Annotated in this window: 53 protein-coding genes and 2 pseudogenes; 29 read left to right on the top strand and 26 right to left on the bottom strand. The window is 39.9% G+C overall.

Features of this window, described 5'->3' with window-relative positions; all coding sequences use genetic code 11:
* Window positions 1-95, top strand: a pseudogene (locus FTU17_RS09160) (IS1595 family transposase); the annotation flags it as partial.
* Window positions 96-306: 211 nt separating this feature from the next.
* On the opposite strand, the gene FTU17_RS09155 reads toward FTU17_RS09160, so the two are convergent.
* Together FTU17_RS09155 and brnQ are read right to left on the bottom strand one after the other, a co-directional pair.
* Entirely contained in the window at window positions 307-543 is a 237-nt protein-coding gene (locus tag FTU17_RS09155; RefSeq protein ID WP_078188534.1) for a hypothetical protein, read from the bottom strand.
* Window positions 544-1,102: 559 nt separating this feature from the next.
* Entirely contained in the window at window positions 1,103-2,395 is a 1,293-nt protein-coding gene (brnQ, locus tag FTU17_RS09150; protein WP_180105528.1) for a branched-chain amino acid transport system II carrier protein, read from the bottom strand.
* Window positions 2,396-2,744: 349 nt separating this feature from the next.
* Here brnQ and map point away from each other — a divergent pair, with 349 nt between their 5' ends.
* Window positions 2,745-3,539: a type I methionyl aminopeptidase gene (map, locus tag FTU17_RS09145; RefSeq protein WP_180118528.1), complete on the top strand. Its 795-nt coding sequence runs from the start codon at window positions 2,745-2,747 to the stop codon at window positions 3,537-3,539.
* A 320-nt stretch (window positions 3,540-3,859) separates the two neighbouring features.
* Here map and FTU17_RS09140 read toward each other — a convergent pair whose 3' ends face one another.
* Entirely contained in the window at window positions 3,860-4,774 is a 915-nt protein-coding gene (locus FTU17_RS09140; RefSeq protein WP_180011275.1) for a LysR substrate-binding domain-containing protein, read from the bottom strand.
* A gap of 279 nt (window positions 4,775-5,053) precedes the next feature.
* Here FTU17_RS09140 and FTU17_RS09135 point away from each other — a divergent pair, with 279 nt between their 5' ends.
* Entirely contained in the window at window positions 5,054-5,965 is a 912-nt protein-coding gene (locus FTU17_RS09135; protein WP_078188530.1) for a LysR family transcriptional regulator, read from the top strand.
* A gap of 133 nt (window positions 5,966-6,098) precedes the next feature.
* Here FTU17_RS09135 and FTU17_RS09130 read toward each other — a convergent pair whose 3' ends face one another.
* Window positions 6,099-7,007, bottom strand: a complete 909-nt coding sequence (locus FTU17_RS09130; protein WP_180135172.1) for an alpha/beta fold hydrolase — start codon at window positions 7,005-7,007, stop codon at window positions 6,099-6,101.
* Window positions 7,008-7,032: 25 nt separating this feature from the next.
* Complete coding sequence (locus FTU17_RS09125) at window positions 7,033-7,572, bottom strand: PadR family transcriptional regulator (protein ID WP_180049622.1); 540 nt, start codon at window positions 7,570-7,572, stop codon at window positions 7,033-7,035.
* Between the two features lie 181 nt (window positions 7,573-7,753).
* Here FTU17_RS09125 and FTU17_RS09120 point away from each other — a divergent pair, with 181 nt between their 5' ends.
* The 3 genes from FTU17_RS09120 to FTU17_RS09110 all read left to right on the top strand — a co-directional run bounded on the left by FTU17_RS09120 (window position 7,754) and on the right by FTU17_RS09110 (window position 11,601).
* Window positions 7,754-9,778, top strand: a complete 2,025-nt coding sequence (locus FTU17_RS09120; protein WP_180135170.1) for an NADPH-dependent 2,4-dienoyl-CoA reductase — start codon at window positions 7,754-7,756, stop codon at window positions 9,776-9,778.
* A 123-nt stretch (window positions 9,779-9,901) separates the two neighbouring features.
* Complete coding sequence (locus FTU17_RS09115) at window positions 9,902-10,306, top strand: nuclear transport factor 2 family protein (protein WP_180135168.1); 405 nt, start codon at window positions 9,902-9,904, stop codon at window positions 10,304-10,306.
* Between the two features lie 203 nt (window positions 10,307-10,509).
* The gene (locus FTU17_RS09110) at window positions 10,510-11,601 is read left to right on the top strand and encodes a YheT family hydrolase (protein ID WP_180041005.1); all 1,092 of its coding nucleotides are present in this window, start codon (window positions 10,510-10,512) and stop codon (window positions 11,599-11,601) included.
* 38 nt (window positions 11,602-11,639) lie between these two features.
* Here the strand turns inward: FTU17_RS09110 and FTU17_RS09105 are convergent, their stop codons facing one another.
* On the bottom strand, window positions 11,640-12,815 hold the full coding sequence (locus tag FTU17_RS09105) for an MFS transporter (protein WP_180041003.1): 1,176 nt from the start codon (window positions 12,813-12,815) through the stop codon (window positions 11,640-11,642).
* Window position 12,816: 1 nt separating this feature from the next.
* Window positions 12,817-13,623: a 2,5-didehydrogluconate reductase DkgB gene (dkgB, locus tag FTU17_RS09100; RefSeq protein ID WP_180135166.1), complete on the bottom strand. Its 807-nt coding sequence runs from the start codon at window positions 13,621-13,623 to the stop codon at window positions 12,817-12,819.
* A 110-nt stretch (window positions 13,624-13,733) separates the two neighbouring features.
* On the opposite strand from dkgB, the gene FTU17_RS09095 reads away from it, so the two are divergent.
* The gene (locus tag FTU17_RS09095; RefSeq protein WP_180041020.1) at window positions 13,734-14,618 is read left to right on the top strand and encodes a LysR family transcriptional regulator; all 885 of its coding nucleotides are present in this window, start codon (window positions 13,734-13,736) and stop codon (window positions 14,616-14,618) included.
* Window positions 14,619-14,730: 112 nt separating this feature from the next.
* Here the strand turns inward: FTU17_RS09095 and FTU17_RS09090 are convergent, their stop codons facing one another.
* The gene (locus FTU17_RS09090) at window positions 14,731-15,144 is read right to left on the bottom strand and encodes an internalin (RefSeq protein WP_180041001.1); all 414 of its coding nucleotides are present in this window, start codon (window positions 15,142-15,144) and stop codon (window positions 14,731-14,733) included.
* 229 nt (window positions 15,145-15,373) lie between these two features.
* On the opposite strand from FTU17_RS09090, the gene FTU17_RS09085 reads away from it, so the two are divergent.
* From FTU17_RS09085 to rodA, 6 genes are all read left to right on the top strand, one after another.
* On the top strand, window positions 15,374-17,014 hold the full coding sequence (locus tag FTU17_RS09085; protein WP_180026261.1) for a CTP synthase: 1,641 nt from the start codon (window positions 15,374-15,376) through the stop codon (window positions 17,012-17,014).
* A 31-nt stretch (window positions 17,015-17,045) separates the two neighbouring features.
* Window positions 17,046-17,903: a 3-deoxy-8-phosphooctulonate synthase gene (gene kdsA, locus FTU17_RS09080; RefSeq protein ID WP_078188522.1), complete on the top strand. Its 858-nt coding sequence runs from the start codon at window positions 17,046-17,048 to the stop codon at window positions 17,901-17,903.
* Window positions 17,904-17,967: 64 nt separating this feature from the next.
* Window positions 17,968-19,257, top strand: coding sequence for a phosphopyruvate hydratase (gene eno / locus FTU17_RS09075; RefSeq protein WP_180040999.1), 1,290 nt, complete (start codon window positions 17,968-17,970; stop codon window positions 19,255-19,257).
* Between the two features lie 16 nt (window positions 19,258-19,273).
* A complete protein-coding gene (locus FTU17_RS09070; protein WP_078188520.1) occupies window positions 19,274-19,666 on the top strand; it encodes a septum formation initiator family protein in 393 nt (130 codons plus the stop codon).
* Window positions 19,629-20,354: a 2-C-methyl-D-erythritol 4-phosphate cytidylyltransferase gene (ispD, locus tag FTU17_RS09065; protein WP_180135164.1), complete on the top strand. Its 726-nt coding sequence runs from the start codon at window positions 19,629-19,631 to the stop codon at window positions 20,352-20,354. Before FTU17_RS09070 ends, ispD begins: the two co-directional genes overlap by 38 nt.
* An 85-nt stretch (window positions 20,355-20,439) precedes the next feature.
* The gene (rodA, locus tag FTU17_RS09060; protein WP_078193916.1) at window positions 20,440-21,576 is read left to right on the top strand and encodes a rod shape-determining protein RodA; all 1,137 of its coding nucleotides are present in this window, start codon (window positions 20,440-20,442) and stop codon (window positions 21,574-21,576) included.
* A 284-nt stretch (window positions 21,577-21,860) separates the two neighbouring features.
* Here rodA and FTU17_RS09055 read toward each other — a convergent pair whose 3' ends face one another.
* The 12 genes from FTU17_RS09055 to FTU17_RS09000 all read right to left on the bottom strand — a co-directional run bounded on the left by FTU17_RS09055 (window position 21,861) and on the right by FTU17_RS09000 (window position 31,490).
* On the bottom strand, window positions 21,861-22,712 hold the full coding sequence (locus FTU17_RS09055) for a hypothetical protein (protein ID WP_180022129.1): 852 nt from the start codon (window positions 22,710-22,712) through the stop codon (window positions 21,861-21,863).
* Window positions 22,713-22,737: 25 nt separating this feature from the next.
* Complete coding sequence (locus FTU17_RS09050; protein ID WP_180022130.1) at window positions 22,738-23,226, bottom strand: hypothetical protein; 489 nt, start codon at window positions 23,224-23,226, stop codon at window positions 22,738-22,740.
* A 212-nt stretch (window positions 23,227-23,438) separates the two neighbouring features.
* On the bottom strand, window positions 23,439-23,741 hold the full coding sequence (locus FTU17_RS09045) for a cyd operon YbgE family protein (RefSeq protein ID WP_180135163.1): 303 nt from the start codon (window positions 23,739-23,741) through the stop codon (window positions 23,439-23,441).
* Window positions 23,742-23,744: 3 nt separating this feature from the next.
* Window positions 23,745-23,846, bottom strand: a complete 102-nt coding sequence (gene cydX, locus FTU17_RS09040; RefSeq protein ID WP_002120988.1) for a cytochrome bd-I oxidase subunit CydX — start codon at window positions 23,844-23,846, stop codon at window positions 23,745-23,747.
* Window positions 23,847-23,870: 24 nt separating this feature from the next.
* A complete protein-coding gene (cydB, locus tag FTU17_RS09035) occupies window positions 23,871-25,016 on the bottom strand; it encodes a cytochrome d ubiquinol oxidase subunit II (RefSeq protein WP_078188515.1) in 1,146 nt (381 codons plus the stop codon).
* A complete protein-coding gene (locus FTU17_RS09030) occupies window positions 25,013-26,599 on the bottom strand; it encodes a cytochrome ubiquinol oxidase subunit I (protein ID WP_168378621.1) in 1,587 nt (528 codons plus the stop codon). Before FTU17_RS09030 ends, cydB begins: the two co-directional genes overlap by 4 nt.
* The gene (gene cydP / locus FTU17_RS09025; RefSeq protein WP_078188513.1) at window positions 26,599-26,790 is read right to left on the bottom strand and encodes a cytochrome oxidase putative small subunit CydP; all 192 of its coding nucleotides are present in this window, start codon (window positions 26,788-26,790) and stop codon (window positions 26,599-26,601) included. The genes FTU17_RS09030 and cydP overlap by 1 nt, the downstream gene beginning before the upstream one ends.
* 522 nt (window positions 26,791-27,312) lie before the next feature.
* Window positions 27,313-28,392: a porin gene (locus FTU17_RS09020; RefSeq protein ID WP_180135161.1), complete on the bottom strand. Its 1,080-nt coding sequence runs from the start codon at window positions 28,390-28,392 to the stop codon at window positions 27,313-27,315.
* 310 nt (window positions 28,393-28,702) lie between these two features.
* The gene (locus tag FTU17_RS09015; RefSeq protein ID WP_078188511.1) at window positions 28,703-29,116 is read right to left on the bottom strand and encodes an HIT family protein; all 414 of its coding nucleotides are present in this window, start codon (window positions 29,114-29,116) and stop codon (window positions 28,703-28,705) included.
* A gap of 31 nt (window positions 29,117-29,147) precedes the next feature.
* Window positions 29,148-29,417, bottom strand: a complete 270-nt coding sequence (locus FTU17_RS09010) for a YARHG domain-containing protein (RefSeq protein ID WP_078188510.1) — start codon at window positions 29,415-29,417, stop codon at window positions 29,148-29,150.
* Window positions 29,418-29,505: 88 nt separating this feature from the next.
* Window positions 29,506-30,378: an NAD(P)-dependent oxidoreductase gene (locus FTU17_RS09005; RefSeq protein ID WP_180060194.1), complete on the bottom strand. Its 873-nt coding sequence runs from the start codon at window positions 30,376-30,378 to the stop codon at window positions 29,506-29,508.
* Between the two features lie 17 nt (window positions 30,379-30,395).
* Window positions 30,396-31,490: an alpha/beta fold hydrolase gene (locus FTU17_RS09000; RefSeq protein WP_180022719.1), complete on the bottom strand. Its 1,095-nt coding sequence runs from the start codon at window positions 31,488-31,490 to the stop codon at window positions 30,396-30,398.
* Window positions 31,491-31,632: 142 nt separating this feature from the next.
* Between FTU17_RS09000 and FTU17_RS08995 the strand changes: the two genes are divergently transcribed.
* From FTU17_RS08995 to trpB, 10 genes are all read left to right on the top strand, one after another.
* A complete protein-coding gene (locus FTU17_RS08995) occupies window positions 31,633-32,820 on the top strand; it encodes an O-succinylhomoserine sulfhydrylase (protein ID WP_168379669.1) in 1,188 nt (395 codons plus the stop codon).
* Between the two features lie 32 nt (window positions 32,821-32,852).
* Window positions 32,853-33,182, top strand: coding sequence for a YbaB/EbfC family nucleoid-associated protein (locus FTU17_RS08990; RefSeq protein ID WP_078188506.1), 330 nt, complete (start codon window positions 32,853-32,855; stop codon window positions 33,180-33,182).
* A gap of 12 nt (window positions 33,183-33,194) precedes the next feature.
* The gene (gene recR / locus FTU17_RS08985) at window positions 33,195-33,791 is read left to right on the top strand and encodes a recombination mediator RecR (RefSeq protein ID WP_180005090.1); all 597 of its coding nucleotides are present in this window, start codon (window positions 33,195-33,197) and stop codon (window positions 33,789-33,791) included.
* Between the two features lie 201 nt (window positions 33,792-33,992).
* On the top strand, window positions 33,993-35,135 hold the full coding sequence (locus FTU17_RS08980) for an HRDC domain-containing protein (RefSeq protein ID WP_180135159.1): 1,143 nt from the start codon (window positions 33,993-33,995) through the stop codon (window positions 35,133-35,135).
* 124 nt (window positions 35,136-35,259) lie between these two features.
* Window positions 35,260-35,568 (top strand): YcgL domain-containing protein, encoded by a 309-nt coding sequence (locus tag FTU17_RS08975; protein WP_078188503.1) that lies wholly within the window; start codon window positions 35,260-35,262, stop codon window positions 35,566-35,568.
* 21 nt (window positions 35,569-35,589) lie between these two features.
* Entirely contained in the window at window positions 35,590-35,973 is a 384-nt protein-coding gene (locus tag FTU17_RS08970) for a hypothetical protein (RefSeq protein ID WP_180049419.1), read from the top strand.
* Between the two features lie 21 nt (window positions 35,974-35,994).
* Window positions 35,995-36,846: a MoxR family ATPase gene (locus FTU17_RS08965; protein ID WP_078188501.1), complete on the top strand. Its 852-nt coding sequence runs from the start codon at window positions 35,995-35,997 to the stop codon at window positions 36,844-36,846.
* Window positions 36,847-36,925: 79 nt separating this feature from the next.
* Window positions 36,926-37,378: a hypothetical protein gene (locus FTU17_RS08960; RefSeq protein WP_180135156.1), complete on the top strand. Its 453-nt coding sequence runs from the start codon at window positions 36,926-36,928 to the stop codon at window positions 37,376-37,378.
* Between the two features lie 203 nt (window positions 37,379-37,581).
* Window positions 37,582-38,769 carry a VWA domain-containing protein gene (locus FTU17_RS08955; protein ID WP_180022715.1) on the top strand — a complete coding sequence of 396 codons (1,188 nt, stop codon included), beginning with the start codon at window positions 37,582-37,584 and terminating at the stop codon, window positions 38,767-38,769.
* Window positions 38,770-38,900: 131 nt separating this feature from the next.
* Window positions 38,901-40,109, top strand: coding sequence for a tryptophan synthase subunit beta (trpB, locus tag FTU17_RS08950; protein ID WP_180135176.1), 1,209 nt, complete (start codon window positions 38,901-38,903; stop codon window positions 40,107-40,109).
* 9 nt (window positions 40,110-40,118) lie between these two features.
* Here the strand turns inward: trpB and FTU17_RS08945 are convergent, their stop codons facing one another.
* The 4 genes from FTU17_RS08945 to FTU17_RS08930 form a co-directional block, all read right to left on the bottom strand.
* Window positions 40,119-40,469 carry a hypothetical protein gene (locus FTU17_RS08945; RefSeq protein ID WP_180135155.1) on the bottom strand — a complete coding sequence of 117 codons (351 nt, stop codon included), beginning with the start codon at window positions 40,467-40,469 and terminating at the stop codon, window positions 40,119-40,121.
* A gap of 124 nt (window positions 40,470-40,593) precedes the next feature.
* Complete coding sequence (locus FTU17_RS08940) at window positions 40,594-41,025, bottom strand: CBS domain-containing protein (protein WP_078193901.1); 432 nt, start codon at window positions 41,023-41,025, stop codon at window positions 40,594-40,596.
* A 106-nt stretch (window positions 41,026-41,131) separates the two neighbouring features.
* The gene (locus FTU17_RS08935; RefSeq protein ID WP_078188495.1) at window positions 41,132-41,509 is read right to left on the bottom strand and encodes a DUF2750 domain-containing protein; all 378 of its coding nucleotides are present in this window, start codon (window positions 41,507-41,509) and stop codon (window positions 41,132-41,134) included.
* A 140-nt stretch (window positions 41,510-41,649) separates the two neighbouring features.
* Window positions 41,650-41,883, bottom strand: coding sequence for a hypothetical protein (locus tag FTU17_RS08930; protein WP_078188494.1), 234 nt, complete (start codon window positions 41,881-41,883; stop codon window positions 41,650-41,652).
* 222 nt (window positions 41,884-42,105) lie between these two features.
* On the opposite strand from FTU17_RS08930, the gene FTU17_RS08925 reads away from it, so the two are divergent.
* Entirely contained in the window at window positions 42,106-42,465 is a 360-nt protein-coding gene (locus FTU17_RS08925; protein WP_180135153.1) for a hypothetical protein, read from the top strand.
* A gap of 109 nt (window positions 42,466-42,574) precedes the next feature.
* A complete protein-coding gene (locus FTU17_RS08920; protein ID WP_111884935.1) occupies window positions 42,575-42,898 on the top strand; it encodes a hypothetical protein in 324 nt (107 codons plus the stop codon).
* On the opposite strand, the gene FTU17_RS08915 is transcribed toward FTU17_RS08920, so the two are convergent.
* Entirely contained in the window at window positions 42,822-44,390 is a 1,569-nt protein-coding gene (locus tag FTU17_RS08915; RefSeq protein WP_180135151.1) for a pitrilysin family protein, read from the bottom strand. The two genes, FTU17_RS08920 and FTU17_RS08915, sit on opposite strands and share 77 nt — an antisense overlap.
* 126 nt (window positions 44,391-44,516) lie before the next feature.
* Window positions 44,517-45,830 (bottom strand): annotated as a pseudogene (locus FTU17_RS08910) (M16 family metallopeptidase); the annotation flags it as partial.
* Between the two features lie 250 nt (window positions 45,831-46,080).
* Between FTU17_RS08910 and ftsY the strand changes: the two are divergent.
* From ftsY to FTU17_RS08890, 4 genes are all read left to right on the top strand, one after another.
* Complete coding sequence (gene ftsY / locus FTU17_RS08905) at window positions 46,081-47,187, top strand: signal recognition particle-docking protein FtsY (protein ID WP_180007272.1); 1,107 nt, start codon at window positions 46,081-46,083, stop codon at window positions 47,185-47,187.
* 174 nt (window positions 47,188-47,361) lie between these two features.
* On the top strand, window positions 47,362-48,048 hold the full coding sequence (locus FTU17_RS08900) for a nitroreductase family protein (protein WP_180135149.1): 687 nt from the start codon (window positions 47,362-47,364) through the stop codon (window positions 48,046-48,048).
* A gap of 213 nt (window positions 48,049-48,261) precedes the next feature.
* Window positions 48,262-48,855 (top strand): nitroreductase family protein, encoded by a 594-nt coding sequence (locus FTU17_RS08895; protein ID WP_180135147.1) that lies wholly within the window; start codon window positions 48,262-48,264, stop codon window positions 48,853-48,855.
* Window positions 48,856-49,037: 182 nt separating this feature from the next.
* Window positions 49,038-49,715 carry a DUF2057 domain-containing protein gene (locus FTU17_RS08890; protein ID WP_180135174.1) on the top strand — a complete coding sequence of 226 codons (678 nt, stop codon included), beginning with the start codon at window positions 49,038-49,040 and terminating at the stop codon, window positions 49,713-49,715.
* Window positions 49,716-50,251: the final 536 nt, after the last annotated feature.

The raw sequence follows: 50,251 nt of genomic DNA, 5'->3' as shown, positions 1-50,251 counted from the left end.
AAGAGTATTTTGATTATCATCTTAAAGAAACAGAATGGCGTTGGATGAGGGAGCCTAATGAGCTAGCAACAGAGTTGTGGGACCTCATTAGGTAAAACTAAGTGCAAATCTGCTAGTCTAGAGCCTTTATATAAACAAAATTTTAAGTTCTGCAGAATTGAAAATTTATGAGAAAAGGCTGATGATTTTCTGGTTATTTTAGGAATTATTTGTATTGTTTTTTTAAATGGATTGAATGAACGAGAAGGTGGGGGGTTGGCATCTTTTCTTTTTTCAAGATGGATGATGCCTCATCCATCTTCTAACTTAAAATTCTGTTGATTTTTGCTTTCGATATTTGTGGTCAATGACTGCCCATAAATAAAAGGCTACAGAGACAATAAGCGCATAAGCAAAATATTCAGGTCTTAAATTTCCTTGTATTAAGCCTTGAATAAGTAGTGTCAGCATGAGAGCAATAGTGGTGCTTGTATAGGTCACCATGTTCTTATTTGCCTTCAGAGCGTTAATGAAGAATTGCTTTTTGAAATGTACTGATAACATCTCCACCCCTCCTTGTTGTTGTTTAGCCAAAACCCATGATTTTGGTCAGGTTTGAACTACTGTTGTACTTCGAAACTAGAAGTATTTCAATAGCAAATGTCATTATTTTGTCATAAAACTATGTTAGATCATCGTATAAGAATAATCATTTTATTCATATACTAAATATTATGAATCTAAAGGTGTTGACTGGTGAGTAAAATGGTCGATGCATAATATCTATGTATGAATAAGCAATATATATACCAACACGGGTATATCGGCTTTATGACACGAAACCGCCTAGCTTACAGTCTGAATCGGGCTTAATCATGGAGTTTGTGTACGGTGTATTTTGCAGAAAGTATTTGTATTTTAACTATTATTATATTTTGTAGCCAAAGGGCTGGATTTTTTTCTCATCATGAAAATAAAACTTTATTAAAAAAGTTCAATGACTTAGGGTTATTGCGCTGTAGTAGGACAAATAAAAGTCAGTTTGGGTAAAACTCGACAATTATTGGTCGCAGGTAAAATCGTCATTCGGGTAAAACTCCGATTTTAGACAAGTCAAAAAAGGTTATTTTTTAACTTTATCAATTACAGCAGCAATAATCAGCACAATCACAGAAGGGATCAGCCATGCTAAATTTTGTTGAGCAAGTGGTAGATTGGCAATAAAGCTTGGAAGTGCATCTTCGAAACCAGCCACTTTTAAACCATCAAAAATACCGAAAATAAACGCACATGCGGTAACAGAAGCAATAACTCGTGATGGTGAAATAAACCATTTAGAGCAGAAGCTCAGTAGGATAACTGCAATCGCAGGTGGATAAATCGCACTTAAAACAGGCACTGAAACTGCAATGAGTTTGGTTAAACCTAAGTTTGAAATCAGCAGTGAGAAACCAACTAAAATGAACACAAAAACTTTGTATGGAATTTTAGTCAATTCTGAGAAATATTCAGCACATGCGCAGGTCAAGCCAATCGCGGTCACCATACATGCAACAAAGATCATTGCAGATAGGAAATAAGCGCCCATATCACCAAAAGCATGTTGTACATATGCATGCAGGATCACTGCACCATTTGTTGCATTTGGAGCAATATCATGGCTGCCCATACCGAGTTTGAACAAGCTGATATAAACCAGTGTAAGTCCAATACCAGAAATAATACTGGCAATGACAGCATACTTAGTGACGAGCTTACTATCCGTTACACCGCGTGAAGTAATGGCTTTTACGATCACGATACCAAAAACTAAAGCGCCTAAAGTATCCATGGTTAAATAACCATTGACCACACCTTCTGAAACTGGTGCAGCCACGTAATTACCAATAGCAGGTGGAATCACACCGGCAGGGATAAAGAACGCAGAGATACCCAGTACAATGAGACCTAAGATCTTGAGTGGTGAAAGGAAATAACCCACAGTATCCAAAATTTTGTTTGGATAAAGTGAAACAATGGTCACTAATGCAAAATAAATCACGCTATAAATTAGCAGACTGTTTGCGCCGTTACCAAAATAAGAAGAGAAACCAATTTCATAAGAAACGGTAGCTGTACGAGGTGTTGCAAATAAAGGTCCAACAGCTAAGTAACACGCGACAGTAAGGATAATGCTGGCTGCTTTACCCAAAGGTGAACTTAAAACTTGAATAGAACCTTCAACACGCGACAAAGCAATAATCGTGATGACAGGTAGACCAACTGCGGTGATTAAGAAACCAAATGCAGCTAACCAAACATGTTCACCCGCTTGCTGTGCGACAATTGGTGGGAAAATAATGTTGCCTGCACCAATAAACAGTGCGAAGGTCATAAAACCTAAGGCAACAATATCCCGTGTACGAAGACTTGTCATAAAGGGGAGATGAACTGTGAAAAAAGGCAATTTTAGTGCAATTAAGCTCGTTTTTGGAGCAAAATTTATAAATCGTATAGATAGTTTTTATAATACGAATCATGAATATATTGACAGATAAAATAATGTTTTATTTATATTTATGATAAATAAAAGAAATTTATTGTATATAAATTTTTTATAGAAATATGTTTAGCGATTAAGATTTATCAGATATAAATCAATTGTTCTAATTTTCAGCACTAAATAGGATGCTATAAGCCGAATAAATGCAGAAATATTGGCTGAATAAAACAAAAAAAATCTAAAAGGTCTATAATTCGGTGTATTCAAATTTGAGGATATTCAGATGAAAGCTTCCAAAATCACGATTAAAACCGAGCAAGATATTGAAAAATTACGCATTTCAGGTCGTTTAGCTGCTCAGGTTTTAGAGATGATCGGGGAGTATGTCAAGCCGGGCGTGACCACTGAATATCTAGACGATATCTGTAATGATTTTATCGTCAACACACTTAAAGTGATTCCTGCCAACGTTGGCTACTATGGCTATACCAAAACCACCTGTATTTCACCGAATGAAGTGGTTTGTCATGGTATTCCTTCGAAAGAAACTGTATTGAAAGATGGTGACATTATCAATATTGATGTTGCCATCATTAAAGATGGTTATTTTGGTGATACCAGTCGTATGTACTATGTGGGTGAGGTTTCGCCTGCGGCTAAAAAGTTAGTGGAAACTACCTACGAAGCGATGGTTGCAGGGATTCATGCAGTTAAACCGGGAGCAACTTTGGGGGATGTAGGCTATGCCATTCAACAAGTTGCTCATCGTGAAGGCTACAGCATTGTACGTGAATACTGTGGTCACGGGATTGGTAAAGTTTATCATGAGCAACCAAGCGTTTTACACTATGGTCAACCGGGTCAAGGTGTCATTCTGAAAAAAGGCATGGTCTTTACCATTGAGCCGATGATCAACAGCGGTAAAGCGCGAACTAAAGAATTAAAAGACGGCTGGACAGTGATTACTGCAGACCGTTCTTTATCGGCACAGTGGGAACATATGGTTGTTGTGACCGATAGTGGTTTTGAGTTGCTATCTCCATGGCCAGAAGGTACAGGTGCATATCCTGCAATCTAAGCTAAATCGCGAATTTAATCCTGAATCTGCTGTATCTAAAGGATTGAAGTTAAATTAAATTGTACAAGTGTATATTTTTTGACTTTAGTCTAATAAGTTGTAGTGTGTATGAGCGTTATAGGTTTTAAGACTAAGAGGTTTTCTCTATAGCTTAATTTATAAGGTTTTGCTTATAACTCTGAAAATCAGTTAGAGCTATTAACGATTTAATAAAGATGTATTTTATTTATATAATATGATTACAGATTCTGCTGTAGTTTCTGATTTTACTTAGTTTTTAAGTTTTCGCTTACCCATCACATGGGTAAGCTTTTTTTTGCCTAAAATTTAGCGTGTTCATGTTGGCTGAGTTTTTCAACTAAATAATCAATGAAAACACGTACAGCCGGTAATAAGCCACGACGAGATGGATAAACAGCATGGAAAATACCATGTGCAGCTTTCCATTCAGGTAATACATGAACCAAAGCACCTGATTTCACATGATCGGACACAATACTGTCGGGTAATAACACCACGCCACAATCTTGGCAGGCTAGTGCAGCTAACATCGATAGGTCAGAGCCCATTACCGTTGGGTTGACTTTAATTTTTTTCTGATGATGCTGTGCATCGGTCACAATAATATGTTGATCGAGATGCTCATCCGCCATACTTAAGATTTGATGCTGTGATAAGTCTTCGGGCTGTTTGAGTTCACCAAATTTATTCAGATAGGCCTGACTGGCAAATAAGTGCTGCTCAATCGTTTCAAATTTACGAATGACTAAATTTGGGTCGTCATCTAGATTTGAACGGACACGTAGAGCAAGATCGAAGCCTTCATTAATGATATCTACGCGGCGATTGGTCACCATCATTTGCACTTTAATTTCTGGATATTGTTTTAAAAATTCAGGCAAAATTTTGGTCATTTCATTTTGTGCGATGGAAACCGGTAAGCTGACTTTAATTAAACCGCGCGGCTGTGTGCTGAGATGATCAACCAAATCGTGTGCGGCTTGAGCGGCATTCATCATGACTTGTGCATGACGATAGATGTTCATACCAATATCTGTAACAGCAAAATGCCGTGAGCTACGCTGAATTAGTCGGACACCTAAACGTTCTTCTAAGTTATAGACTCGACGACTCAGTTTTGATTTTGGAATATCTGTTGCACGTTCGGCTGCACTAAAACCACCATGTTCGACCACTTGGGCAAAACAATAAAAATCATCTAGATCACTCAGCACTGTTCTTATTCCATATTTGCAACGATTTAGCTAATTAACTTGAATTGTTTCATGAAGTCAATCACGTTTTGTAGTTTTTCATGTGAGAAAGTTGAGCAAAATTGCCAAGACTAAAGTCGGGTTAACCTTGTAATCGTTTCACATTAGCATGACCAAACAATAAATGTGGTGTATATATCTTTTAAATAACCGAATTTGAAGGATGTGATTTGAGTGTCGTCCTGATATATTCAAATAAAAGACCATTATGAAAGAAATTCGACATTAAAGGACAATGTCATGGAATTAAGACATTTACGTTACTTTGTCGCCGTTGTAGAAGAACAGAGTTTTACGAAGGCTGCTGAAAAGCTATTTATTGCTCAACCTCCTTTAAGTCGTCAAATTCAAAATTTAGAAGAAGAGTTGGGGGCACAGCTTTTTGAGCGTGGCAGCCGTCCTTTGAGAACCACCACCATTGGCCGTTTCTTTTATCAGCAAGCCGTGAAATTACTCTCCAATGCAGAAGAAATTAAGCTCATTACGCAGCGGGCCAGTGCTACTGAACGTACCATTAATATTGGGTATGGCGGTTCCTTACTCTGTGGTTTATTACCTCGAATCGTTTATTTGTTCCGCCAGCAATATCCACACTTAAATGTAAATTTAATTGAACTGAGTGCAGTTGATCAGATTCAGGCATTAAAAGAAGGTCGGGTTGATGCATGTTTTAGCCGAGTTCGTGTGTCGGATCAGGCGGTTAAACGTGTGCTATTGCGTGAAGAGCCTCTGATTGTTGCGGTGCATTCAAGCCATCCTTTATCTTCACAGCAGCAGATTGCATTAAATAATCTCAAAGATGAGCAGATTTTTATCTATCCAGCAACGGATGGTCAAAGTTATGCAACGCTAATCAAGTCGTTGTTTTTAGAATATGGTATGGAGCCGAAACGCTTTAACACTCAAGCAGATTTGCAGCAATCACTAGGCATGGTTGCCGCAGGCGAAGGCATTTGTATTGTTCCTGAATCTGTACAAATTATGCAGTTTAGGCATGTGAATTATGTGAAATTATCGGATAGTGCGGCCATTAGCCAAATTTACTTGATCGTGCGGAATGATGATGAAGGGGAATTGGCGCGTCCTTTATTTGACTGTGTTTACCAAGTGTATGACTTAGAAGCAATTGAATATGATCGTCGAGTTTTCTAACACTTGTTTTAACATTAAAAACAATTTGATTTTGAAATTAATTTTTAAGTTACCTATTAAGTAAAACCATCCTGTATATAAAAAACAGGCTCAATCTTGAAAAGTATTGAGCCTATTTTTTTATTCAGTCTTATTAGAGCGCTTGTTTTAAGAACTTGGTGAGTTCACTGCTGAATTTGACCGGTTCACTGAGCAATGGCGTGTGTCCCGATTTTTTAAAAATAATCTGCTCTGCATTGGCTAGGCTGTCAGCAATAATTTTTTGACCTTGAGCAGGATAGAGGATCGATTTTGCCCCTGTGAAAAAAGTTGTTGGCGCGGTGAGTGCTGCAATGGCTTCACGATAATCTTCAGTATGGTTCAAATAATTTTGAATATACCAATATAAATACGCCACACTTTGTGAGGGTAACATCAGCTTCTGTAAAGTTGGTTGTTGGTATGCAATACGGAAAGCGGATAATGCATAAGGATTGCTATTTTGTAAGTCTATGAACCTTAACCAAGCGTCGACCAGACCTTGACGGTCATGTTTATTCATCTGCTGTGCAAATGGCACAGAGAGGTTGATTGCAAGTACCTTCGAGATGTCTTCTAAAATACTTAAAAACTCAGTGTGACGTTTGCCATATAAACCATATTGCCAATCTGCATCTACTCGTATTTTAGGGGTTTGATCGATGTGTAAATAACGTTTAATTTTTTCAGCAAACTGACCGTATTTTAAACCGTGCATGGTGGTCGTTGCCCCCATGGAGTAGGCAATCACCGTGATTTTATCGTAACCGAGCTGGGAAACTAAGCTGTCAATATCTCGCCAATGGCTTGAAATGATGTCCATATTTGGAATTTGACAAAGTTTAGAGCCGCCAAATCCACGCCAGTCTGGAATGATAAATTTAAAATGCTTTCGGTGTTGATATAGAAAAGGATGCCATTGCCAACTTTGCATGCCCAGCCCCGATAAAACCAGAATGGGTTCTCCTTGACCATATTCACGAACATACAGTTGTTGCTGATCGGGCATTGTATAGTGTGGCATGCGGCTTCCTATTTATTTTTTTGTTTTAGCGATTAAATTTATGCAACTGTGGAATGATGGTTTCGAGCCATTTGATCCAACCGATTTCCAAATCTATCCCAAGCTGTAAAATCATTTTATGAATGTACAAAGTACGGTCTTCATCATGCGCATGTGCAAAGTCTTTTGCAAAAATAGACTGGTACACTTTTAGTTTTTCTTTGTGAATGTCTAGATGGCGCTCTAATTCGGGTAATACGCCATTTGTACCCAGCTGAGCTTCTGCACGTAAACGAACCATCAACTCTTCACGTAATTGAGCCGGAGGGCTTTGCTCAACCATCCAATTGGCTAATTCAACACGTCCAAGCTGTTCAACTTGGTAGGTTTTTTTACGGGTTGTACTGTGCTCATCTTCAATGGTGCTGATCCAGCCTTTTTGCAGCATGCCATTGAGTTCACGGTAGATTTGCTGATGTGTTGCATTCCAAAAAAAGCCCATAGAGCGGTCAAAACGGCGTGCAAGGTCAATTCCTGTACTCGGTTTTTCAAGTAAGCTCGTGAGTAAAACATGGGCTAAAGACATATATGGCTCAGTCAAAATAGTTTTGTACTTTTTATTATGCAACATGTTGCATAAAAATCAAATCTCGCATATAAATTAGTGCAACAAGTTGCAAAAATATTGTATACGTAGATGAAAAGAGAAAGCTCGTATACAAGTGAAGATAAAAATAGCCAGCTTTTCAGCACGCTAAGGAGAAAAAATGTCAAATTATCCAAATTTATTGGCACCACTAGATTTAGGTTTTACAACGCTAAAGAACCGTGTATTGATGGGTTCTATGCATATCGGCCTTGAAGAAGCACCGGGTGGCTATGAACGCATGGCAGCTTTTTACGCTGAGCGTGCGAAAGGTGGTGTAGGTCTGATTGTAACTGGTGGTATTTCTCCCAATGATGATGGTGTGACATTTGCTGGTGGTTCAAAATTAGACTCTTTAGAAGAAGCAGAAAAACATAAAGTGATTACGCAGGCGGTACATGATGCTGGCGGTAAAATTGCGATGCAGATTTTGCATACAGGTCGTTACTCGTATCAGGCCAATAATGTTGCACCTTCATCTATTCAAGCACCAATTAACCCAGTAAAACCGCAAGCTTTAAGCACAGCAGACGTCGAACGCACAATCAATGATTTTGCCAAATGTGCTCAGTTAGCACAGACAGCGGGTTATGATGGTGTAGAGGTCATGGGGTCAGAAGGTTATTTAATTAATGAGTTTATTGCTGCACGTACCAACCACCGTGATGATGAATGGGGTGGCAGTTATGAAAACCGGATTCGTTTTCCAATTGAGATCGTGCGTCGTACGCGTGAATTAGTCGGTGAAAATTTTATTATTATTTACCGTCTTTCTATGTTGGATTTGGTTGAAGGCGGTTCGACTTTCGAAGAAGTTGTGCAACTTGCAAAAGCGATTGAAAAAGCCGGTGCAACCATTATCAATACCGGTATTGGTTGGCACGAAGCACGTATTCCGACCATTGCAACCAAAGTGCCACGTGCTGCATTTACATGGGTGACCAAGAAATTAAAAGGTATAGTGAATGTTCCTTTAATCACCTCAAACCGTATCAATACCCCTGAAATGGCTGAGCACGTACTTGCTTCGGGTGATGCAGATATGGTGTCCATGGCACGTCCAATGCTGGCTGACCCACGTTTTGTGGAAAAAGCAGAACAAGGTCGTAGTGATGAAATTAATACCTGTATTGGTTGTAACCAAGCCTGCCTAGATCATATTTTTTCGATGAAAATTGCAACATGTTTGGTTAACCCTCAAGCTTGCTATGAAACTGAACTGATTTTTAAAGAATCTGCACAGGTGAAAAATATTGCTGTGATTGGTGCGGGACCTGCGGGTTTAAGCTTTGCAACTTATGCTGCAGAGCGTGGTCATAACATAACTATTTTTGAAGCATCGAGCCAAATTGGTGGGCAGTTCAATATCGCGAAAACGATTCCTGGTAAAGAAGAGTTTTATGAAACGCTGCGTTATTTCAAACGCAAAATAGAACTATTGCCTCAGATTAAATTGGTATTGAACCATACAGCAACGTATGAAGAATTAGCTCAGTCTGATTTTGATGACATCGTGGTGGCGACGGGTGTAACACCGCGTCAGTTAGATATAGATGGTATTGATCATCCAAAAGTATTGAGCTATTTACAGGTATTACGTGAACGTCAACCTGTTGGCAAACGTGTAGCAATCATTGGTGCAGGCGGTATTGGTTTCGATACGGCTGAATATTTAACGCATGAAGGTGAAAGCGGTAGCCTCAATCCTGAGAAATTTTATGATGAATGGGGTATTGATACCACTTATGCGCAAGTCGGTGGCTTGAAACATCCAGACGTCGAAGAATCGCCGCGTGAAGTGTATTTATTGCAACGTAAGGCTAAATCGGTTGGTGCTGGCTTAGGTAAAACCACGGGTTGGATTCACCGTACAGGTTTGAAACACCGCGATGTGAAAATGATTGCGGGTGCAAGCTACGACAAAATTGATGATCAAGGTTTGCATATTACCGTTGATGGTCAATCACGTATTTTAGATGTTGATCATGTGGTGATTTGTGCAGGTCAGGAATCCTATACCGCGATGTATGAACAGCTACAAGCAGATGGGAAAAATGTGCATTTGATTGGTGGTGCGAAAGAAGCTGGTGAGTTAGATGCTAAACGTGCCATTCGTCAAGGTGCAGATTTGGCTGCGGTGATTTAATCAGCCTCATACTTAACCACGACAACTACATTCAATTTAATATGCAGTTGTCGTGCTTCCTCTCCATTTTGAGAGGAGTTTGAGGATAGGGAAATGATTCATCAACAAAAAAAGGACATAAACATGACTATTGAAATAACAAAAAAATCTGTTGCACGTTGGCACGAAATGCTCGACACACGGGATATGAATATTTTAAATGAACTCTTGGCAGAGGATGTGGTGTTTCGTTCACCTGTCGCGTTTAACCCATATCCAGGTAAGCCTGTAGTAACTTTTATTTTGACCAATGTGATTCAAATTTTTGAAAATTTTACCTATCACCGTGAGTTTTACTCAGAAGATGGTTTAAATGTGGTGCTTGAGTTTTCTGCCAATGTTGGCGAGAAAAAATTAAAAGGGATCGACATGATTCAGTTTAATGAACAAGGACAGATGATTGATTTTGAAGTCATGCTCCGTCCGAAAAGTGGCTTGGAAGTATTGGCGGCGAAAATGGGTGAGCGCATTATGCAATATCAGCCTTGAATCTGCTGATTTTTAAATGCTCATCACAGAATGATAAAAAGCATGATGGATATTGTCATGCTTTTTGCTTATGAGGTTTAAGTAAACAAATATTGCTAGTGAGATATGGTTTTGTAGATACGTTTGTTTAATGGGCCTTGTTGGTCAAAGTGAAAAGATTGAAATGATTTGCTGTAGTGCGAAGCGAGGTGAAGGTAAGGTCAATGAATAATGTGATGCATAAAGGGCGTCTGGCTCTTTTAAATTTTGTAGATCATGCCATCGGTGCGGAAATACCACAGCTTTATTATCATCCTGAAGGGCAAATGAAACATGTGGTGCGGAAGTTAAAGCAACTACATGAAAAATATCGTCCTACGCCTTGGCTGTCGAATACTCATGCACATTTACTGTATTTTGATGTCATTAAAAAGCGCCAAGTGAAGCTTAAATACGACGCTATAGAGCAACTGACCATGGCTGATGGAGGGATCACAGCCATTGCATGGTTGGGTTTAGATTTACCTGCGGATGTGCCAACTGTGGTGCTCATGCATACGATTACGGGAACGCCTGAAAGTATGCGAGAAGTGGTTCGGGATCTTCATCTATATACAGGTTGGCGCATTGCACTCTGTTTAAGACGTGGCCATGCCAATTTACCTATGCCAGTTGCCAAAATAAATTTATTTGGTTCAACAGATGACTTACGTGAACAGATTGCCTGTATTCAGCAGAAATTTCCCGAATCGTGTTTGTATGGCGTCGGTTCATCTGCAGGAACGGGGCTATTGGTCCGCTATTTAGGCGAACAAGGTGAGGAAACACCACTTAAAGCGGCTTTTGCTTTATGTCCGGGCTATGACACCGAACTTGGTTTTAAAAATGTCCATCCTTTTTACAGTAAAATGATGACCAAGAAGCTCTTTCAGAAATTTGTAGAACCCTATTCTGCAACATGGTCAACAACACCATCTTTAATAGAAGTACTAAAAAGTAAAAATTTGGCGCAGTTTGAGCGTGCTTATTTCCAAATGGCTGGTTTTACTGATTATGAAAGTTATGCAAAATCTACCAATCCAATTTATGTATTTGAAAATCTTAAAATTCCTTTGATGATTTTAAATGCCGAAGACGATCCTATTTGCCACATTCAAAACTTTGAGCCCTATAAAGAATTAATCCGCTCTTTGCCGAATGTTGTGGTGGTAACCACCAAAAAAGGCAGTCACTGTGGTTATTATGAAGGTCTAGTGGAAACCCATTCATGGGCAACCAAATTAATGGCAGATTTTTTAAAGTTATATGCGAACTAAAAAATAGCCTACTTTGGGTAGGCTATTTTAAGTGTGTGTTACTCGGCTTGTGGGCAACATGCAGTTGTTTGAGGTTTAAGCTTCATCTGTATCAATACTAAAATCAACGCTATAGCGCTCAGTGTAGCGCCTGCATAAGACACTGCAGCATAGCTGAGGTTAAGATTTAGCACTGCGGCACCTGCAACAGCGCCCAAAGCATTTCCAAGATTAAATGCACCAATATTCACTGAAGAAGCGAGGCCTGGTGCATCGTGAGCGACTGTCATAACACGCATTTGTAAAGGTGGTACAACGGCAAAGGCTGCTGCTCCCCAGATGATTAATGCAATCGCCGCGCCAATGGTGGATGTTGCTAAAATTGGAAATAACAGCATCATCAGCATGAGTAAGACTAAAAAGCCAATCAAGGTTTTATCTAAGGATTGATCTGCAAACTTACCACCGAAATGGTTACCAATTGAAAATCCGATCCCGATTAAAACCAACATGAAAGTGATAAGTTCAGGGCTTGCATGGGTAAAGACTTTTAAGCTCGGTGCGATATAGGTATAGAGCGCGAACATAGCTCCAGCACTCATTACCGTGGTGAGCAGTGCTAAAACAACAGGCATGCGTGTTAATACTTTTAACTCTGCTCGTACATCAGGTTTTTCGGTCTGTTGCCGATGGGGCAGTGCTTTCCATAATGCCAACATGGTGATGATGCCAAGTAAGGTGATGGCCGCAAAAGACATACGCCAACCGATATTTTGCCCCACCCATGTTGCGAGTGGCACGCCGCCAATATTGGCAATGGTCAAGCCCATAAACATCATAGCAACGGCACTGGCTTGTTTATCTTTTGGAACAACACTTGCTGCGACGACAGAGCCTAAGCCAAAAAAGGCGCCGTGGTTCAAACTCGTCACTAAACGCGCAGCCATTAAACCTAAATAATCTGGCGCAACTGTGGCAAGCAGATTGCCAAGGGTGAAAATTGTCATTAATAACATGAGTGATGTACGTTTTGGAAAACGTGCTAACCATAAGGTCATCAATGGGGCACCAATCATGACGCCAACGGCATAGGCACTAATCAGTAAGCCCGCTTGAGGAATAGATACCGATAAATCTGCTGCGATTTCAGGCAAAAAACCCATCGGTGAAAATTCTGTTGTGCCAATTGCAAAAGCACCTACGGCTAATGCAATTAATGGAAAATTGAATTTCATATTAAATATCCCAAACTGGAGCAAGTTCAGGTGGGTTCACTTCACGCGCATTTCTGTCGAGTGTGGCAATGGCCTGCATCTGTTCTGATGTTAAATGAATGTCTTGAGCTTTTAAATTACTGATTAAATGTTCAGGTTTGGTTGAAGATGGAATCACGGCATAACCTTTTTGCAGTGCCCATGCGAGTGCAATTTGAGCTGAAGTAGCTTGGTGTTCGGTCGCGATGTTTAACAGCGTTGGGTCTTGCAAAACTTTGCCATAGGCCAAAGTCATATAGGATGTGACATCTATATTGTTCGCTTGTAGATAATTGGCCAAGTTTTGATTTTGTAAATATGGACTCAGTTCAATTTGATTGGTTGCAATATTTTCTAGCCCAATGTGATCAATGGCTTGTTGAGTGAGCTCTATATTAAAATTAGATACACCAATATGCTCAGTCAATCCTTGTTTTTTTGCCTCAAGTAAATGTCCCATTAATTCAGGAATATCGACTCCAAGTGCAGGTGCTGGCCAATGAATAAGTGTAAGGTTAACTGCATCAGTCCTCAATTTAATTAAACTGTCTTTTAGACTGGGTATTAGTTTGTCGGCAGCATAATTTTCAGTCCAAATTTTCGTGGTTAAGAAAATATCAGCTCGATTGACCTGACTTTCATCGATTGCTTGGCCTACTTCTGCTTCATTACCGTAGATTTGTGCGGTGTCTACAGCACGATATCCAACTTCTAAGGCAGTTTTAACAGAATGAATGACAGTGTCACCTGTCAAACGGAAGGTGCCGACACCAAATTGAGGAACAATCATCAGGAATTCTCTTTTTTTGAGTTGATGCTATTGTGCTGCTAATTTTATTGAAGAAAAATGCATGAGTTTGGGATATATTATTGATTAAAAATCACGAATTCGAATATGCAATGAAATCGACCATTGAGGAGCTTCAGGCTTTTACTGTTATTGTAGATAGTGGCTCTATTATCAAAGCAGCAGAAAGATTAGATCAAACAGCATCTGGTGTCAGCCGCGCATTACAGCGTCTGGAATCTAAATTAAATGTAACCTTGTTGGAACGAACTACCCGCAAAATTAAGCTCACGCAAGAGGGGCAATTGTTTTTAGCAAAAACACGGCGGATATTGAATGATTTGAGCGAAGCGGAAGATTCTCTGCTGAAATTAGATGCAGATACTTCGGGATTAGTGCGAGTCGATTCAGCAATTTCTTTTATTCTGCATATGATCGTTCCCTTGATTCCAGAATTTAATGCACGTTATCCGCATATACAGATTGAATTAGTAAATCATGATCAAGTGATTGACTTATTAGAGCATAAAGCGGATGTTGCAATTCGCTTTGGAAAATTAAACGACTCCAGTTTGCACGCAAAACTTATTTACAAGAGTCGACTGTGTTTGGTGGCGAGTCCTGAATACCTTCAGCAGCATGGACGTCCGCAAAATGCTGAAGAGCTAACTGCACATGCTTTACTTGGATTTAGTCAAATTACCCATATGAATACTTGGCCGATCCAAGTCGCAGGGAAACCTTTGACGATCCGACCAAATATTAAGGCATCAAATGGTGAAACACTACGGGAGCTTGCGATTCATGGGATGGGCATCGCTTGTCTTTCGATTTTTATGTTAGAAAAAGATATTGCAGAAGGGCGATTGGTACAATTTTTAGACGATCAAATTGAACCGCATGAACAGCTTATTCATGCTGTCTATTATCAACAAGAGCATTTACCGAAACGTGTTCGTTTATTTATTGAATATTTAGCTGAAAAATTACAAGAATAGTTGTGAGAAAAAACAGTGCATCGTCGGGTACAGATTTTTATTTACATAGAAACAATAAAAAACCCGACTTTTGCCGGGTTTTTTTGATCATTTGTTTGATAAAACTTCGATCTTAGTTCTCTAAGGCTGGTGTTGCAGCAGCAATGGCAGCAGCTACGGCGTCATCTTCAGACTGTGCAGAACCTGAGTTTTGTTTAGGTTGAGCAGCTTGTGCAGGTTTTTCTGCAGCTTTAGGTGCTTCTGCTTTTGGAGCTGGAGCTTCTGCAGGAGGAGTAGGTTCACGACGAATTTCAGTTGTTGTATTCGGTGTTTCTTCACGAATCACTTCAACTTGCTGTTGAGTCGTTTCTTCAACAACGGGTTGTTCTTCAACTGGTTCTAATTGTGTAGGTACAGATGCTGTTGGTTCAGATGCTGCAACTTCAACCTGTTCCTGTTCTTCTTCTTTTGGTGCTTCTTTTTTTACACATGCTGTAAGAAGTAGACCTGTTGCGATTGCACCGCAGATTAAAAGTTTCTTATTCATAATTACACAAAACAAAAAAGTGTGGATTGGATAAATGCATTATAACAGCAAATAAGAATATAGAAATGATAAGAACTTACTCTAAATTTTTATGATAATTGCTGTTACAATAGCCAATTGTTAATTGTTCTATGAATTGATGCGGAATGACTTTGCTTTCTTGGTACAGAGTAAAGTAAAATCGCACAACATTGTAGGCCAATTTAGGCTCCATTGTACGAGAAACTTAATGACCCATTTTATTTTCGTTACTGGTGGTGTTGTATCATCACTAGGTAAAGGTATTTCAGCTGCATCAGTGGCTGCGCTTTTAGAAGCCCGTGGTTTAAAAGTAACCATGGTAAAAATGGATCCATACATTAATGTCGATCCAGGGACTATGAGTCCATTCCAACACGGTGAAGTTTTTGTCACAGAGGATGGTGCTGAAACTGACTTAGACTTGGGTTATTACGAACGTTTCTTGCGTCGTGCGAAAATGACCAAACTGAACAACTTTACTTCAGGACGAGTGTACCAAGATGTCTTGAATAAAGAACGTCGTGGTGACTACCTCGGTGGTACAGTTCAAGTTATTCCACATATTACTGACAATATTAAAGAACGTGTTCTTCGCGCAGGTGAAGGCTATGACGTTGCGATCGTTGAGATCGGCGGTACAGTAGGTGACATTGAATCTCTCCCATTCATGGAATCTGTACGTCAACTTATGGTCGAACTAGGTCATAAGCGAACAATGTTAATGCACTTAACTTTACTCCCATACATTAAGTCAGCTGCTGAATTAAAAACTAAACCAACTCAACACTCTGTAAAAGAGCTTTTGTCGATTGGTATTCAACCAGACATCCTGATCTGCCGTACAGAGCATGATGTTGATGCTGATACTACACGTAAAATCGCGTTATTTACGAACGTTGAAGCACGTGCAGTTGTGGTGTGTAAAGATGCGCGTTCGATTTACCAAATTCCACGTACATTCTATGAACAAAACGTTGATGATTTAATCTGTGAACGTTTTGGTTATAACGATCTTCCAGAAGCTGATCTTACAGACTGGGATAACGTTGTAGATGCATTACTAAACCCTGAATACACAGTTCGTGTAGCGATGGTTGGTAAATACGTTGAACTTCCAGATGCATACAAATCTGTAAACGAAGCACTTTTACATGCGGGTATTCAAAACCGTGTGAAAGTTCAAATCGACTACGTCAATGCTGAAGAACTTGAAAGCCAAGATGTAACCGACGTATTAAAAGACGCGGATGCAATCTTAGTTCCGGGCGGTTTCGGTGAGCGCGGTACAGAAGGCAAAATGAAAGCGATTCGTTTTGCACGTGAAAACGGTGTGCCGTTCCTCGGCATCTGTTTAGGTATGCAGCTGGCTGTGATCGAATATGCGCGCAACGTTGCGGGTATTAGTGATGCAACTTCAACTGAATTTAACCGTTCTACAAAATCACCATTGATTGGTCTAATCACTGAATGGTTAGATGAGCGCGGCGAAGTTCAACAACGTAATGCAGATTCTGACTTAGGCGGCACAATGCGTCTGGGTGCTCAAAAATCTGAATTGGTTGCGGGAACAAAAACTGCACAAGTTTACGGTTCTGAAGAGATCGTTGAACGTCATCGTCACCGTTATGAAATGAACAACCGTTATATCCCAGTGCTTGAAGAAAAAGGCATGAAGATTTCAGGTTATTCTCCAGTACAGCGTCTCGTTGAAACTGTTGAAATTCCTGAACATCCTTGGTTTATTGCTGTACAATTCCATCCGGAATTTACAAGTTCACCACGTGATGGACACCCATTATTCGCAGGCTTTATTGATGCTGCTAAAAAGCAGTACCAAAAAGCGAAATAATGTGTTTTTGACTAAACCAGGAAGAGTTTAAATGTCACAATTAAAACCACAGGAAATTGTACGTTTAGGCGATATACAAATGGCAAATCATTTGCCATTTGTACTATTCGGCGGCATGAACGTACTTGAGTCAAAAGACCTTGCTTTTGAAATTGCTGAAACCTATGTGGATATCTGCAAACGCTTGGATATTCCGTATGTGTTTAAAGCAAGTTTTGATAAAGCCAATCGTTCAAGCTTGAACTCTTTCCGTGGCCCAGGCCTGGAAAAAGGAATCGAGTGGTTAGCTGACATAAAAAAACACTTTAATGTGCCGATTATTACTGACGTACATGAACCATATCAAGCTGCGCCTGTTGCTGAAGTTGCGGATATTATCCAGCTTCCTGCATTTTTAAGCCGTCAAACTGACCTTGTTGAAGCGATGGCGAAAACTGATGCCATCATCAACATTAAAAAAGCACAGTTCCTCGCACCACACGAAATGCGTCATATTTTGCATAAGTGTTTGGAAGCAGGGAATGACAAACTGATTCTTTGTGAACGTGGTTCAGCATTTGGTTACAATAATTTAGTTGTAGACATGTTGGGCTTTGACATCATGAAAGAAATGAATGTCCCTGTGTTCTTTGATGTTACGCATGCGCTTCAAACGCCGGGTGGTCGTGCGGATTCTGCAGGTGGTCGTCGTGCGCAAATCACGACACTGGCACGAGCAGGTATGGCGACTGGTTTAGCAGGATTGTTCTTAGAAGCTCATCCAGATCCAGAAAATGCCAAATGTGACGGTCCATGTGCGCTACGCATGTCACAGTTGGAACCTTTCTTGGCACAGTTAAAAGAGCTCGATACCTTAGTTAAAGGTTTCGCAAAGTTAGACACACACTAATTCGATACACATTGATGCGTCACTTTTGACGCATCATTTTTATTAATCAACTGAGGAATTGTTCATGAGTCAAATCGTTGACATTCGTGCACGTGAAATTTTGGACTCTCGTGGTAACCCTACCATCGAAGCAGACGTAACCTTAGCCTCTGGCGTTGTAGGCCGTGCATGTGCACCATCTGGTGCTTCAACTGGTTCTCGTGAAGCTTTAGAACTTCGTGACGGCGACAAAGCTCGTTACTTAGGTAAAGGCGTTAAAACTGCGGTTAACAACGTTAACACAGTAATTCGTGATGCATTGTTGGGTAAATCAGTATTCGAACAAAAAGACATTGATAACACAATGATCGCGCTTGACGGTACTGAAAACAAAGAAAAATTAGGTGCGAACGCAACTTTAGCGGTATCGCTAGCTGCTGCACGCGCTGCTGCTGACGAAAAGAAAATTCCACTTTTCCAATACATCGCAGACCTTCGTAATAACAGCATTTTGACTATGCCTGTTCCAATGATGAACATCCTAAATGGTGGTTCACATGCAGACAACAACGTAGACATTCAAGAATTTATGATCGAGCCAGTTGGCTTCACTTCATTCTCTGAAGCTTTACGCGCTGGTGCTGAAATTTTCCACTCATTAAAATCTGTATTGAATCAAAAAGGTTTAAACACAGCAGTGGGTGATGAAGGTGGTTTTGCGCCAAACTTACGTTCTAACGAAGAAGCAATTACAGTAATTCTTGAAGCAATTGAAAAAACTGGCTACAAAGCAGGTTCAGACATTATGCTTGCGCTTGACTGTGCATCTTCAGAATTCTACAAAGATGGTCAATACATCCTTGCAGGTGAAGGTAATAAAGCATTCACAAGCAACCAATTTGCTGACTACCTTGCTGGTTTTGCGAAACAATACCCAATCATCTCAATTGAAGATGGTTTGGACGAGTCTGATTGGGAAGGTTGGTCTTACCTCACTTCAATCCTTGGCGACAAAATCCAATTGGTTGGTGATGACCTATTCGTTACGAATCCTAAGATTCTTCAACGTGGTATCAACGAAAAAGTGGGTAACTCGATCCTGATCAAGTACAACCAAATCGGTACGTTGACTGAAACTCTAGATGCAATCTACCTTGCGAAAGCAAATGGTTACACTACAGTAATTTCACACCGTTCTGGTGAAACTGAAGATTCTACAATTGCGGATCTTGCAGTAGGTACAGCAGCGGGTCAAATCAAAACTGGTTCACTTTGCCGTTCTGACCGTGTAGCGAAATATAACCAATTACTTCGTATTGAAGAATTGACTAATGCTGCATATCGCGGTAAAGCTGAGTTCAAAGGTTTGAACTAAGCAGATCATGCTATCTATGTTAAATGTATTTGACTCCAAAGCGAGTAAAGCATTGTTGGGCCTTGCGATCTTTTTGATCGCAGGGTTTCAATATTTATACTGGTTCGGTGAAGGTGGTTATCATCAACATCAACAACTGAGTCAGAAAATACAACAACAAGTCGAACTCAATGACGAATTAAAAGAACGAAATCGTGTGCTTGCCGCTGAGGTATACGATTTAAAAAATGGCGTTGAAGCTATTGAAGAGCATGCTCGTCTAGATTTAGGTTTAATTAAACCGCATGAAACTTTCGTACAGATGAGTACGATCAGTACTCAGTACAAACCAATTTATATTGATCCAAACGCAAAAGTAGACCTACGTACCAATGAGTCAGAACCCGCCGAACTTCCACCCGAACCTTAAATTGTGGGCCATTATTCCTGCTGCTGGTTCAGGAAGTCGATTTTCTAAAACTGAACTAAAACAATATCAAAACATTGCGGGTCTAACTGTGCTTGAACACACAGTTGCACGTCTCAACCAATTGCCGTTGATGGGTTATGTATTGGCTATAGGCGAGCAAGATAATATTGCTCAGACTTTGGCACTAGCAAATCAAGATAAGGCACATTTTTGTTTAGGCGGTGCAGAGCGTGTGCATTCTGTACTCAATGCATTGCAATATCTATCTAGGATTGCCAATGATGATGATTGGGTATTTGTTCATGATGCAGCACGACCATGTGTCTCGCAGTTGAGTCTAGAAGATTTAGTTCAATCGGCAGTCGATTCGGAGCAAAGTGCGATTCTCGCAATTCCCGTACGCGATACCTTAAAACGAGTTGAAACAGCACCACTTATATCAACAACGGTAGATCGTTCAACTTTATGGCAAGCGCAGACACCACAAATTGCCAAATTGGGTGTACTTAAAAATGCCATTGAACAAGCGCTTGCCGCTGGTGCGACCATCACAGATGAAGCAAGTGCCTTAGAATTTGTCGGTGAGCAAGTTAATGTCGTGCAAGGTCGTTCGGACAATATTAAAATTACCTATCCTGATGACTTGGAATTGGCACGTTTAATTTTAGCGTCTCAAGTTAATAGATGATTATTTCAAGGAATATTTAAGGGACAGTGATTTTTACTGTCGCTTTAATCTATAATTCCCGCATCCTTTTTAGATCTATTTCGCAATGATCCCTTCTCAACAGTATCGTTTTTTACGTCAGTCATTACGCGATGGCCGCAGTATAAAACACGATTCTTCTCGATGGGCTAAACTTCATTTAGACCCGTGGTTACTTTGCTTCTTGGTACTCAATGCAATATTGGGGCTGATGGTTGTCTATAGTGCGACCGCGGAAGATTCGGGAATGGTACTACGTCAAGCCACAAGTTTTGGTGTGGGCTTTATTGTGATGCTGATCTGCGCGCAAATTCCACCCAAAGTTTACCAATCTATGAGTCCGTACTTATATGCCATCGGTATATTTTTACTGTTGTTGGTTCTGGTCATTGGTGAAAAAAGGATGGGGGCGAAACGCTGGATTAGCTTGCCGGGTATCGGCAGTATGCAGCCGAGTGAGTTTATGAAATTTGCCATGCCACTCATGATGGCGTGGTATTTTGCGCGAAAACCTTTTCCACCGAAATTTTTACAAATTGTCGGTGCATTAATTTTATTATTGATTCCATTTGCATTGGTCGCTTTACAGCCTGACTTGAATATCGGTTTGATTATTCCGGGTATTTTTGTTTTATTTTTAAGTGGTATGTCTTGGCGTTTAATTGCAGGTGCTTTAACCGCCTTTGCAATTGCAGCACCTGTACTTTGGATGTTTTTTTTACAGGAATATCAGAAAAAACGTGTACTGACGTTATTTGACCCTGAATCTGACGCGCTTGGTGCAGGTTGGAACATTATTCAATCTAAAATTGCCATTGGATCAGGTGGTTTAATGGGTAAGGGTTATACCGAAGGGACGCAGTCGCACTTGGGCTATCTGCCAGAGCATCATACTGACTTTATTATGTCGACCTATGCTGAAGAGTTTGGCTTTATTGGTGTATTTCTTTTATTTAGTTTGTTTACAGCAATTATTGTTCGCTGTTTGATTATTGGACTAAATTGCTTCCATAATTTTGGACGACTCTATGCAGGAGCGATAGGATTAACTTTCTTCTTTTTTGTATTTTTAAACTCGGGTATGGTCAGTGGGATTTTACCGGTAACAGGTGATCCACTACCGTTGATGAGTTATGGTGGTACAGCTGTAATTGCGATGCTCGCAGGGATGGGGATTGTGATGTCGATTCATACGCATCGCTAAGCATTAATGTAAACGGAATAATCAAGCCGGACCAATGTCCGGCTTTTTTTATGCGCTGGACGTACGGGAAAATGCTGTAGCAGAATGTATTGAGCAGTCCGTCAGGCCGTAAATCAATGTTTCTGTGCAGATGATTGGCAGGTCGAATGCCTTGGTTGTAGTTGTTTAAGCTATGGCGGACTGGCCGGCCAGCGCTCATAAGCGCCCGCAAGTATAATCTGTCAGTATCTGGGCAGGCGCCGGCTAAGCGGATAAAAACAGCCGGCTTCATGCCGGCTTTGGGTTTAGTTGAATAACTGATTGATTTTTCTGGCTATTTCTTTGTTGTAAATTCGATAGTCGCTGATGGCATAGGGGCTGAACAGGGCATATTTGCAGCTGGTGCTGGAACCGTTTTTGGCGGCAGCGGTGCGGCAGTTCAAGATGGAAAAGACCTTCGCGTCAGCCGATTTAAGCTCAAATGAGCTTAAGTAAATTTTTTCATTGGCAATATCCTGAGTAGTAACGGTATAGCCATTTTTTACTAGCACATTGCTGAGGCTGGAAATCGTGCGTTTGCTGCTGACTGTCAGCGCATCTTCATAGCCGAAGGTTTTAATCAGGGTTGCAGTGTTCAGCTGCTCGGCATTTTTAAATAATTCCGGCGCTGCGTTTTTGATAAAGAAGCCGAAGTCTTCTGTGCTGATATCGGCCGTAATAGGCTTGAAGGTCATGCGTACGCCATCACTCAGCCTGTCGTATGCGACGCGCATCTGTATATCTGCGCAGGAACTGGAGTCGTTGGCGCTGCGGCGGTGATCAGCGCTGACCGTATTGCAGACTTTTATTTTAACCCGGTCTTGCGCCAGGCGCCGGAATTGCGCGTCATAAATATGATGCACACTCCAGTAACGGTCTTGTTTTAACTGGTTAAAGAACGGGGCATTGCTGATCAGCCCTTTGTTTAAATCCAATTCATTATAAGCCGAGAGCGGTACTGTCAGGGAAAAACTGTTCAGTTCTGGATTGAGCTGGATATGCTGGGTTTTAGGCCCGAAGCCGCCTAGCACATTTTGATAGAGGCTGCCGCGTTCCCCTGTGACTTGGCAGCCGGATAGCCCGGCTGCTGCGGCAAGAAACAATAATGTTTTTTGCATATTTTGTTTTTTCTATAGATAACGATTATTCGAAATTGAAGCTGACGTCAGAAGCCGTGTTTGGAGACGGATGCTGGAAAATACGCTCGTTCTGATGGTCAAAGTAAACTTTCCAGCTGTTTTTGATATTTTTGCACTGGAATAAGCCGTAGTATTTTTGCAGATTCGGTGTAGACAGCACCTCAGAGCCTTTATAAGGAATCAGCGGTGATGGATGGCTTTTAATTTGTACAAATTCACCGCCGTCACGCGCACAATAGGTGTTTGCGCGTTCCCACATAATGGTGCCTGCACCGTAAGATACGTTATTCATGGTGATGGTGCGCGGATTTTTATACTTGGCTTGGAAAAATTCCTGCACCGTCGGATACTGTTCAAAATCCTTATCTGTCAGCTGCCCCAAGGTATTCCATTTATCAATAGCTTTTGACAGCCATCCTTTTTTTGCTTCTTCTGCAGATGCGTAAGTACTGGCAATAATGCATGCTGCAGCTAAAAAGGTTTTAGTTTTCATTATATAACTCCAATTCAGGTGCAGAGCATGCTAAAGGCCATGCAGCGGCGATGCAACTTTGCGGGCGCTAATATGTATAATCAAATGTTAGAAAATGTTTAATTTTTAATAAAAATTTATAATATTTTGTTTTATTAATCTGCATTGAAAAATCAGCGCTTTAAGGCAAACATAAAAAAAGCCCTCAATTGAGGGCTTTATTTAGATATTAATTAATGTAGGAACCATGTGTAGTAGCCCCATAACATGAGTGGCCAAGCGAGGACGGGGCTAAAAAGCCATTTCCAGAACCAATGGTGTGGCGTAAAACCCACACCATGCACAAAACCACCTGAAATACCTATCATGATGAACATCAGCGCTCGATGGCTATATCCACCATTGTCATCCAGCATGGCAGCAGGATGTACAAGTAACACGGCTGCCAAAGGAAAAGCTAACAGGCAGGAAATGACCATTGCAAATTTATTTGGCTTCTTTTCTACAAGTGATTTTTCTACAGCAGCATCAGTCATTTGTTATTCCTCATCTAGATCTTGATGATGTTCGATGTAAAGCGCACTAAGTACACCTGCAAAACATGCCATCAAAATACCGAGAATCCAAGCAAAATACCACATCGTCTTTTCTCCTTAGACACAGCCTTAGTATAGGCTGTGTGAATTCTCTTCAATATGTTTGTTTGTGACCACACCCCACATCTTGTAGTAACACCAAGTTGTGTAGCACAGGATAATTGGGACAAAAATACATGCGGCAACTGTCATCACAGTCAGGGTATTTTTACTTGATACCGCATCCCACATAGTCAAACTTACAGTTGGGTTGATGCTCGATGGCATAAGGAAAGGGAACAATGCAAAACCAGCAGTTAAGATTGCACCAATGACTGCCAAGCTTGAACCAAGGAAGCTGAAACCTGCTTTGCCTTTACCTGCGGCAAGGATGATGATCAGTGCACCTAAAATAGCCATGATTGGCGCAATCATAGTAATCGGATAAGTACTGTAATTGTTCATCCAACCTGGGTTGGCATTGGTGATCACTTCTTTAGCCAATGGGTTTGCAACGCCATTTGTGTCAAACGGTTGCGCTAATGTGTAGCCTTGGATATTACCGAAGTATAACCATGCGCCAGCCAGTAAGAAGCAAACCAAAAATACGATACCCATAAGCTGAGTCGCTTTTGCTGAGCGTGCACGTAGGTCGCCGTCTGTACGAAGCATGAGCCATGCACCACCGTGTGCGCAAAGCATAGATAAACTCACGATACCGCAAACTAAAGCGAATGGGTTAAGCAGCGCAAAGAAGCTACCTGTATAAGTTGAGCGAACAGTTTCGTCCATAGTGAATGGAACACCAAGGAACATATTACCAAAGGCAACACCAAATACGAGGGCAGGAACGGCACCACCAATTGCTAAACCCCAGTCCCAAGAATTACGCCACTTGGTATTTTCGAGTTTAGAACGGTAGTCAAAACCGACTGGACGTAAGAAGAGAGCGAAGAGTACCAGTAACAGTGCCCAGTACATGCCTGAGAATGCAGTCGCATATACCATTGGCCATGCTGCAAACAGCGCACCACCGGCAGTAATAAACCACACTTGGTTACCGTCCCAGTGTGGGGCAATCGTATTGATTGCCGCACGACGTTCTTCGTCTTTTTTACCTACGAATGGCATGATCGCCATTGAGCCCATATCGAAGCCATCGGTGAGGGCGAAGCCGATCAGTAGGACACCGACTAATACCCACCAAATGATTTTGAGTAATTCATATTCGATCATGCTTGAGCCTCCTCATTTGCCTTTTTTGCAGCTTCAAGTTTCTCGAAGTGGTATTTACCAGTATGTAGAGAACTTGGGCCAAGGCGTGAGAATTTAATCATTAAGTACATTTCAATGATCAGCAGTACAGTGTAGAACGCTGCCAATGCAAGGATAGAACCCCATACATCACCTGTACTTAAGCTAGAAGCTGAAAGATGTGTAGGTAGAACTTCACCGATAGTCCAAGGTTGACGACCAACTTCGGCAACATACCAACCTGTTTGTGCAGCAATCCAAGGTAATGGTAGAGCAAACAAAGCAAATTTTAATAACCAAGGTTTGTTTTCTGCATTACGTTTACCGACAGCAAAGGTAGCAAGTACGAACAGAAGGAGCATTAAGAAACCAGAAGCAACCATTGCACGGAATGCCCAGAACAAGCTTGGAACATGTGGAATAGTGTCTTTTGCAGCAGCTTTGATTTGATCATCAGAAGCATCGACCACTTTGTCTGTGTATTTTTTCAGAAGCAGACCATAACCCAAGTCTTTTTGAGACTCAGCAAATGCTGCTTTAAGTTCAGGAGACGTATCGCCTGCACGAAGTTGTTCTAACTGTGAGTAAGCCACCATACCGTTACGAATACGCGCTTCGTGTTGTACGATCAGGTCTTTAATACCTGTCACTTCTTTATCAGTTGAACGTGTTGCGATAATCCCCATGACATAAGGAATTTTGATCGCGTAGTCAGTAGACATGGTTTCTTTATTTGGAATACCGAACAAAGTAAATGGCGCTGGAGCTGGGTGAGTGTCCCATTCAGCTTCAATCGCAGCTAGTTTAGTTTTTTGTACGTCACCAATTTCATAACCAGATTCATCACCCAGTAAGATCACCGAAAGTGTAGACGCTAAACCAAAGATAGCAGCGATGGCGAATGAGCGACGCGCAAATGGCAAGTCACGCTTTTTCAATAAGTAGTAACTTGAAATTGCCAGTACGAAAATAGCACCAGTCACATAACCTGCAGATACGGTATGCACGAATTTAACCTGAGCCACGGGGTTGAAAATCAGCGCACCGAAGTCCACCATTTCCATACGCATGGTTTCATAGTTAAAAGCAGAACCAACAGGGTTTTGCATCCAACCATTGGCTACTAAAATCCATAGTGCAGACATGTTCGAGCCAAGTGCAACTAACCAAGTTACAGCCAAATGCTGAACTTTGGATAGGCGATCCCAGCCGAAGAAGAATAAACCAATAAATGTTGATTCAAGGAAGAATGCCATCAGACCTTCAATGGCTAATGGTGCACCGAAAATATCACCGACATAGTGCGAGTAATACGCCCAGTTAGTACCGAACTGAAACTCCATGGTCAAACCAGTAGTAACACCTAATGCGAAGTTAATACCGAAGAGTTTTCCCCAGAATTTAGTCATGTCTTTATAAATTTCTTTGCCAGAAATCACATAGGTGGTTTCCATAATGGCAAGAATAAAAGCCAGACCTAAAGTCAGCGGAACAAAAATAAAGTGATACATCGCGGTCATTGCAAATTGGAACCGCGAAAGATCGACCACGCTTTCAGAAATCATCAACGTGTCTCCTTGATTTGGGAAGGACTGCCAGCAATATGCTCGGCAACTTGATTGTCAAAGTTTTTAGGGATGGTAGGGGCGTCGAACCAGATGTTCTTAATGATCATTAAAATAATCACTTTAATTATTAGTATTGCGGTTATTTCTCTGACCACACGACGATTTAAATCTTTGAATTTTAAGCTCATGGAGATAAGCCTATTCTTTAAACTTGTACTATATTATTAACAAATATACACAAAAAGCAAATAGGTTGAACAGTTAAAATAAAAATATATTATTAAAGTGTTTTAATACAATAACTTAATCGTTTTAATGATTTAAAAATAAACTAATTCTGTTATTTAAATACCTGACTAAAATACTTATATTTAAACTTTTTAAACCCGACTAAATTGCTTATGTATCTAATTTAAATTCTGACTAATTTACTATATTTACTAAAATTTACATTGTGAATAATGAGAATCTTTATTGAATGAATAAGATTTTTATTTGTTATGTTTAAGTTTTGCTAAAAAAAATGGGCTATTGATGTAGTGCTGTTAAACGATCTCTATATGGTTGATGTTAAAGAGGCTGGACTAAGTTTTTTAAATACTTTTTAAATATTTGATACATGATGAACTTAGCTTATTTTAGTCCTGAAACATTTCTTTTGAGTAAAAAAAGACATACCGGAGTATGTCTTTTGGGGGAGATATTGCAGCTTAGAAATCGTAACGTAGACCAAGAGAAAGTGCAGTTGCATTTTCATCACCGATCCCTGAAATACCGTTACCGAAGCTACGACCTTCTTTCCAAGGGTTGAGTTTAGAGTTTTTGTCGTTAAGCACAGTTGCTAAGTTGCCGTATACGCGTAATGTGCTATCCAACTTATGTTCTACACCCACACCGATCAAGCTTGCATTGGCATCATCAGCATCTACGTCACGGTAGAAGTATTCACCGCGTACTGAGGTTTTAGGCGTTACTTTATATTCGCCAGCTACACCGAAAACTTGAGTATCTGGGTTGGATGTATCGTTGTCGTGTTTGGCAATTTGGTATAAGGCACCCAAGTTAAATTCTTCAGTTAATTTATATGCACCGGCAATACGGAATGCATCTCGACTTGCGCCACCTGCTGCGTTTGCTGCATTTTCATCATACTTTTCGTAAGCTGCTGCAAAATCAATTGGACCTTCTTTATAGGTTAGAGCAAGGTCATAGGCTTTGTTGTCATCTTTGCCTTCACCATCTGTTTCACGGTCAATTTGTGTACCTGAATGCATCGACATTGCAGCTAATACATTGAAACCACCGCCAAATTTTGGCGATTTATATTCAATGGTGTTTTCATTACGTTCATCAAATTTTAAGTTGCCTACACGTGTTACGTTACGAACGTCACCAACCATGTCACCGAAGAAGTTCACAGGGCTACGTGCGACTTTAAATGGGCTGTCAAAACGACCTACACGTGCTTGACCATAAGTTGAACTTTTTAAACCCACGAATGTGTCACGTGTTGAAAAATCTACACCTTTACTGTCTTGGCTACCGCTTGCAAAGTTTACTTCTTGCTCAATTTGAGCGAATACGTTGAGGTCATCATTAATTTTTTGATCTACTTTGAAGCCTAAGCGTGAAGCGTTAGAAGAAAGACCAACTTCGTTGTAATCTTTACCATCATCTAGATAGTCAAGAGAGACATGTGCACGGCCATAAATTTTTACATCTGCAGCAGACGCCATCATTGGTGTAAGAATTGTTGCCCCGATTGCTAATGCACATAGAGTTTTTTTCATTTGAAGCTCCAGAAGACTTTTCCAGTCATATCAATATGTTTTATCAGTAGCTTGGCTAGAAGTAATTTCGCTATCTAATGGCGCTAAGTATTCATTACAAATAAGACAGTTCTATTAAGGAAATATTTCAAAACGGTGAAAGGTGATTTCTGGTTTAAATTGCTTTTATACTTATAAAAATGAATATTTATTAAATGCTTAGGGTTGTATTGAACAGTAAATTTTGCAGCTAAAAGTTCTTGGGATAATATTCGAGACATAAAAAATGGAGCCGAAGCTCCATTGATCATCACTTTAAACTCAATTGAACTTAAAGTGCTGCTTTGATTTTTTCGCCAATGGCTTTGATTTTTTCCATGTCGCCCATTTGTGCGGCATGTTTACCTAATTCATGCACTGAAGTCGGAATTAGGTGGAAATGCACATGCGGAACAGTTTGACCCGCAGCAGCGCCAGACAACTGCATCAATACGATACCTTTCACGTCTAAGGCTTTTTCCATTGCTTTTGCAACTTTTTGAGCTACCTGAATGGTATAAGCAGCCGCTTCTGGATCTAAATCAAGCAGCGTAATAGCAGGGGTTTTAGGAATTACGAGCGTATGACCTTCGGCCTGTGGCATGACATCCATAAAAGCGAGTACTTGATCATCTTCATAGACTTTAAACGCAGGAAGTTCTCCGCGTAAAATCCGAGCAAAAATATTTTGATCATCATAAGTCATTGCTAAATTCCTTGAGCGAATTGAATCGTAATTATTTACAGTTCAATTCTTTCTGACGATCTTTGATCGCGTCAAGTCGTTGTTGCTCTTTTTCTGAAAATTTAGGCTTAGTTGTGTAGCAATTGTCATTGCCAAACTTCGCTTTAGCGTCAGGATCTTTAAAGCAGAAACCTTTCGATGCATAAATCACATCATGGTCATTTTTCAACTTTTGGCATTCTTGCTCAGATGCTAAAACAGCAGTAGAAGCCCCGATTAAAGTTACAGCACCTAGCAAAGTTGCGAGGGTAAATTTGTTCATGCGAGTTTCCTCTGTCATTTGTAACAATGTGTGTTATGACACTAGAGTACAATATGATGGTTATTTATCGTTATTCAATGGCGAGTTATTACTCAATTGTAATTTTACTCCATTTTTCATACATAATCATAGCGCTTGAAAAATCACTGTTTTCTTCAGCTTGATCGCTTGCTGCTTGGATTAAATTTTGCGTCAAAGAGAGCACCGGTGCTGAAAGTTTTGCTTGTCGCACCAGATCAACAGCAATTCCCGTATCTTTTGCAAGTAATGGAAGTGCAAAGGTTAATGGGAAGCTACGATTCAGTACGCGCTGCGGTAAAACTGTTTCGGTCACATTACTTTTACCGCTCGACGCATTAATACAATCGAGTGCTTCATGTAAGTCCACGCCATGCGCTTTTAAGGTGGTGAATCCTTCAGCAACTGCACAAAGATTTACAGCCATTAACATGTTGTTTACAGCTTTGACGGCAAAACCCGCACCCGGTTCACCCACATGTTTAATCAGTTTGCCAAATGTTTGGATCGCAGGTAATGCACGTTCAAAGGCTACTTTGTCACCACCAATCATGACGGTTAATGTTCCCGTTTCAGCGCCAATGGTTTGTCCACTCACAGGGGCATCTAAGAATGCAATATTTTGCTGCTTTAAGGCAGCAGCGAGTTTTTTTGCAGATTCGGGTACACCGCTGGTACAGTCGACCCAAATCGAGCCTGATTTCAGCGTTACACTCGCAATTAAATTTTCAACATCTTGGCTGATGGGTAGGCAGGAAAAAATAATGTCCGCTTGTATTGCTTGCTCTAAAGCAACCGCTTGCGTACCAAATTCAGCAGCATGTTGTTCTGCCTTGGTAAAGTTTCGATTCCAGACATAAACCGTGTCGAACTGTTTTGGTAGGTGCGCTGCCATACGGTAACCCATTGCGCCCAATCCGATAAATGCAACTGACTGAATCATCTTTACCCTCTAAATTTTTATTTCAATAAACTGGATCTTTGTGTAAGCCACTGGGTCAAAGTTGGCCAAAATTGATTGGCACTTTTTTGACTCGACATCAGGCCGAGGTGACCACCGGGAATGAGAGTAAACGTGACATCTTGACTACTTGTCAATTCGCCTAAAGGACTTGCTGCATCTGCCGTAACAATTTGATCGGTAGAACCCGCGCCAATCAACAATGAACAGTGGATATTTTTTAATTGAATAACTTTATCTTTCAATTGAATAATGCCGTTTTTAAGCGGATTTTGTAGCCAAACATTGAACACCATGTCTTGGTTAATGCCACCCGGATAGTCAATCATGTGATTGAGAAAATCGCCCATGGTTGCATGTTCATACAGGTCATGCAGATTATCTAAGTTAGATAAAAATTGCTTTTGGCTTTTGAACCAACCCATTGGATCGACGATTTTAAATCCAATCGCATTCAGCACGCCCGGTGTATGGATAAAATGTTTAGGAATTTTCCCAGTGTAAACAGTATCTTGTAAATTCTTACTACGTGAAAGCAAGCGATTGGTTTTTTGAAATAACTTTCCGATACGACCTGAGGCATAGCTATCAATCGGCGCGCCCATCACCATTAGATTTTTAACATGTTCAGGTTGATGTAATGCGGTATACAGCGTGACAAAGACTCCAGCCATACTCCAACCGTGTAGCGAGATGTATCGACTATCTGCATGCTCACAAATTTGATCTATACAATGGGGAATCACATCATCAATAAACGATAGAAAATTTAAGAATCGATCTTGATAGTTTAATTTTCCCCATTCCAACAAATAGACATCAAAGCCACTGTGTTGAAAATGTTTCACCAATGAGCGATATGGATACAAATCATAAATCGCCATATTGATGGCCAGTGGTGCAACAAACACCAAGGGTTCTTTGTATTTACGATCAGGCGAAGCGTAATACCGAACTTTTGCATGTTTATATTCAGTAATTACTTCATAGGGTGTCGATTGAGAAAGGACCAGCGATTTTGCATTAAACACACGTGTAGACAGGTGTTTAATTTTCTTTTGCTGCGCCAGAAATTTCTGTTTGAAAGGGTGCATAACTGTCAATTGCCTAAGTCCTTGTAGGATTGGTCGAAGTCTAAGCGATAATTTCGTATTTTACCTTGACCTTAAATAGCTTAGACGCTCAAAATATTGGCAATTCTTCACAAAGGCAGTTCTTCGCGACTGAGTAATACAGATGAGCCAACAAGACGACATCGAATACCAATTAGAGACTTTAGCGATTCGTACAGGTCATACTCGTACTTTTGAGGGTGAACATAGCGAGCCAATTTTCCTGACTTCATCATTTGTTTGTGAAAGTGCAGCAGATGCCGCAGCAAAATTTTCAGGTCAAATTGAAGGCAATACCTATTCACGTTATACCAACCCAACTGTACAAACTTTCGAAAAACGTTTAGCTGTTTTGGATGGTGCTGAAGCCGCGGTTGCGACAAGTTCAGGTATGGCGGGCGTACACGCAATTACTTTGGCATATTTGAAAGCTGGCGATCATGTGGTTTGTTCACGTGCTGTCTTTGGTTCGATCATTTCTCTGTTTGAAAAATATGTCATCAAATTTGGCGTTGATGTTACTTTTGTAGATTTGGAAGATTTAGATGCTTGGAAACAAGCGATTCGTCCAACTACACGCCTATTGTTTATTGAAACACCGTCAAACCCATTAGCTCAAGTAGGTGATTTACAAGCCATTGCCGATATTGCACATGCACATGGGGCATTATTTGCAGTCGATAATACCTTCTGTACACCAGTGTTACAGCAACCGATTAAATTTGGTGCGGACCTCGTGATCTATTCATCAACAAAATATATTGATGGTCAAGGTCGTGCGCTCGGTGGTGCAGTTGTAGGTAGTGCAAAATTGATGGAAGAGATTACAGGTGTTATTCGTACACTGGGTAACTCGATGAGCCCATTCAATGCATGGATCTTCCTGAAAGGCCTAGAAACTTTAAGCTTACGTATGAAAGCCCACTGTGCCAGTGCTCAGACTTTAGCTGAATGGTTGGATGCGCACCCGAAAGTTGAAAAAGTGTACTATGCGGGACTTCCAAATCACGAAGGTCATGAGTTGGCGAAAAAGCAACAAAAAGGCTTTGGCGGAGTTGTATCGTTTGTTGCGAAAGGCGAACGTGAAGGCGCTTGGACAGTGATTGATAATACCAAGTTCCTTTCTATTACAAGTAATTTGGGTGATGTAAAATCAACAATTACTCATCCTGCAACGACTTCTCATGGCAGAATGTCAGCAGAAGCGAAAAAAGCAGCAGGGATTAGCGAAGGTTTAATTCGCGTATCTGTTGGTTTAGAAGATATTAATGATATTATTCGCGATCTTTCACGCGGTTTAGATCTTATCTAAAGTGAATTCATCAGTTTTGTTCGGAGATTTTTATGAACATTAATATGCTCATGCAGCAAGCTCAACGCATGCAAAAAGAAGTTGAGAGCAACATTAAAAAAGCCAAGGAAGAGCTTGCACAAGTTGAAGTTCACGCTGAAGCAGGTGGTGGTCTGGTTAAAGTTACTATGACTGCACGTCATGTAGTGAAACGTATCGAAATCAATCCTGAACTACTTCAAGATGATGCAGATATGATTGAAGACTTAATTGCAGCAGCAATGAATGATGCTTCACGTCAAGCTGAAGTAATTTCAGAAGAAAAACTGAAATCTGCAAACTCTGGTATGGGTCTTCCACCAGGTCTTTCAGGTTTATTCTAAGGAATACGTTGAATGTTTAGTGATCGTTTTGATCAACTTGTACAGGCATTGCGTATTTTGCCAAGCGTTGGGCCAAAGTCGGCTCAACGTATGGCACTGCACTTAATCATGAAAAATAGGGAAGGCGCTGTTGGTTTGGCACATGCCTTGACTGAAGCAACCAACTATATTCATGAATGTACAATTTGCCATTCATTGACTGAAGATGAGGTATGCAACATATGCGTCTCGTCAGAGCGTGATGATCAACTGCTTTGTGTGGTTGAATCTCCTGCAGATGTCATGGCAATCGAGCAAAGTGGCAGTTTTAGAGGGAAATATCATGTATTGGGTGGGCATTTGTCGCCACTCGATGGTATTGGCCCCGACGAAATTGGTATCCCATATTTAATTCAACGACTAAGTGATGGTAAAGTGCAGGAAGTGATCTTGGCGACCAATGCAACGGTTGAAGGTCAAGCGACAGCACATTATTTGGTTGAAGCGACCAAACATTTACCAATACAAATGACCCGTATTGCACAGGGTGTACCACAGGGTGGTGAGCTTGAATATGTGGATAGTCATACCTTAAGTCAGGCCGTGCATAACCGAATGCGAATGAAGTAACTATAGAGCGAAACTCGTTTCGCTTTGTATAATTTTCACCTAATTATTTATACTTAATAACGATTAAAGTTTTTATTTATAATGAATGAAAAAGCCAAATAAAGAAAATAAGTCACTAAAATAACGTTTTTCCTTATAGATAAATAATATATATCAGTTAATATAAGCTCATAGAGCATCTAAAATTAGACTCAGCAACTTATGTATCAATTCATTCAAAATCAGCCAGATTTAAATTCTGTTTTAAATCTTATGGACCAAAGCTCGATTTACGGACTCGACACCGAGTTTATAAAAGTAGATACCCTGTGGCCCAAACTTGGACTTTTCCAAATTAATGTACAAAATCAGGTGTATTTACTTGATGGTACAACCCTCGATTTAAGCCAATTCTGGCAAAAATTATTTGCGGCTCAGCAAAACATTTTTCATGCTTGTAGTGAAGATATCGACCTGATTTATCACTATGCACAGCATAAGTCTTTAGAAAATGTCTTTGATACACAAGTTGGGATGTCATTTTTAGGGCATGGCTTACAAGTCAGCTATCAAAATGCCTTAAAAACTATGCTCGATGTAGATATAGATAAAGATCAGACACGTTCAGATTGGTTGGCTCGTCCACTCAGTGCCGAGCAGTTGAACTATGCAGCGAATGATGTACATTATTTAATGAATTTAAGCCATACGATTCAAAATGAGTTGGCTGCGAAAAGTTTATTAAATTGTGTACTTGAGGACTGCAAAAATTTGACACATGAAATTGGCACTGAAACGCCGATCCATTTGCTGTATCACGATATTGGTAATTATCGACATTCACGTCGTCAGCTCATGCAAATTCAGCAATTGGCCGTTTGGCGTGAGCAAATGGTGAAAGCCTTAAATCAACCACGTAGCTTTATTCTTAAAAACTCAACCATCATTGATATGGTTGAAAAAAATCCAAAAAATAATTTTCAATTGAGTGCGGTGAAAGACATTCGTCCTAACATTGTGCGTGAGCATGGTAAAATTATTTTAGATTTGTTGAAGTTTTTACCTGAACAAGCTGAATGGCCGCTGCGTATGGCACGTCCAATTCGTCACTCTTCTCAGGATATTGGTTCACGCGTCGATACCGTTATTCAGCGTGCAGTACAAGAAACCTCTGTGCCTAAAGAAGTTTTAATGCGTAAAAAATGGTTAAATGCATTGTATCAGCATGTGGTTTTTCATAATGATGAACAGGATTTACCGAGCTACCTATTGGGCTGGCGCTATGATTTGCTGACGAAGCCTTTAATTGAAGTGCTGCATGCCGATGAAAGCTATCTTTCTGGTCAAATGAAAGTGTTGGAATAAGTTCTGATTGATTAAAGAATTATCACTTATACAAATTCACGACTGATGCGTTAATAAACACTAATGTATCAGTCTTTTTTTTGATGTATCCTTTGCCTTGCGTTTAATGAGTATTGATTCAATTATGTACTGTTCTATCTACAAATCGAGCAAAAAAGATGAAATGTATCTTTATATTGCTCGTCCTGAAGTTAATGAAAACGAAACTGAAGCGACAGATCCGCTTGCAGTAATGCCTGATGCTTTACGTACAGCATTTGGTCGTGCCACATTTGTCATGGATCTAGAACTCAGTGAATCACGCAAACTTGCACGTGTGAACGTATTGCATGTATTAGATTCAATTGAAACAAAAGGGTTCTTTATTCAAATGCCTCCAGAAGGTTTAATTGACCCAAATGCAGTTGAGCCAGAAGGCTTGCGCGGCGCTTAAGTTAATTCAGGAGTTGTGAAAATGAATGGTGTAGTATCGGTATTGGACTCAATTCCTGAAAGCAGTATTGCAATTACGGTTTACTTAGGTGGGGCTGTAATTGCTTTGTTGTGTTGGTATGGGCTGATGAAGCGCTTACCCAAAATGATAGGTGCCATTGGTTGGCTTATCGTATTTGCTATTTTATTAACACCAACCGTTTCTGAAGGTTTAAATGCAGCAATCGCACCTGCGATTTTTGGTTTGATTTTTGGTGTATTAACAAAAGATCAGCCATTGGTTTGGTTGAATCTATCGCTGATTCTCTTTGTGGTGGGTATTGGTTTAGTCCTTGGATATTTTTGGACAAAATACAATGCAGCGAAACCACAGCACGTTGTAAACAAGAAAATTTCACCGCTTTAAATAAAAAAATAAGGTTATGTCATGTCTGTTGAAACTCAACAATTTACTGGTACAGATCAATATATTGCGACTGATAGCTTAAAACTTGCAGTAAAAGCTGCACGTTCATTGCAAAAGCCACTTTTGGTTAAAGGTGAGCCGGGGACAGGTAAAACACTTTTAGCCGAACAAGTGGCTGAAAGTTTAGGCCTTAAGCTCATTACGTGGCATATCAAATCTACGACCAAGGCTCAACAAGGTTTGTACGAGTATGACGCCGTATCTCGTCTGCGTGATAGTCAGTTGGGCGATGACCGTGTTTATGACATCAAAAACTATATTAAGCCGGGTAAACTTTGGGAAGCGTTTACCAGTGAAGAACGTTGTGTACTTCTAATTGACGAAATTGATAAAGCAGATATCGAATTCCCTAATGATTTGCTACACGAACTCGATAAAATGTCATTCTTTGTGTACGAGACAGGTGAAACGATTACGGCAACACAACGTCCAATCGTGATCATTACTTCAAATAATGAAAAAGAACTTCCAGATGCCTTTTTGCGTCGTTGTTTCTTCCATTATATTGAATTCCCTGATGAAGCAACCATGCGTGAAATCATCGATGTGCATTTTGAAAATATTTCAAATACCTTGGTTTCTGAAGCACTGCAAATTTTCTTTAAATTACGTCAAGTTCCGGGTTTAAAGAAACCGCCTTCAACTTCTGAGTTGATTGATTGGTTGAGTTTGCTGATGGCTGATGATATGCCAGAAGATATTTTACGCAATACAGATAAATCAAAATCAATTCCACCGCTTTATGGTGCCTTGATTAAGAACGAACAAGATGTGCAATTGCTTGAACGTCTAGCATTTATGTCACGTCGTTAATTGCTATTAATTTTATCAAAGATTTAAAAGCCGGTTATCCGGCTTTTATTTTGAGCACTAAAAAATATAAAGGTGAATTATGCAGACAAGCGCATACTTATCTCAAGTACACATAGCTGTAACTAAGAGATTAAAGCCGACCGTACTCTTGTTGGCTGCGAGCTTGTATTTATCTAGTTATAGCTATGCGATGGATGATGCTCAGTTTGAACAGCAGCATCAACAGCTACTTCAAGATGTGTATTGGGCGCAAGTTGCAGAACATCAACTTAAAGAAAAGCTCATCGATCAATCAGGTCATCTTGTAGCTCAAACGGCCATTCAACAAAAGGCCTGTGCTGCAACTGTACTCGAGCTGAAATACTATGATTTTGTGATCTTGAACCTAAGCGATTTTAACCGCTATAGAAACCATCAAGGTTTTCATAAAATCGTGTCTATTGAAAAGTTGCAGCAAGATCGTCTCGATGTTCAGCACAAATATGAAACTCTTAAACAATCGCTTAATAATAGAAATGCGACTTGCGAATAAATCATACCGTATGTGTTTCTTTGGGTAGTAGGGCAACGTATATGAACACGCAGTAAAAGCTTTTGGCTTTACTTGTAGAGATCAATTTTTCATAATGGTGGATGTAAAGGCAAGACTCAGTTGCAGATGAAATAACAAGATCACATGCATTCACACTGGATTTGACCTCCTGATATTTAATTTTTATTGGATTTTATTCGCCTATGTTTGTGCGATTGTTTTATACCCTTCGAAAATACGGTGTTCCTGTTTCAACTCGTGAATTGATTGACTTGAACCAAGCAGTGGCAGCAGGGCTGGTCTTTGCAGATCAAAATGAATTTTATCAGCTTGCAAAAACCGTCATGGTCAAAGATGAACGTTACTTTGATAAGTTCGACCGTGCAATGAAGGACTATTTTGACGGTATTGCCACCTTTGATTTAGACGAGCTATTAAATCAGGTGCATAAACTGCCAAAGGATTGGTTTGATCTTGAACTCATCGAAAAGCATCTAACACCAGAACAACGAGAAGAATTAAAAAAAGCCGGATCATTAGAAGAACTGATGAAAATGCTCGAAGAGCGTTTGCGCGAGCAGCATAAAAAGCATCAGGGTGGTAATCGGATGATCGGTACGGGCGGTACCTCGCCCTTTGGTGCCTATGGAGACCATCCTGAAGGTGTGCGTATCGGTGGGCCTGGTCGTAAACGATCTGCGGTGAAAGTCTGGGAACAACGTCAATACCGAAATCTAGATGATGAGCAGATTCTCGGTAGTCGTCAGATGCAGATGGCATTGCGTCGTTTGCGTAAATTTGCTCGCCAAGGTGCAGCAGAAGAGCTAGATATCGACGGAACCATTCGTGAAACGGCCAAACAAGGAATTTTGGATGTACAGTTGGTTCCTGAACGACGTAACCGCATTAAAGTATTGATGTTGTTTGATGTTGGGGGCTCGATGGATTCACATATTGCCCAATGTGAGAAGCTCTTTACCGCGGCTAAAACTGAATTTAAAACCTTAGAGTATTTCTATTTTCATAACTGTTTATATGACTATGTATGGAAAGATAATATTCGCCGTTCAAGCACGCGTATGAATACATGGGATCTATTCAACACCTATGGTCGAGATTACCGTGTCATCGTTGTCGGTGATGCGAGTATGGCGCCGTATGAGTTGAACTCGGTAGGTGGATCTGTGGAGTATATGAATGATGAAGCTGGTCAGGTGTGGTTACAGCGCTTACGCAATCATTTTGATAAAACAGCGTGGTTAAATCCAGAAGAAGAAAGTTATTGGCATTACACCCAGACCATTGCTGCGATTAAACAAATCTTTGAAGATCATATGTTCCCGATGACCCTAAAAGGTGTGGAAGATATGACGAAATATTTAGCGCGCTAAAGCGTTAAAAACGATACTTTTTCTTATCAATGATGTTTATATTACTTACTCCAATTTTGCATTGTTTCTTATTTTCAAAATTGGATAGTATTTAAAAGTCTTTGTTTTGCATACAACATGAAGGAAATATGATGGATCATCAAATTAATGGTATTGCATTACCTAATGAAGAAGGTTTCTTCGGTGAATACGGTGGGCAGTTCATTCCACCAGATTTAAAACAGGCAATGGATGACATTAATGTTGCTTATGAGCAAATTCGTCATACAGAAGAATTTCAAAATGAATTGAAAGAGTTGTTTGTACACTATGTTGGACGTCCAAGCCCATTGTTTTATGCGAAGCGCTTGTCTGACAAATTAGGTGGTGCACAAATCTACCTCAAGCGTGAAGACCTCAACCATACTGGCGCGCATAAAATTAACCACTGCCTTGGCGAAGCCTTATTAGCAAAATACATGGGTAAAACCAAAGTGATTGCTGAAACCGGCGCAGGTCAGCATGGTGTAGCATTGGCAACGGCTTGTGCCTTAGTGGGCATTCCATGTGAAATTCACATGGGGCAAGTGGATATTGAAAAAGAACATCCAAACGTGGTGAAAATGAAGATTTTAGGTGCCAACCTTATCTCTGTTACACGTGGTACAGCTACGCTTAAAGATGCAGTAGATAGCGCTTTTGAAGAATATTTAAAAGATCCAACCAATTTTATTTATGCGATTGGTTCAGTGGTTGGCCCACATCCATTCCCGAAAATGGTTCGTGACTTCCAGTCAATTATTGGAGATGAAATTAAAGTTCAAGCCAATGATCGATTTGGTGCAAATCCTGACTATGTGGTTGCATGTGTGGGCGGTGGTTCAAATGCTGTCGGTGCATTTACAGCATTCCTCAATGACACCGATGTAAAACTTGTGGGTGTAGAACCTGCAGGTCATGGCTTAGATACCAATATGCACTCTGCGACGTTAACATTGGGTAAGCCAAGTCAAATTCATGGCATGGCATGTTATGTCCTTGAAGATGAACAGGGTGAGCCTTTGCCAGTGCATTCAATTGCATCAGGTTTGGACTATCCAGGAGTGGGGCCACAACATAGTTTGTTAAAAGACCTAGGCCGTGTTGAATATACAACAGCGACAGACCAAGAATGTTTAGATGCCTTCATGACGCTCTCACGTGTGGAAGGTATTGTGCCTGCACTAGAAAGCTCACATGCGGTTGCATGGGCAATTCGTGAAGCGCCAAAACTTGCTAAAGATGTGAAGATTGTTGTTAACGTTTCAGGCCGTGGCGATAAAGACTCAGACTATGTGGCTGAAAAATTAGGTTTAAATTAATTATTGCCATTAAAAAAGACTAAGTTGCTCATCATCTGTTGATGGTGCAAAAATCTTTTGCAGTTGTATAGCCCGATCTATATTCGAAGTATCCCAGTTTTTTACTGGGATATTTTTTTTTAAATAATTTTTATAAAAAGTGTGGTTAACGCTTGATGTAATTGGAATTAACTCAGGATGTAGTGCATAAATAATTGCTTTTGCATCTAAAATTTCAGCGATAGACGAAGCAATCTCCAAATTAATCGTACGTCGGTGGTATTCCAGCAGCTCATCATTCTTCATCGAAACCATTAAGCGTTCCAATTCTAAAATGATGGCATCAAGGTGGGCTAATTTATCTAAAGCAGGTTTCAACATAAGAAGGAAATTGAGAAAAGTAATTAATTTGTATTGTGTATGTCATTACATTTGGTGAATTATATGAAAAATTTTGATTTCTAGATTCCCCCCTTAAACTTTATTAAGGGGGGAGTTATTGAGTTTAGCCTGAAATATATTGTTGAAGTTGTTCGATCAGTTTGCGTTGATCATCCATTGCTGCTTTTACAAGGTCGCCGATGGAGATTAAGCCGGTTAATTTCTGTTCCTCAACGACAGGTAAATGACGTAAATGGCGATCTGTCATGAGTTCTAAACATTCTTCGACAGTCGCGGCACTTGTCACGGTGATGACACTACCCGTCATAATTTCGCTGACAGAGGTATCGAAAGATGTTCTTTCCATCAGGGCGATTTTACGTGTGTAATCACGCTCAGACAAAATCCCAACAACTGTGCCTTCATGGGTCACAACGAGGGCACCAATGCCTTTTTGTGCCATCAGGGAAATGGCTTCGAGTACAGTCGCATCTGGGGTGATGGTGTAAATTTCTTGATAAGCTTTGTCTTTAAGTACTTGGGCAACTGTAGTCATATTTTCATTCCTTTATAGTAGTTTTTGTTTAATTTAAATTAGCGCGAAATTTGAAAAAAGCAAATACTTTTCAGTGCATGCAGAGGTCAAACATGCACTGAGGGTTTTATGCCATTTGAATCTTATCTTGGTTAAAAAAGAATAAACGCATTTGTGATGTTGTGAGCTTGAGACGGATGTGGCTAGAGCTATGCAACGCAGGGATAACTTTAAGGCGTGTCAATGTTGGTAATAGCGATGCCTCAAAATCTTCTGGTGTAATGCGTCGTGGAGTGTAGTTGGGCCAATGCTTTTTGGCATATTTATGCGCTTGAATGCCATTTAGCCAAAACGGGAAGATAATATGATCTTGATCGCTGGTCATTGCCCAACCTTGTTGGTGGTAGAGACCCCAAAGGACTCCACAGTACATCATGGTTTTTAAAATACTAATTTTGAAAAATAAATCTTTTGGAATAGGTTTATATTGCTTTAATTTAGACATCATATGCAGCGTGTTGTTGATGTTGCTCCTATTGTAGGAAATTCTTATGAAAAAGCTGTGTAAGCTTTGAACTGGATTGTAAGAATTTATGTAGTCAAAAGTTGAAGGGTGTAAAAAAACGCCACCTTAGTGACGTTTTGTTATGCTTGCAAGGTGGCCATGTTCTGCCAATATTGCGCTTTGAGTGAGTCACGTTCTACGCGGAAGCCTTGATAATAAAGTTCAGCCAAAAATAACGCTGCTTTACCATGTCCAGCACGAGCTGCATCTTCCAATTCGTGAACTGCATCGCTGAAGTTCATTTGAGACTGAATTGTGTTCACCGCATTTGCGTATACATGTTCGAGTTCATGTTGAGAGAATTGTTGAATCATATTTAACTCCTTATTCTAATTATGATCATTAAGGGCCCATTCTTTAGCCCTATTAACTAATATAACTAAGTATTATTAAACTAATATTACAATTATCTTGAATTGTCAACTATTCACGTAAATATTTCTAATTTGCTATAGTTTACATGATTAAACAATGGACAATTGTTTTCGTGAGTAAAATACTATCATAAGAAGTTGTAGATAATAAGGAGAAGTAAAATGACAAGAGTTTTAGACGGTTTAACTTTAGATTATCCTCCGACATTAGCGCAAATTGTGGAGTTGGCACATCTACATCGTCGCAATCTTGATGACGCAATTTTTCATCAAGAAATTCATTTAGGGGATTTTGGTTTGGCACAGCGCAAACGTGTATATGATTTCACACGGGATTTAGATAAGGGACAGCGCTTAGAATTTTACAATGCATACAATGGTGAATTACTCAAAATCGCCGATGATGATGATTTACATCCTGCGCATGCAGAGGGTGGAATGAGTATTTTTGCAGTATTTATCGTTTTGGCGATTATTGCATTGATTCTTTATTTTGCGGTGATACGTACCATTATTCAGTAAATTGTTTAGCTAACTCACAGACTGAAACAGTGGACTGATGCAGTTTTAAGCGCTGTGACTTGAACTTCTTGAACGTCAGCCATACACTACTTTGAACCTGAGGTAGTGTATGACTATTGATTTAGAAAAAATTATTCAATTCAAATCTAAAATACAGCTTGAGCAAATTTATAATATCTTTGTTTCAGTCATGATCGTGGTGATTTTGGTATTGGCTGTGATTGCCTTATATCGTCCTATTTCTGTACAGCAATACCAAAACGTGTCACGACTTGCGTTGCAGCAAAGTTATCCTGAAACACAGGAAATGGCGATGCTACTGAGACAGCAAGATCGCATTCGTGTGGGTGCTTATCTTAAATTGATGCATGCTTATCAGATGGAATCTGTGCGGGCACATCAACTTCCGGCTTTGGCAGAGGAACAGCCTTAGTCGCAGGGATTATCTTCGTTGGAGTGGCTTGTACATTATCCTCCAATATCTGCTGTACTTCATTTTTATCTAAGGTTTTACTGACCACAATCACCGTCATATTTTCAGGGTGCATATAGGTACGAACCGCATTTTGTACATCAGCTACAGTTATTTTTTCCAGTAATTTAGGGTACTGGGTCAAATAATCTGGGTCTTGTTGATAAAAGCCCAATAGACCAAGCTGTGCATTGATCGTTGCATTACTGCTGTAATTATTTGGAAAAGCACGCAGCATACCGGCTTTGGTTTCTTCCATTTGTTTTTGATCAATAGGCATTTTGACAAAATCATTAAAAGCCTTATGTGCCACTCGAATACTATCTATAAGCTGATCTTGACGTGTTCCATAGCTAAAACTAAAGATTCCGGGTGCTTGGCTAAAGCTAAATGCACTATAGGCACCATAAGTATAACCACGTTTAACACGAAGCTCTTGCATGAGGACCGAGTTAAAACCACCACCGCCAAACATTCGATTGGCTACTTCTAAGGCTAATCGATCTTTGTTATCGCGTGTGGTGCCTAAATGTCCAAATATGACGTTGGCTTGGGTGGAATTGTAGGGAAGATGGATAATATCAAAGCCTTGTTTTTCTTCTGGTTGTGCAAGCGCTTTGGCTTTTTCACCTTGGTTTAAGTTTCCAGAAATACGTTCAGCAAGGTTTTGTGCTTCTTTTTTGCTGAGTTTACCTGTAATGGCAATATTCATGTTTTGAGCAACTAAAAATTGATCACGAAACTTCTTTAAAATGTCTGGTGTTATTTTTTTGATACTGCCATTGGTTCCCGTAATCGGTTCTGCATAAGGATGTGTGCCGTATACAGCCCGATAGAAACGAATATTCATTAAGCGACTTGGGCTTTCTTGGAGTTGTTTCTGACCAGCTTGGTTATTGCTGAGTGCTAAGTTGAGACTGGAGGTTTTAAAAGTCGCATTTTTAATCACGTCCATCATCATACTTAAAGCAGGTTCTAATTTTTTAGGGTCTGACAATACGCGTAACCGAGCGACAAACATATCTCGATGTGCTTGCACGCTAAATTGAGCACCTGTTTGGTCAAAAACCGAGGCAATTTGCGTTGCATTGTATTTTTCTGTGCCTTCATCGATTAAACGTGCAGCCATGTTGGCAACACCATACAAGCCTTTTCCGACTTCTTCATCACGAGCAGAACCTGCATTAAAGGTCAGTTGAATATCCACCATGGGTAGATCTTGCGATTCAACAAACAGGCTATTCACACCATTTCGGTTTTTCAGCACTTGAACAAGTGGAGCACGGTAGTCTTTATCAATCTGTAAATTCTTTAAACTTTGCAGCATGGGGATAGATTGTAATTGGCTCGGATTATCGTTGAGGTCAGGAACATTTTCCGTATATGTTTCTGCATGGAGGATTGAGCCAAACGCAGTGAGTAAGCTTAGGGATAAAATTTTCGTAATAGTCATCACTAATCCTTACAAGACGCTATCTGTGTTTTGGGTTGAGCTGATTTGTTGCTCTGGAATAACAACTTCCGTTTGAGCGGATTTTACTGTTTGATCTGCTTTATTTGAGGTTGTTGGAACCTCCGTCTGTTCTGGAAGTAGATACATGGTGCTTAAATTTTCTCGGACAAAATACGCATTGGCGACACGTTGAATATCCTGTGCGCTGACGTTTTCATATAATTTTGGTAATTCGTCCATTAGCCTGAAACTGAGCCCATTGACTTCTAAGTTACCGATAGTCTTGGCTTGGCTGCTGATGTCATCTTGGTTATAGACTAAATTGGAGACAAAACGTGTGGTGATACGTTCAACTTCAGGTGTTTTGACTAATTCTGTTTTTAAAGTGTCGATTTCATCTTGTATAGCTTTTTGCGCTTGTTCCATTTTGACGCCATCGGCAGGGAGTGCTGAAATGGTAAACAAGCTGTCTCCACGATTGTATGGATCATAAGAAACGCTTACAGCCGTGAGTAATTTTCTATCTCGTACCAGTTTGTCTTGTAGGCGAGATGAGATCCCACTGTCTAAAATATTGCGAATAATATTGAGTGCATAAGCATCTTGTGGATTTTTTGCGGTAGCCAGTGAGCGTACATTCCACGCCATATACAAATTGGGCACTTGTACGGGCAAATTTAGTTCCATGTGACGATAGCCCACACGTTCGAATTCCATCACATCGTTACGATCAGGTGTTTTACGTGATGGAATATCACCAAAGTATTTTTGAACTTGACGTATTGCTGCTTCGGCATCGACATCACCGACAATCACCAAAATGGCGTTGTTTGGGGTATACCAATCTTTATACCACTGTTTTAAATCTGCTAATTTGATGTTTTGCAGATTTTTCATGTGTCCAATGACGGGTTGACGATAGTGACTGGTTGGGTAAGAGATCCATTTGAAACGTTCATAAGCCAAAGAACGAGGGTTATCATCTGTACGCTGTCTGCGTTCTTCCATAACCACTTTAATTTCAGGCTCGAAATCTTGTTGTTGCAATCGTAAATTACTCATACGATCCGCTTCGAGCTCCAGCGCCATAGGAAAATAGGCTTTTGGATACAACTGATAATAATTGGTGTAATTGGTAAAGGTTGCAGCGTTGATGCTGCCGCCATAGATACGGCTGAGACGTGTAAATTCATCATTAGGAACTTTGGTGGTTCCTTTAAACATCATATGTTCGAGCGCGTGGGAGATCCCTAATAGATTGCCCGACTCATCACTACTGCCAACACGATACCAAATATGGGTCATTACCATCGGCGCACGGTGGTCTTCACGGATAATGACCTTTAAGCCATTTTTAAGTGTGGTTTCAAAGGTGCTACGTGTTAATTGGGTACGTGTGTCTGCATGTAGATGAGTTGCAGACCAAAGGCAACTGCTAATGACACAGATAGGAAGCGCAGAGCGAAATAAAGTTTTAAAAAGACAAGGAGAAAATCTGTTTTTATGGGACACAAAGGAATCCATTAAAATGCATTTTATAGCTATCTAGTTTTCCTAAAGTTAATTTTGATTGCAAGTTCAACATGTTGTTTTTTAGTGTGCTTCGCTCTGACAGGCGTGTAGCGACTCAATTTAAGATAACTTATGATAGAATCGGTTTTTTTAACGCAGTGCTTTTCAAGGATTCGGCATGCAACAGCAATCTCATGGGCAGAATAAATTTTTGATTGATGCTGATATCGGTGATGACGATGTCACGCTACCGAGTTTACCTGCGGTAAATGTGCCGATTATCGAGACACCGAAAGTGCAGCAAGAAGTTGCTGCACCATTACAAGAAACAGAGTCAGAAACTGAAGATTCGAAGGTGAAAGGCGGCTTCTTTAGTCGTATGAAAGAAGGTCTAGCAAAGTCACGTAAGAACTTAGCAGACGGCATGGTGAATATCCTGATCGGTGGGAAGGAAATTGACGATGAACTTTTAGAGGAAGTTGAAGAGCAACTTTTGGTTGCTGACATTGGTGTCGATGCAACCAAAACGATTATTGCGAACTTAACTGAACGTACTGAACGTGGCGATTTAATCTATTCGCACTCTTTATATAAAGCGCTTCAAGAAGAACTGGTGGCATTACTTGCACCACGTGTTAAACCGCTACATATCGACAGCAATAAAAATCCGTATGTGATTTTGGTTGTTGGTGTAAATGGTGTGGGTAAAACCACCACGATTGGTAAATTAGCGAAACGCTTACAAGGTGAAGGTAAAAAAGTAATGTTGGCTGCTGGTGATACATTCCGTGCAGCAGCCACAGAACAATTACAAATTTGGGGCGAACGCAATAATATTGCCGTTGTGGCGCAAGGTCATGGTGCAGATTCTGCATCTGTTATTTTTGATGCATTTGAAAGTGCTCGTGCAAAAGGCGTAGATGTGCTGATTGCAGACACTGCAGGTCGTTTACACAACAAAGGACACCTCATGCAAGAGTTGTCTAAAGTAAAACGTGTAATGCAAAAAATTGATGCTACAGCTCCGCATGAAGTGATGTTAGTGGTAGATGCAGGCACAGGTCAAAATGCTATTAACCAAGTTGAAATGTTTGACGAGGCAGTAGGGCTTACAGGTCTAACTATTACTAAGCTTGATGGTACAGCAAAAGGTGGTGTGTTATTTAATATTGCAAGCCGGACCCATGTGCCAATTCGTTTTATTGGTGTAGGTGAGAAAATTGATGACTTGCGTCCATTCTCAGCAAAATCATTTGTCGCAGCATTATTTGAAACTGATAAATAAAATGCGTTAAATGTCACATAAACTCCGCAAAATGCGGAGTTTTTTGTTTTTGAGCTTACTGATTGATTTAAAAAGCAACATGTGAATAAATCATAGTCAAAATTCAGCCTGATATACCCTTAGAATAAGTAAGGAATTATTGTTATATATAAAAATTGCTTTGGGGTGTTTAGGGTGGCGTTACTCGATAAAATTGGTCATGTATTGACTGCGGATATCACTAAAGATTTTAAATTAAAAAAGAAAACTACCGAACAAGAAGTAGAAGCGTCATTTGTCGACCAACTAAAGAAACGTCGTAGTATCTACAAGCTTGGAAAGAAGGTGCATTACAGTCAGGCTTATTTGGCGGAACTGATTCAAGAATCCGTAAGAAGCTGTCCATCTGCATATAATTCGCAAAGCACACGTATTGTGGTTTTATTTGGCGAATCTCATCAAAAATTTTGGGACATTGTAAAAGACGTACAACGCAAGAATGTTGCGAGTTATATTTTTGAAGGTGTGGCGCTCAAAATAGATCAGTGTGCAGCTGGCCTGGGAACTGTACTTTTCTATGAAGATCAAGTTGTGATTCAACAATTACAAAAGAAAGTGCCATTAAGTGCAGAAGATTTTCCAGTGTGGTCGGAGCAAACGTCTGGCATGGCGCAATTCGCAGTATGGACTTCGATCGCAGATGCAGGTTTAGGCGCATGTTTACAACACTATAATCCACACATTGATTATGCCGTTGCCGAACACTTTAATATTTCAAAACAATGGCTGCTTCGTGCGCAGTTAGTCTTTGGTTCAATTGAAGGTCAAGCGCCTGAACGTTTAGAACCAGAAGATCAAGATCAGTTTAGAATTTATGAGTAATTTCTATGTTCTGTAAGTTGCTTTGATCTCTGCATTCTAAATCAGTGAAACCAAAATCTGAATGTAAGTGAGTTGTAGGTATTTAGATGCTTGCAACTGATTGTTCTAGAAATAAGACACAATGTTGTAAATATAGTCATGCAACTGTTAAAAACATCACCTATTATAAATCTCAACTTAGTCAGCTAATTGAAAATAAAAAGAGGTCTTGTAATGTCATTCTTGAATCAAATCGAACAACGTCGCACAATCTATTCTATTGGTAATAACGTTACTTTATCGCAAGATGAAATTGAGCAAACCATTAAAAATGCAGTACGTTTAAGTCCGTCATCATTTAACTCTCAAACGTCTCGTGTCGTTATTCTGTTTGGTGATGCACATCAAAAATTCTGGAATATCGTACGTGAAACTTTACGTAAAATTGTACCTGCAGATGCATTTGAAGGAACTAATGGCAAGATTAATAGTTTTGCAGCAGGTTTTGGTACAGCATTATTTTATGAAGATCAGGCTGTAGTAAAAGCTCTCCAAGAACAATTTGCACTTTATGCAGATAATTTCCCAGTATGGTCTGAACACTCAACGGCGATTGCTCAATTTGCTACTTGGACTGCTTTGGCTGAAAAAAATATTGGTGCGTCATTACAACATTACAATCCAATTGTTGATGCTGAAACAGCTGCGGCATTTGATGTGCCAGATCAATGGAAACTACGTGCACAACTTGTTTTCGGTTCGATTGAAGCACCTCCAGGTGAAAAAACCTTTATTGCAGATGAAGAACGATTCAAAACATTCAAGTAATGATGGTGTGTTGAATTAAAAAGGATGTATTAAGCATCCTTTTTTTATATGCAAAATTCTTGAATGAATATCAAAATAATGTCTTGAAACTAAATATACAGTGATTGTTAGATGTCATAAGATTGTCACATATGCATTGCATAGTGCAATCGAAACTAAATAATTGATAAAGAGTGATAATGATGACTTTAAGATTAACTGTTGCTGCTGCAGCGCTGATGTTAAGTAGTGCAGGATTTGCAGCTGTAACTTTGACTGTTCCGGAAGAAATCAAAATAGTTGCAGTTAATGATCAAGAAGTTACTGGTGGTTTATTTCGATCTACCGAGAAATATAAGCTAGATGCAGGTGAAAACCTATTAACGGTACGTTATAGCGAATTTTTTCAACATGCTGATAATTCGCACGATATATTAAAGTCAGGTGTTGCCGCTATTCGTACTCCAGCACTGATTGATGGTCAAGAGTATCGTTTGGGTCTAGTCAATGCACCAAAAGATTTTGATGCTGCGCAAAAATATAAAGACCAACCAATATTTGGGTTGTATGACAAATCTAATCAATTACTTGTGCAGCAAGCTGGGGCAAAGAAAGAACAAAAATCGATTTTCTCCAATGGTGTATTGGGTAATGCCGTAGATTTTGCGAAGAAAGAAGCTGTGCCAGAAAATCAACCGGCACCTGTTTATGCACAATCCGTAACAGTAAAGCCAACGAACGTAGCCGTTCCTGTAGCTGCTCCAAAAAATATAGCTGTTCATCAAAATGGAGTAGATCAACAATTAATTCAGCTTTGGCAGAAGGCTAGTAAAGCTGAACGACAAAAATTCATGAGTTGGTTGGCTGAGCAAGCAAACTAAAGTTACTTTCGTAACTTTATTAGTTTTCTTGAAATCCGCGTTATTTGAAAAGTCCGTTGAATTACGGGCTTTTTAGATTGAAGAATATAAAAATCACCAAGAATTATAAAATTCGTCTTTCATAAAGCAAAATATGTGGATATATTGATCTTTAAATAAGCAATAAATTGCATTTAGTTTAAAAAATATACATTCAAGCAAAATATTATAGAAATTTCTATGATAGGGGCTTGTGTTTGTTTTGAAACTCTATAGAATACGCTGCATACCAACGCAGACAGTAATAAACGTAAGGTTTTGAGTTGTTTGATGTTGTTTTCTTATTTGCTGACGAAGCATTAAGAAGATCATTAAGAGATTATGAAGAACAACTTGTGTGGATTTTTACTGATTGATTGATCGAAATTATTTTCATTGATTGATGGTAGAAATTACTCGAAGTTTATTTGAGCAAATTTTTGTCAGTAATTGATGAGCCAAGATTGGTACACTATATGTACTATTGATTTTAAACTGAAGAGTTTGATCATGGCTCA

Origin of the sequence: Acinetobacter sp. YH12070 (genome assembly GCF_013419625.1) — a bacterium.
Taxonomy (GTDB): Bacteria; Pseudomonadota; Gammaproteobacteria; order Pseudomonadales; family Moraxellaceae; genus Acinetobacter; species Acinetobacter amyesii.
Note: the sequence above shows the minus strand (reverse complement) of the source record. Positions and strands in the feature narration are given on the sequence as shown.

Coding starts and splice junctions, on each gene's coding strand:
- FTU17_RS09005 (WP_180060194.1), bottom strand. CDS start 30,378: ATGATTCAGTCAGTTGCATTTATCGGATTGGGCGCAATGGGTTACCGT.
- FTU17_RS08990 (WP_078188506.1), top strand. CDS start 32,853: ATGAACATTAATATGCTCATGCAGCAAGCTCAACGCATGCAAAAAGAA.
- FTU17_RS08930 (WP_078188494.1), bottom strand. CDS start 41,883: ATGATTCAACAATTCTCTCAACATGAACTCGAACATGTATACGCAAAT.
- FTU17_RS08920 (WP_111884935.1), top strand. CDS start 42,575: ATGACTATTGATTTAGAAAAAATTATTCAATTCAAATCTAAAATACAG.
- FTU17_RS08995 (WP_168379669.1), top strand. CDS start 31,633: ATGAGCCAACAAGACGACATCGAATACCAATTAGAGACTTTAGCGATT.
- FTU17_RS09000 (WP_180022719.1), bottom strand. CDS start 31,490: ATGCACCCTTTCAAACAGAAATTTCTGGCGCAGCAAAAGAAAATTAAA.
- FTU17_RS08955 (WP_180022715.1), top strand. CDS start 37,582: ATGTTTGTGCGATTGTTTTATACCCTTCGAAAATACGGTGTTCCTGTT.
- FTU17_RS08925 (WP_180135153.1), top strand. CDS start 42,106: ATGACAAGAGTTTTAGACGGTTTAACTTTAGATTATCCTCCGACATTA.
- FTU17_RS09125 (WP_180049622.1), bottom strand. CDS start 7,572: ATGTCTTTAGCCCATGTTTTACTCACGAGCTTACTTGAAAAACCGAGT.
- FTU17_RS08960 (WP_180135156.1), top strand. CDS start 36,926: ATGCAGACAAGCGCATACTTATCTCAAGTACACATAGCTGTAACTAAG.
- map (WP_180118528.1), top strand. CDS start 2,745: ATGAAAGCTTCCAAAATCACGATTAAAACCGAGCAAGATATTGAAAAA.
- FTU17_RS09115 (WP_180135168.1), top strand. CDS start 9,902: ATGACTATTGAAATAACAAAAAAATCTGTTGCACGTTGGCACGAAATG.
- FTU17_RS09130 (WP_180135172.1), bottom strand. CDS start 7,007: ATGCCACACTATACAATGCCCGATCAGCAACAACTGTATGTTCGTGAA.
- FTU17_RS09155 (WP_078188534.1), bottom strand. CDS start 543: ATGTTATCAGTACATTTCAAAAAGCAATTCTTCATTAACGCTCTGAAG.
- FTU17_RS09085 (WP_180026261.1), top strand. CDS start 15,374: ATGACCCATTTTATTTTCGTTACTGGTGGTGTTGTATCATCACTAGGT.
- FTU17_RS08965 (WP_078188501.1), top strand. CDS start 35,995: ATGTCTGTTGAAACTCAACAATTTACTGGTACAGATCAATATATTGCG.
- FTU17_RS08895 (WP_180135147.1), top strand. CDS start 48,262: ATGTCATTCTTGAATCAAATCGAACAACGTCGCACAATCTATTCTATT.
- dkgB (WP_180135166.1), bottom strand. CDS start 13,623: ATGATTGTTCCTCAATTTGGTGTCGGCACCTTCCGTTTGACAGGTGAC.
- FTU17_RS09010 (WP_078188510.1), bottom strand. CDS start 29,417: ATGAACAAATTTACCCTCGCAACTTTGCTAGGTGCTGTAACTTTAATC.
- cydB (WP_078188515.1), bottom strand. CDS start 25,016: ATGATCGAATATGAATTACTCAAAATCATTTGGTGGGTATTAGTCGGT.
- ispD (WP_180135164.1), top strand. CDS start 19,629: ATGAGTCAGAACCCGCCGAACTTCCACCCGAACCTTAAATTGTGGGCC.
- cydP (WP_078188513.1), bottom strand. CDS start 26,790: ATGAGCTTAAAATTCAAAGATTTAAATCGTCGTGTGGTCAGAGAAATA.
- FTU17_RS08975 (WP_078188503.1), top strand. CDS start 35,260: ATGTACTGTTCTATCTACAAATCGAGCAAAAAAGATGAAATGTATCTT.
- FTU17_RS09030 (WP_168378621.1), bottom strand. CDS start 26,599: ATGATTTCTGAAAGCGTGGTCGATCTTTCGCGGTTCCAATTTGCAATG.
- brnQ (WP_180105528.1), bottom strand. CDS start 2,395: ATGACAAGTCTTCGTACACGGGATATTGTTGCCTTAGGTTTTATGACC.
- ftsY (WP_180007272.1), top strand. CDS start 46,081: ATGCAACAGCAATCTCATGGGCAGAATAAATTTTTGATTGATGCTGAT.
- FTU17_RS09120 (WP_180135170.1), top strand. CDS start 7,754: ATGTCAAATTATCCAAATTTATTGGCACCACTAGATTTAGGTTTTACA.
- FTU17_RS09090 (WP_180041001.1), bottom strand. CDS start 15,144: ATGAATAAGAAACTTTTAATCTGCGGTGCAATCGCAACAGGTCTACTT.
- FTU17_RS09105 (WP_180041003.1), bottom strand. CDS start 12,815: ATGAAATTCAATTTTCCATTAATTGCATTAGCCGTAGGTGCTTTTGCA.
- FTU17_RS08980 (WP_180135159.1), top strand. CDS start 33,993: ATGTATCAATTCATTCAAAATCAGCCAGATTTAAATTCTGTTTTAAAT.
- FTU17_RS08945 (WP_180135155.1), bottom strand. CDS start 40,469: ATGTTGAAACCTGCTTTAGATAAATTAGCCCACCTTGATGCCATCATT.
- FTU17_RS09050 (WP_180022130.1), bottom strand. CDS start 23,226: ATGAAAACTAAAACCTTTTTAGCTGCAGCATGCATTATTGCCAGTACT.
- FTU17_RS08940 (WP_078193901.1), bottom strand. CDS start 41,025: ATGACTACAGTTGCCCAAGTACTTAAAGACAAAGCTTATCAAGAAATT.
- FTU17_RS09020 (WP_180135161.1), bottom strand. CDS start 28,392: ATGAAAAAAACTCTATGTGCATTAGCAATCGGGGCAACAATTCTTACA.
- FTU17_RS09095 (WP_180041020.1), top strand. CDS start 13,734: ATGAAATCGACCATTGAGGAGCTTCAGGCTTTTACTGTTATTGTAGAT.
- kdsA (WP_078188522.1), top strand. CDS start 17,046: ATGTCACAATTAAAACCACAGGAAATTGTACGTTTAGGCGATATACAA.
- FTU17_RS09055 (WP_180022129.1), bottom strand. CDS start 22,712: ATGCAAAAAACATTATTGTTTCTTGCCGCAGCAGCCGGGCTATCCGGC.
- FTU17_RS09015 (WP_078188511.1), bottom strand. CDS start 29,116: ATGACTTATGATGATCAAAATATTTTTGCTCGGATTTTACGCGGAGAA.
- cydX (WP_002120988.1), bottom strand. CDS start 23,846: ATGTGGTATTTTGCTTGGATTCTCGGTATTTTGATGGCATGTTTTGCA.
- FTU17_RS09110 (WP_180041005.1), top strand. CDS start 10,510: ATGAATAATGTGATGCATAAAGGGCGTCTGGCTCTTTTAAATTTTGTA.
- FTU17_RS09070 (WP_078188520.1), top strand. CDS start 19,274: ATGTTAAATGTATTTGACTCCAAAGCGAGTAAAGCATTGTTGGGCCTT.
- rodA (WP_078193916.1), top strand. CDS start 20,440: ATGATCCCTTCTCAACAGTATCGTTTTTTACGTCAGTCATTACGCGAT.
- FTU17_RS08915 (WP_180135151.1), bottom strand. CDS start 44,390: ATGACTATTACGAAAATTTTATCCCTAAGCTTACTCACTGCGTTTGGC.
- FTU17_RS09135 (WP_078188530.1), top strand. CDS start 5,054: ATGGAATTAAGACATTTACGTTACTTTGTCGCCGTTGTAGAAGAACAG.
- FTU17_RS08970 (WP_180049419.1), top strand. CDS start 35,590: ATGAATGGTGTAGTATCGGTATTGGACTCAATTCCTGAAAGCAGTATT.
- FTU17_RS08890 (WP_180135174.1), top strand. CDS start 49,038: ATGACTTTAAGATTAACTGTTGCTGCTGCAGCGCTGATGTTAAGTAGT.
- recR (WP_180005090.1), top strand. CDS start 33,195: ATGTTTAGTGATCGTTTTGATCAACTTGTACAGGCATTGCGTATTTTG.
- trpB (WP_180135176.1), top strand. CDS start 38,901: ATGGATCATCAAATTAATGGTATTGCATTACCTAATGAAGAAGGTTTC.
- FTU17_RS09045 (WP_180135163.1), bottom strand. CDS start 23,741: ATGACTGATGCTGCTGTAGAAAAATCACTTGTAGAAAAGAAGCCAAAT.
- FTU17_RS08935 (WP_078188495.1), bottom strand. CDS start 41,509: ATGTCTAAATTAAAGCAATATAAACCTATTCCAAAAGATTTATTTTTC.
- eno (WP_180040999.1), top strand. CDS start 17,968: ATGAGTCAAATCGTTGACATTCGTGCACGTGAAATTTTGGACTCTCGT.